At 45.8% G+C, this 57,671-nt stretch carries 35 protein-coding genes, 2 tRNA genes and 2 pseudogenes (1 of these 39 running past the window's edge); 21 read left to right on the top strand and 18 right to left on the bottom strand.

Going from position 1 to position 57,671, the window contains the following annotated elements; genetic code table 11:
* A partial coding sequence (locus tag H6F98_RS17145) for an IS630 family transposase (protein ID WP_192219917.1) occupies positions 1-838 on the bottom strand: 838 nt, incomplete at its 3' end.
* 271 nt (positions 839-1,109) lie between these two features.
* Between H6F98_RS17145 and H6F98_RS34115 the strand changes: the two are divergent.
* The 6 genes and pseudogenes from H6F98_RS34115 to H6F98_RS17170 all read left to right on the top strand — a co-directional run.
* Positions 1,110-1,436, top strand: a pseudogene (locus H6F98_RS34115) (PD-(D/E)XK nuclease family protein); the annotation flags it as partial.
* Between the two features lie 174 nt (positions 1,437-1,610).
* A pseudogene (gene rpoD, locus H6F98_RS34120) lies at positions 1,611-2,609 on the top strand (RNA polymerase sigma factor RpoD); the annotation flags it as partial.
* 131 nt (positions 2,610-2,740) lie between these two features.
* Positions 2,741-3,424: a Uma2 family endonuclease gene (locus H6F98_RS17155; RefSeq protein WP_192219919.1), complete on the top strand. Its 684-nt coding sequence runs from the start codon at positions 2,741-2,743 to the stop codon at positions 3,422-3,424.
* A 142-nt stretch (positions 3,425-3,566) separates the two neighbouring features.
* Positions 3,567-5,945, top strand: a complete 2,379-nt coding sequence (locus tag H6F98_RS17160) for a prolyl oligopeptidase family serine peptidase (protein WP_192219920.1) — start codon at positions 3,567-3,569, stop codon at positions 5,943-5,945.
* Between the two features lie 380 nt (positions 5,946-6,325).
* Entirely contained in the window at positions 6,326-8,398 is a 2,073-nt protein-coding gene (locus H6F98_RS17165; protein WP_192219921.1) for a S9 family peptidase, read from the top strand.
* Positions 8,399-8,610: 212 nt separating this feature from the next.
* Positions 8,611-9,435: a mechanosensitive ion channel family protein gene (locus H6F98_RS17170; protein ID WP_192219922.1), complete on the top strand. Its 825-nt coding sequence runs from the start codon at positions 8,611-8,613 to the stop codon at positions 9,433-9,435.
* Positions 9,436-9,515: 80 nt separating this feature from the next.
* Here the strand turns inward: H6F98_RS17170 and H6F98_RS17175 are convergent, their stop codons facing one another.
* Positions 9,516-10,799 carry a glycosyltransferase family 1 protein gene (locus H6F98_RS17175; RefSeq protein WP_192219923.1) on the bottom strand — a complete coding sequence of 428 codons (1,284 nt, stop codon included), beginning with the start codon at positions 10,797-10,799 and terminating at the stop codon, positions 9,516-9,518.
* A gap of 555 nt (positions 10,800-11,354) precedes the next feature.
* On the opposite strand from H6F98_RS17175, the gene H6F98_RS17180 reads away from it, so the two are divergent.
* The 6 genes from H6F98_RS17180 to H6F98_RS17205 all read left to right on the top strand — a co-directional run bounded on the left by H6F98_RS17180 (position 11,355) and on the right by H6F98_RS17205 (position 17,470).
* A tRNA-Ser gene (locus tag H6F98_RS17180) sits at positions 11,355-11,446 on the top strand.
* Between the two features lie 307 nt (positions 11,447-11,753).
* A complete protein-coding gene (locus H6F98_RS17185; protein ID WP_192219924.1) occupies positions 11,754-13,049 on the top strand; it encodes a branched-chain amino acid ABC transporter substrate-binding protein in 1,296 nt (431 codons plus the stop codon).
* A gap of 145 nt (positions 13,050-13,194) precedes the next feature.
* Positions 13,195-14,271 (top strand): branched-chain amino acid ABC transporter permease, encoded by a 1,077-nt coding sequence (locus H6F98_RS17190; protein WP_192219925.1) that lies wholly within the window; start codon positions 13,195-13,197, stop codon positions 14,269-14,271.
* 88 nt (positions 14,272-14,359) lie between these two features.
* Entirely contained in the window at positions 14,360-15,925 is a 1,566-nt protein-coding gene (locus tag H6F98_RS17195) for a branched-chain amino acid ABC transporter permease (protein ID WP_192219926.1), read from the top strand.
* A complete protein-coding gene (locus tag H6F98_RS17200; protein WP_192219927.1) occupies positions 15,925-16,770 on the top strand; it encodes an ABC transporter ATP-binding protein in 846 nt (281 codons plus the stop codon). The genes H6F98_RS17195 and H6F98_RS17200 overlap by 1 nt, the downstream gene beginning before the upstream one ends.
* Positions 16,763-17,470 (top strand): ABC transporter ATP-binding protein, encoded by a 708-nt coding sequence (locus H6F98_RS17205; protein WP_192219928.1) that lies wholly within the window; start codon positions 16,763-16,765, stop codon positions 17,468-17,470. Before H6F98_RS17200 ends, H6F98_RS17205 begins: the two co-directional genes overlap by 8 nt.
* A gap of 79 nt (positions 17,471-17,549) precedes the next feature.
* Here the strand turns inward: H6F98_RS17205 and H6F98_RS17210 are convergent, their stop codons facing one another.
* Complete coding sequence (locus H6F98_RS17210; protein ID WP_192219929.1) at positions 17,550-21,227, bottom strand: NB-ARC domain-containing protein; 3,678 nt, start codon at positions 21,225-21,227, stop codon at positions 17,550-17,552.
* Between the two features lie 351 nt (positions 21,228-21,578).
* Here H6F98_RS17210 and psbA point away from each other — a divergent pair, with 351 nt between their 5' ends.
* Positions 21,579-22,661 (top strand): photosystem II q(b) protein, encoded by a 1,083-nt coding sequence (gene psbA / locus H6F98_RS17215; protein WP_192219930.1) that lies wholly within the window; start codon positions 21,579-21,581, stop codon positions 22,659-22,661.
* Between the two features lie 327 nt (positions 22,662-22,988).
* On the opposite strand, the gene H6F98_RS17220 is transcribed toward psbA, so the two are convergent.
* The 3 genes from H6F98_RS17220 to H6F98_RS17230 form a co-directional block, all read right to left on the bottom strand.
* On the bottom strand, positions 22,989-23,609 hold the full coding sequence (locus tag H6F98_RS17220; protein ID WP_192219931.1) for a peptidoglycan-binding protein: 621 nt from the start codon (positions 23,607-23,609) through the stop codon (positions 22,989-22,991).
* Positions 23,610-24,061: 452 nt separating this feature from the next.
* Positions 24,062-25,081: an adenosylcobinamide-phosphate synthase CbiB gene (gene cbiB / locus H6F98_RS17225; protein WP_192219932.1), complete on the bottom strand. Its 1,020-nt coding sequence runs from the start codon at positions 25,079-25,081 to the stop codon at positions 24,062-24,064.
* Positions 25,082-25,450: 369 nt separating this feature from the next.
* Positions 25,451-25,894: an Rrf2 family transcriptional regulator gene (locus tag H6F98_RS17230; protein WP_192219933.1), complete on the bottom strand. Its 444-nt coding sequence runs from the start codon at positions 25,892-25,894 to the stop codon at positions 25,451-25,453.
* Between the two features lie 624 nt (positions 25,895-26,518).
* On the opposite strand from H6F98_RS17230, the gene H6F98_RS17235 reads away from it, so the two are divergent.
* On the top strand, positions 26,519-26,920 hold the full coding sequence (locus H6F98_RS17235; RefSeq protein WP_192219934.1) for an AbrB family transcriptional regulator: 402 nt from the start codon (positions 26,519-26,521) through the stop codon (positions 26,918-26,920).
* 476 nt (positions 26,921-27,396) lie between these two features.
* Here H6F98_RS17235 and H6F98_RS17240 read toward each other — a convergent pair whose 3' ends face one another.
* Positions 27,397-27,669, bottom strand: coding sequence for a hypothetical protein (locus H6F98_RS17240; RefSeq protein ID WP_192219935.1), 273 nt, complete (start codon positions 27,667-27,669; stop codon positions 27,397-27,399).
* A gap of 280 nt (positions 27,670-27,949) precedes the next feature.
* A complete protein-coding gene (locus H6F98_RS17245; protein ID WP_192219936.1) occupies positions 27,950-28,108 on the bottom strand; it encodes a hypothetical protein in 159 nt (52 codons plus the stop codon).
* A gap of 366 nt (positions 28,109-28,474) precedes the next feature.
* Between H6F98_RS17245 and H6F98_RS17250 the strand changes: the two genes are divergently transcribed.
* Both H6F98_RS17250 and H6F98_RS17255 read left to right on the top strand, forming a co-directional pair.
* A complete protein-coding gene (locus H6F98_RS17250; protein ID WP_192219937.1) occupies positions 28,475-29,788 on the top strand; it encodes an ATP-binding protein in 1,314 nt (437 codons plus the stop codon).
* A 172-nt stretch (positions 29,789-29,960) separates the two neighbouring features.
* Positions 29,961-33,155, top strand: coding sequence for a tellurite resistance TerB C-terminal domain-containing protein (locus H6F98_RS17255; RefSeq protein ID WP_192219938.1), 3,195 nt, complete (start codon positions 29,961-29,963; stop codon positions 33,153-33,155).
* Between the two features lie 268 nt (positions 33,156-33,423).
* Here the strand turns inward: H6F98_RS17255 and H6F98_RS17260 are convergent, their stop codons facing one another.
* From H6F98_RS17260 to H6F98_RS34470, 6 genes are all read right to left on the bottom strand, one after another.
* Positions 33,424-34,836: a glycoside hydrolase 100 family protein gene (locus tag H6F98_RS17260; protein WP_396812296.1), complete on the bottom strand. Its 1,413-nt coding sequence runs from the start codon at positions 34,834-34,836 to the stop codon at positions 33,424-33,426.
* A gap of 35 nt (positions 34,837-34,871) precedes the next feature.
* Positions 34,872-35,501 (bottom strand): methylthioribulose 1-phosphate dehydratase, encoded by a 630-nt coding sequence (gene mtnB, locus H6F98_RS17265; RefSeq protein WP_192219939.1) that lies wholly within the window; start codon positions 35,499-35,501, stop codon positions 34,872-34,874.
* Between the two features lie 244 nt (positions 35,502-35,745).
* Entirely contained in the window at positions 35,746-36,438 is a 693-nt protein-coding gene (locus H6F98_RS17270) for an HAD-IB family phosphatase (protein ID WP_192219940.1), read from the bottom strand.
* Between the two features lie 161 nt (positions 36,439-36,599).
* Positions 36,600-37,766: a RuBisCO large subunit C-terminal-like domain-containing protein gene (locus tag H6F98_RS17275; protein ID WP_192219941.1), complete on the bottom strand. Its 1,167-nt coding sequence runs from the start codon at positions 37,764-37,766 to the stop codon at positions 36,600-36,602.
* Between the two features lie 37 nt (positions 37,767-37,803).
* Positions 37,804-38,070, bottom strand: coding sequence for a hypothetical protein (locus tag H6F98_RS34465; protein ID WP_313929889.1), 267 nt, complete (start codon positions 38,068-38,070; stop codon positions 37,804-37,806).
* 21 nt (positions 38,071-38,091) lie between these two features.
* A complete protein-coding gene (locus tag H6F98_RS34470; protein WP_313929890.1) occupies positions 38,092-38,247 on the bottom strand; it encodes a hypothetical protein in 156 nt (51 codons plus the stop codon).
* A 194-nt stretch (positions 38,248-38,441) separates the two neighbouring features.
* Between H6F98_RS34470 and H6F98_RS17285 the strand changes: the two genes are divergently transcribed.
* From H6F98_RS17285 to H6F98_RS17300, 4 genes are all read left to right on the top strand, one after another.
* The gene (locus H6F98_RS17285; protein WP_192219942.1) at positions 38,442-38,882 is read left to right on the top strand and encodes a response regulator; all 441 of its coding nucleotides are present in this window, start codon (positions 38,442-38,444) and stop codon (positions 38,880-38,882) included.
* A 387-nt stretch (positions 38,883-39,269) separates the two neighbouring features.
* On the top strand, positions 39,270-41,606 hold the full coding sequence (locus tag H6F98_RS17290; protein ID WP_192219943.1) for an ATP-binding protein: 2,337 nt from the start codon (positions 39,270-39,272) through the stop codon (positions 41,604-41,606).
* Positions 41,593-42,006: a response regulator gene (locus tag H6F98_RS17295; RefSeq protein WP_396812304.1), complete on the top strand. Its 414-nt coding sequence runs from the start codon at positions 41,593-41,595 to the stop codon at positions 42,004-42,006. The genes H6F98_RS17290 and H6F98_RS17295 overlap by 14 nt, the downstream gene beginning before the upstream one ends.
* Positions 41,967-44,030 carry a response regulator gene (locus H6F98_RS17300; protein WP_192219945.1) on the top strand — a complete coding sequence of 688 codons (2,064 nt, stop codon included), beginning with the start codon at positions 41,967-41,969 and terminating at the stop codon, positions 44,028-44,030. The genes H6F98_RS17295 and H6F98_RS17300 overlap by 40 nt, the downstream gene beginning before the upstream one ends.
* A 74-nt stretch (positions 44,031-44,104) precedes the next feature.
* Here H6F98_RS17300 and H6F98_RS33565 read toward each other — a convergent pair whose 3' ends face one another.
* The 4 genes from H6F98_RS33565 to H6F98_RS17340 form a co-directional block, all read right to left on the bottom strand.
* Complete coding sequence (locus H6F98_RS33565; RefSeq protein ID WP_242058582.1) at positions 44,105-49,132, bottom strand: CHAT domain-containing protein; 5,028 nt, start codon at positions 49,130-49,132, stop codon at positions 44,105-44,107.
* A 185-nt stretch (positions 49,133-49,317) separates the two neighbouring features.
* The gene (locus H6F98_RS17330; protein ID WP_192219946.1) at positions 49,318-54,726 is read right to left on the bottom strand and encodes a CHAT domain-containing protein; all 5,409 of its coding nucleotides are present in this window, start codon (positions 54,724-54,726) and stop codon (positions 49,318-49,320) included.
* Between the two features lie 388 nt (positions 54,727-55,114).
* Positions 55,115-55,201: transfer RNA gene (locus H6F98_RS17335), tRNA-Ser, on the bottom strand.
* Positions 55,202-55,504: 303 nt separating this feature from the next.
* The gene (locus tag H6F98_RS17340; protein ID WP_192219947.1) at positions 55,505-56,749 is read right to left on the bottom strand and encodes a HAMP domain-containing sensor histidine kinase; all 1,245 of its coding nucleotides are present in this window, start codon (positions 56,747-56,749) and stop codon (positions 55,505-55,507) included.
* Positions 56,750-57,068: 319 nt separating this feature from the next.
* Here H6F98_RS17340 and H6F98_RS17345 point away from each other — a divergent pair, with 319 nt between their 5' ends.
* Positions 57,069-57,671 carry the start of a prolyl oligopeptidase family protein gene (locus H6F98_RS17345; RefSeq protein WP_192220059.1) on the top strand. 1,470 nt of this gene lie beyond the right edge of the window, so only the first 603 of its 2,073 coding nucleotides appear in the window; it begins with the start codon at positions 57,069-57,071; its stop codon lies beyond the right edge, outside the window.

The following is a 57,671-nucleotide window of genomic DNA, read 5'->3' on the forward strand; positions in this document are numbered from 1 at the left end:
AGGGAGATAATCCCTGATTTTCTTGCGCTAAAAATTCCTGCATTTCTAGACCACGATGATAGCTAACTCCATCCCAAATCAGTAAGAGTTTTGCTGACTTATTTCTTTCTAGTAGTTTTTTGACAAAGTCTACCGTCCATTTTCCATTACCTGCCTGATAAGCTTCTAGAATAAATTCTGACCCCATTAGATTTAAAGCTCCATAATAGGTTTGTCTTTCTTTGGGATTGGTTAGAGGAATTTTTCGAGGTTCTTTAATTAAATTCCACAGGTAACCACAAATGTCATTCCACAGGAGGTGGCATTCGTCTATGAGATAGACCACAAGGCTTCCATCTTCTATCTCCTGCCGTCTACTTTCGAGAAGTTCGGCGATTTCTTGAGTTCTTTTTTTTACCAATTCCGGCTTTTTTCGGGGATTTATTTGTTGCCCCTTCTGCCAACTTATCCGAGCTTTATTTAGAAGCTCATAATAGCTTTGCGGGGATTGGAACACCACGTCATACTGCTCTATTAAATAAACCTCCAATTCCGATACATCCCAGTATTCTTGTGATATTATCCAAGCTATTACAGCTTCTGTTTGTTCTTTTGTTAAGAAACTTTCCCGTCCTTTGTACGCTAATCTAATTCCTGATATTCCCCGCCCTCGAAAGCAGGTTTTCCACTTGCTTATAAATCCATAAGATACTCCTAGACTTTGTTGGATAGCTCGATAAGCCCACCCTTCCAAAGCTAACTTGACTGCCAATTCCCTTTTCAATTCTCTAGGGTCTGGATTACTCTTGATGAAGTCTTTTAAAGATTGAATTGTATTTTCTTCCGACTCATTTATCATTGCTTATTCCTTCAAATTCTTTTTCTATTTTATCCATTGTTCCGTATAACCTTTTCACAACTCATTTAGATTGACTATACCCCTCTTCTGTCACTCTCCGGTTTTTCCTATTATTAGTATTTTCTACAAAGGAGGTAGATTAGGGAATACAGCGTTTGCTCATCTAATTTTGGCAATTTCCTTACTCTGATCAATTTCTATGAAGGAAAAAGTCTGCGATCGCCTACCATAGGTTAGTTCTAGACTTCAGCAATGGCAAAAGTTTTCGGAGAGTGACAGAAGAGGGATACAACGAGTGCTGCACGTAGAAGCATCAGTATTTCACCTAGAACTGGGTTATTGGGGAAAAGTAGACTGCATCGTGCAGTTAGATGGAGTGATTTGCTTAATAGATTGGAAAACTGCCGATAAAGCTTATCAGCAGGAGCAGATACATGAACATAAAATTCAATGTGCTGCTTATATGGAGGCAGTAAACAAAACCTACGGATTGTCTTTAAAACACGCATTGATTGTTATCGCCCTACGTGATCAGGCAGCACAGATATTCCAGTTGGAACCAGAGGTGCTAAATCAACATTTCCAAGAGTGGCAACAGAGGGTGAGGAAGTTCAGGACAATATTGCCTACGCCAGGAACGATAATTACTAATCCAGATGGTTCAACATTTAGGGTACAAAGTGTACCCAGCTTATCATCTGTACTTAAATACAGAGCAATCAACTTCCAGCCATCACTACAGCAAGCCAATTCGTCCTTTACCTATCCTGTTCAAACTAAGAAAAAGTTTTATACAGAAGACTCAATACGCCTTTATCTACAAGAGATTAGCTGTATACAGCTACTGCGAGCAGACGAAGAAATTGAACTTGCTCGTAAAATTGCTGACTTGTTGGAATTAGAGCGGGTACGTGAACGTTTGTTTGATCAATTAGAGCGAGAGCCGGAAGACAGCGAATGGGCAACAGAGGTGAACATGTCATTACCAGCTTTTCGTCGTCGCCTCTACTTGGGGTATCGGGCAAAAGACAAAATGGTAGAGTCAAACTTGCGTTTGGTTGTTTCAATTGCTAAGAAATATATGAATCGGGGAGTATCGTTCCCAGACCTGATTCAAGAAGGCTCACTAGGTTTGATTCGAGCCACTGAAAAGTTCGATCACGAAAAAGGCTACAAGTTTTCTACCTACGCTACATGGTGGATTCGACAGGCAATTACAAGAGCGCTCAGCGACCAATCCCGTACTATTCGTTTACCTATTCATCTCTACGAAACAATCTCACGGATCAAAAAAAGCACTAAAATTCTTTATCAAGAAATGCATCGCAAACCCACAGAGGAAGAAATTGCTGATCGTATGGAAATGAGCATTGAAAAGCTTCGATTTATCGCTGAAATCACTCAGCTACCAATTTCCCTGGAAACCCCTATCCCTGTTGATGTAGAAAAAGACCCTTGGTTTGATGGGAAAGACACACAAGAATACTTATGCTTAGGAGATTTGATTGAAGCTGATGATGAAACGGCAGAAGACAAAGTTTCTAAAAATCTCCTCCGGGAAGATCTAGAATCTGTCTTAGATACCCTTAGTCCCTGCGAACGAGATGTAGTACGTCTACGTTATGGATTAGATGATGGAAACATGAAGACGCTTGAGGAAATTGGTCAAATCTTCAATGTCAATCGTGAGCAGATTCGTCAAGTTGAGGCAAAAGCACTCCGTAAGCTGCGTCATCCAGCTCGTAACAGCATTCTCAAAGATTACATTCAAGGTATTAATTCCTGTAATTCCATAAAAAACGGATGTGAGGAGCGGTCTGAAGTGAATCAAAATTATACAAAGGTAGTTGAAAACGCCGAGAATGAATTGTAAAACTAGAGTTAATCATTAAGAGCGTAATAATGATAAATTACAATCCTCTACACTGTCTGCCCTCATCAGCAGAATTACCAGATTCTGATGACACCCCTGTGGATAATGAACTGCAAATTTTAATTCCCAATTTGTTGTTAGCAATCCTAGCTTTAATTTGGCAAGAACGAGAGGATTGGTTTTTAGGCATCAACATGGGGATTTACCACACCCCAAATCAACCCGCTATTGTTCCAGATGCCTTCCTAAGTTTAGGTGTAGAGCGATTTGTTGGTGAAGAGGGAAGACTTAGCTATGTTCTGTGGGAAGAAGATGGAATTGTCCCCATCTGGGTTTTAGAAGTCGTCTCCAAAACCTACAACGGCGAATACGAACAGAAGAAAATAGACTATGCCGAATTAGGAGTGTTGTACTACACCATATATGCACCAACACGTCAGCGTCGTAGACGCAAACCATTAGAAGTTTATCGCTTAGTTGAGGGAGAATACGTTCTACAACCTGGGGATGTAATCTGGATGCCTGAGGTTGGTTTAGGAATTGGGCGTGAACGAGGAACCTATCAGGGACTCACGCGGGAGTGGTTATATTGGTATGACCAAGATGGTAACCGATACCAGACACCAGAAGAAGTAGCACTAACCTCCCAACAACAGCTTCAAAATCTTCTAGCCAAGTTACAGCAAAGGGGTATCAACCCTGACACTCTCTGACAGTTGCTTCCTTTAGAGAGCGATCGCGCTATTAACTCTCAACAACTCCACCTCATCAAGACTAGAGTTAACATCGCCGTGCATGGTGGTTTCAAAAGAAAAGTTTTGTTTGTTAAGCTTTCCTTTTACCTCTACGTGGCTAATGACAACTCCTCTGTCTAGTGATACTCAATTAGGATGGCAGTCGCCACCTGCTCCAATTAACCAGATTTTAGATGCTCCGTTCCCGCCAGCCCTAATGTTGTCTCCCGATAATCAGTGGCTAGTGGAGTTAGAGCGATCGCCTTTACCTCCCATTGCAGAACTCGCTGAACCAGAGATTGCCTTAGCTGGATTCCGGATTAACCCAAACACCAACGCCCCAGCACGTCATTCCACCTATCGTCGCCTCACGATTAAACCCATCAATTCTAGTGCGACACGTTCCCTTGACCTACCTTTAGATTCGCGCATCGGCTTTCTTCGTTGGTCACTGGATGGGCAACGACTTGCCTTTACCCTAACTCAAGAATCAGGGCTTGAACTATGGGTGGTAGACTTGCCATCTGGCACACCGCGCCGCCTCACTGACCCGATACTCAATGCCACCTACGGAAGTCCTTATAAATGGTTGCCAGGAGACGAAGGGTTATTATGCAAAGTCATACCTGCTGATCGAGGCTTACCACCCGTTGCCTCCCCAGTTCCAACGGGTCCGCTTGTACAAGAAAATCTGGGACGCAAAGCCCCAGCAATTACCTACACCAACCTGTTGCAAAATGCTCAAGACGAGGCACTATTCGAGTACTACCTCACCTCTGCACTAGAACACGTCTCGTTGGATGGCAAGCGAACTCCTTTACTCAGCCCTGCACTGATTGACGATGCTACTCCCTCACCAGACGGGAAATTCATTCTACTCACCACTCTGCATCGACCCTTTTCCTACCAAGTGCCAGCCTCTCGATTTCCCGAAAAAGTAGAGGTTTGCGATCGCACAGGTAAGCTCATCTATCAAGTAGCAGACTTACCGCTTGCTGATGATATCCCCATTAAGTTCGGTTCCGTTCGCCAAGGCAGAAGACGAGTTAACTGGCGGGCAGATGTTGGTGCAACACTTTACTGGGTGGAAGCGCTAGACGGGGGTGATGCAGGGCGCAAAGTAGACAAGCGAGATGCCCTCTTTGAGCTAGAAGCACCATTTACCAGCCAGCCTACCGAACTCTGGCAATCTGAATACCGTTTTCAACATATCACTTGGGGACGAGACGATGTTGCCTTGGTGTGGGAGTGGTGGTACGACAACCGCCAGCAACGACTCTGGCATCTTAATCTCAAAGCACCCAATTCTGACCCCAAACTGCTTGTTGAGCGCAATTACCAAGACCAATACAGTGACCCAGGTTCACCCCTGACGACTCCTGGTGATTATGGGAAGGAAGTGCTGCGGTTCACTCCCGATGGTAATTCCATCTACTTCAGAGGGAGAGGTGCTTCCGCATCAGGAGTTTACCCCTTCCTTGACCAGATGGAACTTGCAACAGGAGAAAGCAAACGGCTGTGGCAAGCGAAAGCTCCTTACTTCGAGCAGATAGTCGATGTCCTTGATGATCAAGCTGAACAGTTCATCACTCAACGCCAGTCTCAGCAAGAACCGCCTAATTTCTTCTTGTATAAACACAACTCCCCATCAGTAGTACAGTTAACCGATTATCAAGACCCAGCCCCCCAATTGGCTTATGTCCATAAGGAACTGCTTCAGTACAAAAGAGCTGATGGCGTACAACTCTCTGCCACTTTATACCTACCTCCAGGCTATGACCTCAATCGGGATGGGGCACTGCCGATGGTTTTTTGGGTTTACCCCCAAGAATTTAAGGACACAACAACAGCGAGTCAAATTACCACGGCTGAGAATACCTTTAGCCGTCCTTATGGGGCTTCAGTACTGTTTCTCCTACTCCAAGGCTATGCAGTTCTAGATAATCCCACACTACCGATTATTGGCGAAGGCGACGCAGAACCCAATGATAGCTACGTTGAGCAATTACTGATGGGAGCAAAAGCTGCTGTGGATTGTGTAGTGAGTCGGGGTGTTGCTGACCCAAACCGTCTGGTGATTGGAGGTGACTCTTATGGTGCTTTCACAACTGCTAATTTACTGGCTCATAGTGATTTGTTCCAAGCAGGGATTGCGCGGAGTGGCGCTTACAACCGTACACTTACACCCTTCGGCTTTCAGGGAGAGCAACGCACGTTCTGGGAAGCGCCTGAGACTTACATTCATTTATCTCCTTTGACTCATGCTGCCAAGATTAGTAAGCCACTATTACTAATTCATGGTGCCGTTGACAGTAACCCTGGTACTTATCCTTTGCAAAGTGAGCGGCTGTATGAAGCAATTAAAGGATTGGGGGGTACAGTACGCTGGGTGGAGTTACCTTTGGAAGACCACGGCTATCGGGGACGTGAGAGTGTTGGTCACGTTTTGTGGGAGATGATTCAGTGGTGTGAGGAATATGTGAAACCAGTGGTGTCGTGATTACCTTTTGCCTCGTGATCGCAGATGACAGCATTGAGAAGAAGAGGAATTTGGGATTTAGTGCGATCGCGTCTCATATAGCAAAAGGCAAAAGGCAGAAGGGAAAAGTGAGTCGTAGAGACGTTCCGGCGGAACGTCTCTACAAAGTTTCGCAAGCATTTGAAAAAGGGAGTAGCAGACACGGATTTGGTATCACTTCGTTAAATAGGCTCTGCACTGAGATAAAAGGCAGTGTAAAAGTCTCAGGCTGACTCGGCTTCAAAGGTAAAATTTTTAATCACAGCACTAGCGATTTCCCTCCGCTATCAGTACACTTAGCGTCTTGCTGAAGGATTAATCAACGGCAATCATCCAGTAGGTTCAATGAAGGTTACAAGATAATGGCTCAAGAAAATCACCTGTTGGCTGCGGTACCTCCACCCAGCGCCAAAAAGCAGCCACAGGTACTTGAATTGCATGGAGATAAGCGGCTTGACGATTACTTCTGGATGCGCGATCGCACTAATCCGGAAGTCATCGCCTATCTAGAAGCCGAAAATGCCTATACAGAAGCGATGATGCAGCATACTGAAGCACTGCAAGCTAGTCTCTACAACGAAATGCTTGCCCGTATCAAAGAAACTGACCTTTCAGTGCCCTATCGGAAAGATGACTACTACTACTATTCACGCACTGAAGAAGGAAAATCTTACCCAATTTACTGCCGAAAAAAGGGCAGCCTCGATGCCCCTGAACAAGTGCTACTCGACCAAAATGAACTGGCTAAAGGCTATGAATTCTTTAATTTAGGGGTATTTCAAGCTAGCCCAAATCATCAACTTTTAGCCTATTCAGTTGATACAAGTGGTGCTGAGCAATATACGTTGTTTTTTCTTGACTTGACGACATCTCAGCTCTACCCAGAAACTTTAGCTGATACCTATGTTTCTTTTGCTTGGGGTAACGATAATAAGACAGTATTTTATACGAAAGTTGACGCTACAAATCGACCTTTTAAACTTTTTCGGCATACTTTGGGAACGTCTCCTGATGAAGATGTCCTGATTTACCATGAAAAGGATGAAGCGTACTTCCTTAGGATTAGCAAAACCCGTAGCCAAGCCTACCTCTTAATGAGCTTGGGTAGCAACATTACTTCAGAAGTTCATTATTTAGATGCGAATAATCCTACTGGTTCTTTTCAAGTCATTCATCCTCGCCAGCAAGGGATGGAATATAGCGTCGAGCATCATAGCGATCGCTTTTACATTGTCACGAATGACGAAGCCCTTAACTTTAAATTGATGCAAACTCTGGTTGCCTCTCCAGCTAAGGAAAACTGGCAAACGGTAATTCCCCATCGAGATGATGTAATGCTCTCAGGCGTTAGTGCCTTTGTTGACCACTTAGTTATCTATGAACGAAAGGCTGGACTTCCCACTATACAGGTGCAAAAACTTTCAACGGGTGAGGAAAACGAGATAACATTCCCGGAGCCAACCTACTCGGTTTATGAAGGGAGTAATCCGGAATTTAATACCACGACTTTGCGATTCAATTACACGTCTTTAATTACACCTTCCTCTGTTTTCGACTACGACTTAGAAACCCACGAACGTGAGTTGAAAAAAGAAACAGAAGTACTGGGTGGTTATGAGAAAACCCAATACGAAAGTGAGCGAATTATGGCGACTGCCTCAGACGGCACGCAGATTCCCATCTCCCTTGTCTACAAGTTGGGAATACAAAAAGATGGCAAAAACTCTCTGTTCCTCACTGCCTATGGCTCGTATGGTGCTTCCTACCCAGCATCTTTCTCCTCTACTCGACTCTCGCTGCTTGATCGTGGGGTAGTATTTGCGATCGCGCACATTCGGGGTGGTGCAGAAATGGGGCGTAAATGGTATGAAGAGGGCAAATTCTTACACAAGAAAAACACGTTTACTGATTTTATTGCCTGTGCTGAGCATTTGATTACCCGAAAGTGGACAGCAAGCGATCGCCTTGCAATTTCCGGCGGCAGTGCTGGCGGTTTATTAATGGGTGCTGTACTCAACAGTCGTCCTGATCTTTTTAAAGTCGCACACGCCGCTGTTCCCTTTGTAGACGTAGTAACAACAATTCTCGATACTTCCCTTCCTCTTTCTGCTATGGAATGGGAAGAATGGGGCAATCCCAACAACAAAACGTATTACGACTACATGAAATCTTACTCGCCCTACGACAACGTCAAGGCGCAAGACTACCCGCACATTCTAATTACCGCAGGCTTAAACGATTCTCGCGTTAAATACTGGGAACCCGCAAAATGGACAGCTAAACTTCGGGAATTAAAAACCGACAATAATCTTCTCCTGCTCAAAACCAACATGGGTGCAGGACATGGAGGTGCATCCGGACGTTATGAGAGCCTAAAAGAAATTGCCTTTGAGTATGCCTTTGTTCTAGACCGATTAAATTTGGTAGAGGCATAGGGGATTGGGGATTGGGAACAAGAGACTTTCGTAATTTTCGTGGTGAACGAAAGTTTATGTAGAGCTTGCACTTATCTTATAACGTTGTGTCTGGAGTATGTGTGCATCCAATTCCCCAATCTCAATTCCCAATTCCCCAATCCCCACTCGCTACTCCCCGCTCCCCATCTTGTTAAACTTTCGTCAGGAATGTAGAAAAAAGTAGGTTGCCAATGATGATTTTGGCTATTGATGTCGCCTCCCTGTTTAACCAAAAGCTACTGAGTCTGGCCTTTCAGGTGGGGACGAAAGTCTTATGGGCGCTTGGCATTCTACTCACTACCCGCTATGCAATTATCTTAGTTGGTCGCGCCACGCGCAGAGCGTTTAGTCCAGTTGAGCCAACGTTACGCAAGTTCCTGGTACAGGCATCAGAAATTCTGACGTTGGTGGTTGGAATCGTTGCTTTTTTGAGTGCGTTGGGGATTCAGGCTGCCAGTGTCGTTGCTGTGGTGGGTGCTGCTGGTTTAGCGATTGGTTTGGCGTTGCAGAATACCCTATCCCATTTCGCGGCTGGTGTGATGTTGATTAACCAGCGCCCATTTGAGGTGGGTGATTTTATTGAAGGCCCATCAGGGGTTAAGGGTGTGGTAGATGCGATCGGGATTTTCTCAACCACTGTGGTAACACCCGATAATGTCAAGATTACGGTGCCAAATAATAATCTCTTCAGTGGTGTCTTGAAAAATACGACAGCGTTAGGGACGCGACGGGTGGATTTAAAAGTTGATATTGGCGATCGCCCAATTGAACCGACAATTATCTTGCTTTTATCGTTGGTGCAACCCCATCCTCTGGTTTTGGATAAACCAAGGACTACTTGCCATGTTTTTTCGATTACACCTAGGACAACAATCCTCTACTTGCGCCCCTGGTGTACGTCAGAAGCTTATGAACAAGTCCATTCAGAAGTGCAGCAGTTGGTTCAAGAAGCACTGCGAGAAGCAGACTTTTCTGAGACAGCAGGCAAGACAGCAATAGATGATCCTTGGACATAAGTTAAGCCTGCTGCTGAGAGCATAATACTCTCATGGCAAGCAGGCAATTCCCAAATATGTTGAGTGTGGGGAGGAATCTTTTAAGCGCTGGCTTGTGCTAACACTTTCGCTGGTTTTTCGAGCGCTGGTTTTTCGAGTAGCGTGGTGTAGAGATCACTTAGCTGATGCGCGACACCATCCCAGCTAAACTTACTCTCAACCCGTGTTCTTGCTGCTGCTCCTAGCTGGTTTCGCCACTCTGGATTGGAGATAATCCGATCAATCGCTGCTGCAAAAGCCGCTTCATCTTTTGCTGGGGCAAGTAAACCTGTTTGTTCAGGAACGACGGTGAATTGCAAACCACCGACATCGCTGGCAACAACGGGTGTACCACTTGCCATTGCTTCAATGGCAACTAAACCAAAGGGTTCGTAGTGACTGGGAACTACACAAACATCAGCCGCTGCGTAGTAAGCGGGTAACGTGGTATCGCCAAGACGTCCGGGGAAGCTGGTGATGTTGCTCAAACCGAGTTCAGCGACAATGCCTTCGATGCGATCGCGTTCTTTCCCATCACTTTGACCAGGGCGAGAACCACCACCAATCACTAATCTTAGCTTCTCGTTATCTCGAAACTGTGATTGACCAACTGCCCGTACTAAGGTTTCAATTCCTTTGCGTTCATCAAAGCGTCCTACATAGAAGACGACAATCGCATCAGAGTCAATACCTAGTGCTGCCCGTGCAGCTTGCTTATCAATAGAACCAAATCGCTGAATATCTGTGCCGCAGGGAATGATGTCGATGTTGCCCTTCGTGGAAACAAGCGATCGCATATGTTCTTGTTCTTGCGGACTGGTTGCCACAATTCGCTCTGCTGTCTCCAATACTGTTTTTTCCACACTCAAGCGGGTGGTGGCAATCATCGGAATCGTTGTAATTGACTTGTATTTAACAGCACCCAATGAGTGATAGGTATGAACCTGCTTAAGCGGTTGGTGCTTCTTAAGCTGCATTCCCACCCAGGAAGAAATCCAGTAATTTGTGTGTACCAAAGGGTACTGAATTCCTGTCTCTTGTTGAAACTTCAGGAGTTCATTGACAAACGTACCCGCGTACCCAAATATCTCGTCTCTTGGTACAAACGCCTCTGGACCCGCTGATAAACGAATGGTCCGACAATGCGGACCATGTTCAACGATTTTTGGTTGTTCAGCACTCGATGCACGAGTAAACATATCAACGTGCCAGCCTTGGTGAGCGAGGGCTTCACCCACATGCCGCACGTAAACGTTTTGTCCTCCAGCCTCTTCTTTACCAATTTCTACTGCTGGGTCACCGTGAACTGAGATGAGAGCAATGTGCTTTTTATTTGTAATGTCCATAGGTTTCGTAGTCCTGGATTGTGACGAAGCTTAGGTAGGTTAGACACTTGTCTTTCTACCCTGCCAAGCACTCACTATTAACTTTTGCTTAGATACTTTAACAAAGATTAAGCAAAAAAAACTGCATCGTCAATCACCAAAAAGGAATAGATTTTGATTTTTTGTGTATTTCGCGTATTACTAATTACCATTTACGTACTACGATTTAGAATTAGTGTATTACGGTTTGTGTTTTGCAATTCCTAATCCTGCACTTCAAGCTCGTAACAACTCTGAAAATCTCTCTTCGCTAGACAGTAACAGCAGTCTCTAACCTTATTGTTTTAGGAAATGAGGCATTAAACCAGGTGGTTACCAATTAAAATAGAGAGCTTTTACTTGCTTCAAAGTTAGTATGCCTTTTAGAAGAGAAAATTGCAAAAAGCGAAATTCTGCTTCCTTAACTTAAGATTTATAGCAAACAATTAGAGGAAAAATTGACACTTTCGACACCAAGCCAAAATTTAATGGGGAAACAAGTCTTCAAGATCTGCTATCATGTCTAATTGTCACCCTGGAGAGGTGGCTGAGTGGTCGAAAGCGGCAGATTGCTAATCTGTTGTATGGCAGGTAACTCCATACCGAGGGTTCGAATCCCTCCCTCTCCGTTCAAAAGGCTACTTCACTTATATGAAGTGGCTCTCTAGGCTTATCCAAGACTGTAGGTTGGGAAAGTTCGCTTTATAAAGTCGGCACATCAGGCTACTAACTACTACTCGCTCTTAGGGCGCGTCTGTCAGTTTGCAGACACGCCCTAGCGTTTCTAAAGGATTGAGCATTCTCTGCCAGAGCGTAACCTTACTTCATAGAAGCGTAGCCAGTTTATCTGTCGCTAGGGGGAAGATCAGCTTAAAATCTAATCTATTCCTCAATATCGGATCTGCTTTTCGGGAGCAGAGGAGTGAAACACAACAGATGAATAAGCTCAATTTAGAAAACACCCTTAAGCCTCGTTTTGCGATCGCCTTAGCCCTCACTACTCTAGCTACAGGCTTTCTGGCAGCAGCTTGTGGAAACACATCTGGTGGTAATACAACCGCCAGCACTCAGGGAGGGGGTGGTGCCACCGCCGATGAAAACACCGTCAAGATAGTTTCCAGTCTGCCAATGACAGGTGCTTCTTTGGGACAGTCTCAAACAATCGTTAATGGCATTCAGCAAGCTTTAGATGAAACCGAATCAAAAGCTTGTGACGGCAAAATCACAATCCAATTTGAACAGTATGACGATGCTACCGCCGCTGCTGGAAAATGGGAGCCTGCGGCGGTAACTGCCAATGCGAACAAAGCCGTTGCGGATAAGTCAGTTGTTACCTTCATCGGTCACTACAACTCTGGTGCGGCTAAGCTATCTATCCCCATCCTGAACCAAGCTGACTTGGCGATGGTTAGCCCTGCAAACACATACCCTGGTCTAACCAAACCAGGAACGGGCGAAGCCAACGAACCTAACGTTTACTATCCCAATGGCAAACGCAACTACGCCCGTGTCGTTCCAGCCGATGACCTCCAGGGAAATGTCGCAGCGAATTGGGCACAATCTTTAGGCGTGAAACGTGTCTATATCCTGGATGACCAAGAGCTTTATGGTAAGGGGATTGCCGATATCTTTGAAGCAACCGCCAAAAAGTTAGGGATAGAGGTACTGGGACACGAGGGGATTGACCCAAAAGCTCCAGACTATAAATCCGTGATGACCAAGATCAAGGCTCTCAACCCCGACATGGTGTACTTTGGCGGGATTATTGACAACAACGCCGCGCAGTTAGTCAAGGATATGCGTGGGGTTGGAATGACACCGGAGCAAGTCAAGTTCATGGGACCAGATGGCATTCTTGTCCAAGACTTCGTTGATGCGGCTGGACCTACCGCTGATGGAGTTTATGCAACCTTTGGTGGCATACCACCGACAGCACTAACGGGTAAAGGAAAGGAATGGTACGAAAGTTACAAGAAGAAATTCAACGCCGAACCGGAAGTGTATGCTGCTTACGGTTACGAATCTGGCAAGGTTGCGATTAATGCCATCAATCAAGTGTGCAAAAATGACCGTGCTGCGATTCGGGATGCAGTGATGGCAACCAAGGATTTTCCAGGACTGCTGGGAACGTGGAGCTTTGATGAGAATGGTGATACGACCATTAAAAAATTGTCAGGAAGCCAAGTCAAAGATGGGAAGTTTGAGTATGTGACAACTTTAGAAGCGAAGTAAGTCATTGCTTTGGGATGATGGTTGATGGTAATGCACCATCGACCATCAACAAAATCGATCTAGAATCTTTTAGGATCAACCCCTACAACATCGAGTTATTAGACCCTTAAGCTAGACGCGCTCTGCTGTCTACAGCCAAACCTATATGAAACGATGGCAGAAGACTTTACTGTATCTTGCCGTAGCTTACTTAGTTCTACTGCTGGGGCCAATTGCCGGACTTGACATCCCCCGCATTGTTGGGGAAATTGCCAGTAGTCCATTAAGCCTACTTCAGCAACTTGAGGTAGGCATTGTCAACGGCGCGATTATCGCGATTATTGCGTTGGGCTATACATTGGTCTACGGCATCATTGAGCTGATCAATTTTGCCCACGGCGACTTATATATGTTAGGGGCATTTACTGCCCTTACTGCCCTCAGTGCATTTGGAGTGACTGATGGGGCATCACTGGGAGCAAGCATTATTCCCATACTTGCTACTTTACTAATCGCGACGATTGTCTGTGCAGGGCTGAATGTCCTGACTGAACGCTTTGCCTACCGACCTCTACGCAATGCCCCCCGACTTGCACCCTTGATTTCTGCTATTGGAGTTTCATTCATTTTCCAGAACACGGGTCTATTTTGGGGAGGACTGAGAGCTTTTATCCCATCAATGGGAAACAACTCTGCTGCCCCAAAAAACTTTCCTGACCTCTTACCCAGCATTGATATCCTGAAAGCGCTGGGTATTCAGAGCAATTTTTCTTTTACAACCAAAGACTTGATTGTGTTGGTTGTTGCTGCGGCTCTGATGGTAGGGTTGCATCTGTTTGTGCAATATACTCGTCCGGGTAAAGCGATGCGAGCGGTTGCCCAAAATAGGGACGCTGCAAAGATTATGGGGATTAATGTCGATCAGATTATTGCCCTCACCTTTTTGATTGGTGGAGCATTGGCAGGAGCGGCAGGGCTGTTGATCGGACTGTATAACAATACGATTGTCTTTACGATGGGCTTTACTGCCGGCTTACGGGCATTTACTGCCGCCGTCTTGGGAGGAATCGGCAATATCATTGGTGCAATGCTGGGGGGTGTGTTAATTGGAGTACTCTCATCATTGAGCGACCAGTACCTGTCAAGTCGCTGGACTAATGCATGGGTGTTTGCTGTCTTGGTTGTGATTTTGGTGTTCCGACCTGGTGGTTTGCTCGGTGAGAATGTGCAGGAAAAGGTATAAGATTTCGTCCGTTGTCTATGTATGGTCTATTGGTTTGCTTCAACCAATAACTGACCACTGGATGACTGACCACTGACAAAGGACAACCATGAAAAAGCAAGCAAGAAAGCAGACTACCAAGTCAGGGAATATTCTGGGGATACTCGCCGCCATCACGGTACTACTCTTTGGTGGTTGGAGTGGTGCGCTTGCCGGCTGGCTAGTGGGAGTAGGAGCAGGTGTAATGGCTTGTCAAGGGAAGCGGGTTCCTGTCCCTAAAATCGGCGCACGTTTAGGGACTAGGGAGGGGCTAGTACTAGGGGTTTGGATCTTGGTCGCCAGCTTGATTGAAGGGCTGATTCTGCGTCCAGCCAGTGGGCGACCAGGTTTAGGAGTGATTCAGACATTAATTTTTGGAATTGTTGGTTTAGTTGTTGCGACTGTGGCAGGGGGAATCGCAGGTTGGCTCCAAGGCTTAGGGAAAAATCGCCAGAAAGCGACTCTAGGTCTGCTGGCTTTGATCTTAATTACTTTTCCTTTCCTCGATCAGGCAGCTCAGACCAACTGGATTGAGCAGGTAATCACTATCTTAATCTTCGCCCTATTAGCCTTGGGACTCAATATTGTGGTGGGCTATGCGGGGTTGCTGGACTTAGGCTATGCTGCCTTTTTTGCGATTGGAGCCTATACCACTGGCTTGTTGTCTTCTCCTTTCTTGGGGGTGGAGTGGAACTTCTGGATCGTGATTTGGATTGCTGCTGCTGTCGCGGCTGTCGCGGGGGTGATTCTCGGTTCTCCCACCTTACCGTTACGTGGTGACTATTTAGCGATCGTGACTCTGGGGTTTGGTGAAATTGTGCCGATTGTCTTTCGTAATCTCACGAGTGTCCAAATTTACGAGCCAATCTCCAAGACTATTGGGGGTCTAATCGGTCGCCCAGAGATGGCAATTTGCCTCTTGGGTTGTGAGAAAGCCCTTAACCTGACTGGAGGTGAAGCAGGCATTAACCCCATTGGTCGCCCCTCACTTCCCTTTGTCGGCACGTTCCAAGCGGGTCAATTTCTACCTTGGTATTATCTAATCCTTTCGTTAGTCGTTGGCTCAACCTTCATGATTAGTCGTCTACGGGGTTCACGTTTGGGACGGGCTTGGACGGCAATTCGGGAAGATGAACTTGCCGCTAGCGCGATGGGGATTAACTTAGTCCGAACTAAGTTATTAGCGTTTGCAATGGGAGCAACCTTCTCTGGATTTGCAGGTGCTTTTTATGGGGCTTATATCAGCGCTATCTTTCCTAGCGTGTTTGGATTTGACGTTTCCGTCATCATCTTATGTATGGTAATTTTGGGTGGACTGGGTAGTATTCCAGGCGTGCTTTTAGGTTGCCTACTGATTACATCAGCCGATCGCCTTTTTCTCCCTCAGTTAGCGCAAGTCCTAAAGGGTTTGTTGAATACTTCCGTGTTACCGAACATTGGAAATCCAGCCTTGAGAGACTTTCTCGCCGTTAGTGTCGATCCGATCCAGATGCGTCTGTTCCTGTTTGGTCTAACCTTAGTGATCATGATGATCATTCGCCCAGAGGGTCTGGTGCCAAGTGCAGAACGTCAAGCCGAACTGCACTCGGATGCTGAGGAGATTAACGAGTCGTTAGCAGACGCAAGGAGTCAGTAATGCCACTGTTGGAAGCGCGTCAACTCACGATGCAATTTGGGGGTTTAACAGCCGTTAAACAGGTCAATCTCTTGCTAGAAAAAGGCATGATTGCCAGCCTGATTGGTCCAAACGGTGCAGGAAAGACCACATTTTTTAATATGCTCACGGGCATCTATATCCCTACAGCAGGTCAGCTACGGTTGGAGGACAGAAATATCACGGGCGCACGTCCAGATATGCTGACTAGTCTGGGAATTGCCCGGACGTTCCAGAATATCCGCCTATTTAGTAACATGAGCGTGCTGGAGAATGTTTTGGTGGGCAGGCATTGCCGCTTAAAAACGGGCTTAATTGGAACGTTATTCCGTCCGCCGTCTGTGCGCCACGAAGAGTGGGAAGCCGAACAAAAAGCCCTCTCACTCCTAGACTTTGTGGGTTTAGGAGCTTCAAAAGCATACGAGACAGCCAAGAACCTCTCCTATGGTGACCAGCGACGGTTGGAGATTGCACGGGCGTTAGCCAGCGAACCGAAGATATTGCTCTTGGATGAGCCAACGGCGGGGATGAACCCGAATGAGACGGCTGATTTGACACGCTTTATCCACCGCATCCGTGATGAACTGGATTTGACGATCTTGTTGATTGAACATGATATGAAGGTGGTCATGGGAATTAGCGATCGCGTTAGTGTGATGGAGTACGGCTCAAAAATTGCTGAAGGAAGTCCCGCTGAAGTTCGTGCTGACCCGCGTGTGATTGAGGCATATCTGGGTAAAGAAGATGCAGAGGAGCAAGTGCTTAGCCACTCAGACCCTGCGATTCAGGACTCAGAACTTAGCACTCAGGACTCTGACTATGCTTGAAATTAAAGACATTCATACCTACTACGGGAATATCCATGCCCTCAAAGGTGTCTCACTACACGTCGATGTGGGGGAAATCGTCACCTTAATTGGTAGTAACGGGGCGGGTAAAACAACAACGCTCCGAACCATTCAGGGGCTATTACGACCGCGTGAAGGCAAAATCCTGTTTGAGGGAGGCGCATTAGAGACGTTATCAACAGAAGCAATCGTCCGTTTAGGTATTTCCCAAAGTCCTGAAGGTCGTCTGATTTTTCCCCGGATGACGGTGCAGGAAAATCTAGAGATGGGAGCGTTTTCCCGCAAGGATTCTCTTGGCATTAAGTCAGATATCGAACGAGTATTACATCTTTTTCCCCGATTGAGAGAACGATTCACTCAAAAAGGAGGAACGCTCAGTGGGGGTGAACAACAAATGCTTGCGATCGGTCGCGCGATGATGGCAAGACCTCGTTTATTGTTACTAGATGAGCCGAGTATGGGTTTAGCACCGATGCTAGTCACCCAAATCTTCTCGATTATTAAAGACATTAATGAGCAGGGAACAACGATTCTGCTAGTAGAACAGAATGCCCGGATGGCTCTTACCGTTGCTCATCGCGGCTATGTATTACAAACAGGTCAAATCGTTCTAGCAGGTACAGCGAAAGACTTGCAGACTAATGAAACAGTTCGTAAGGCATATCTTGGTGAAAGCTAATTCCATGAATGAATAATGCTCCTGAGACTCATTGAACAACAGCAAAAACGACGCAATTAATCCTCTCGCTGGACACCAGCTAGTTTGCGATCGCACCTAATGCTTTGAGTGTTATTTTCTGAGCCTCAGTGATCCCAACAACACCAGTGATATCCATCCCCTCATAAGGTCTGTCACTTTTGAGTATCTTGAGACATTCACCCGTCTCAACATTCCAAAATCGTATTGTGCGATCATCACCGCTACTGACAAGAACTTGACTCAAGTCAGGAAAAAATCTTTCGCCTGTAGTGAAAGCAACTGAAAGCACCCAGCTTGTGTGATCTTGCAACACTCTCAGGCACTCACCCGTCTTGATATCCCACAGCCTCACCGTTCCATCCAAACTACTACTGGCGAGAATTTGACCATCCAGACTATAGGCGATAGAGTTGACCCAACTCGCGTGACCCTGCAAGATACCAAGGCTCTTACCATTACGACTATCCCAAATCCTGATCGTTCGGTCTACACTGCTACTCGCTAAGGTTTGACTGGTAGGGCTAAAAGCGACACAAAACACCCAATTCGTGTGTCCCTCTAAAACCTTGATACATACTCCAGTATTAATATCCCAAAGCTTTACCCTATGGTCTGCACCACCACTCGCTAGGATTTGACCATCCGGGCTGTAGCTTACTGAAAGCGCTAACGTTTCGTGAGCCTGTAAAACCTTGAGGCATTGTCCACTATTAATATCCCAGAGTCTCACCGTTTGGTCTAAACTAGCGCTTGCTAAGGTTTGACCATCCCGGCTGTAGGCAATAGACATTACCCAATTCATATGACCATAAAAGGTTCTCAGGCACCTACCATCCGAGATATTCCAGAGCTTCACTGTGCGATCGGCACCACCACTGGCTAAGGTATCACCTTGCGGGCTATAGGCAACAAACCGAACCATGTCCGTGTGACCCCTAAAGCTAGGCAAACATTTACCATCTGAGACATTCCACACTTTCACTAATTGGTCTGCACCACCACTAACCAAAAACTGGTGATTGGGACTGAATGCAATAGACCACACGCCGCTACTATATCCCTGAAATGTTTTGATGCACCTACCATCCAAGACATTCCACACTTTCAGCGTTTGATCGTCATGAGAGCCTATAAGCGTCTCACCATCAGGACTGAAAACTATGGTACGAATCCCACTACTGTGTTGTAACGTTCTCAATATCTGACCCGTGCTAATATCCCACAACTTAACCGTTTGGTCTCTACTACCAATCGCTAAAGTTTTGTTGTCATAACTGAGGGCAACCGCAGACCACCACACCCAACCATTGTGTCCCCCTGGTAACGTTCTTTTGCACTGACCTGTCTGAACGTCCCATACTTTAATCGTTTGGTCTTCACTAGCACTAATCAGGTTTTGGGAATCAGCACTCAACATCACGAACCCGACTACATCTTCGTGTCCCTCTAATGTTTTAAGACATTGACCCGTATTGCTATCCCAAAGTTTGATTGTTTTGTCTACGCTGCAACTCGCTAGCATCTGACCATCAGGGCTAAAGGCAACATAGGAAACCCAAGAGGTATGTCCTCGAAAGGTTTTGCGGCACTGACCTGTATTTATATCCCATAGTTTTATGGTTGCGTCTTCACTACAACTCGCTACGGATTCACCTTGAGGACTGAAGGCAACAAATAATATCCAACCCGTATGCCCGTCTCCGTACAATGTTTTGCGGCACTGCCCCGTACTGACATCCCACAGTTTTACAGCTTTGTCGTCACTGCCACTAATCAGGGTTTTGCCGTCAGGACTAAAGGCAAGGGCGCGTGTCCAACCGGGGCATTCTCCATCCCAACTTAATAGTTGTTGTCCGTCTGCAACTCGCCATAAACGAATCATGGCATGACTATCAGCCGTAGCTAAAAGTTTGCCATCTGGACTGACTGCCATTGCGAAAACGTAGCCAAGGTCTTCAGTAAATGTAGACTTGGCTAGATCGGAACCAGAGAAATTAACATGGTGCAAATTCATGCCCTTTAAGTCTGCTTGCCAAACGGTAAGCCGAGAAAAGTCATGACCGTTTAAACATTGCTTCAGATGAAATAGCAAATTAATCGTATTTCCAGTAACGTAGCCTGTTTTAATGGGTAGCTTTCCTCTGATAGAGGAAATAATTGCCATTAACTGAGTTTCAAGGTTATCTGGAGTGCCAAACACTCGCAACAATTGCTCGCTGACAGGGTTAAGAATGAAGTGAATTTGAATATCCTTGATGTAGTCTTTCACCACAGCTTTGAGCAGTGCGTGATTTTTGAAAAGAAAAATTTCTTTGGTCTTTATTTCCTGACACACTTCCTTGACTAAACGATTCGTCACGTACTCCATGAGGACAGGCTGTAAGGTAAAGCGAGCTACCCCTTTTTCGATCAGTGACTTCCGTTCTAGAGATTCCAATGACTCTAGTAGTTGAGACGGTAGGCTAGGTGATACCAAGTCAGCTTTGAGTTCTGCGATCGCAACAGGTTCGCGGTTAATCGCTAGCCAGTACATTATCTCAGCCTCTAACTTAGACAACTGACAAAATTGCCGATCCAGAAGATTTTGAATATCCCCAAAAACAACTGTTCCTTGGGAAAGAAAATTAGAAATATCGCTATCAAATAAATCGTGAATGGTTGTAGCAACAATCTTCAACGCTAAAGGGTTACCTGCATACGACTGAATTAAGCTTTGCCAATCCTCTTGCGAACCCGAAAAGTTTCCTTTGCCTCTGAAGATTTCTCGTCCCTCTGTAGTTGTCAAACCTGACAGTTGCAATGAGCGCACTGGAAACGTTTCACCTTCTAGTACCGCTACCTCTTTAGGCTTTTCTCGACTCGTTAGCACGATGACACTTTGGTGGCGCGATTCTCCAATTCGCTTGAAGAGTTCGCCATACTCCTTACATCCCTCAACCTTCTCTGGTGTTGTAGGACTAGCTAAAATTGTCTCGGCATTATCGAGTACGATTAGGCAGCGATGCTTTTGAAGATAGTAGAGAAGTCGCGAAATTTTGTAGCTAATATCCTCAGGTAAGTCAACTTCCTGCTGGTTCGATAGGAAGTCAATCAAGTTAGTAAGAAGCGATTCAAGTGAGGGGGCGTTGTGAAGCGATCGCCAAATGACATATTCAAATTGTCCCTGAAGTTGCTCAGCTAACTTGACAGACAAAGCCGTTTTACCAATTCCACCAATTCCCAGCATCGCTACTAATCGACACTTATCCTGGATAATCCAACGCTCTAATGTTGCCAATTCCCAAGAGCGTCCATAGAAAACTGACACATCAATGGCTTCACCCCAGTCTTGACGACAAGGTGAATGAATCTCGGCTGATTTCTCCCCTTGCCTCTCTCCTGCAACGAGTGGAGAGTTAAACTCCCCCCTTCCCTCGTAAGAAAGGGGGGCTGAAGGGGTTAGGGCTGTCGTGTCTGGTACTTCTCTGGAAGTGTTATTGAGCGAGTGCGATCGCCATCGCCTTAGAACAGCCCGAAAGTTATTTTTACTAACCCTCTCCCCTAGTGCGTCTGAAAGCGTCTTCCATAACTGGAAGCCTACATACTTGACGTAGCCATCATCGTAACCAGAGCTTGCAGCAATTTCTGGATAAGTTTTCTGCTCCCAGGATTGGCGCACGATCAGTTCTTGGAGGTCATTTAACGACCCTTTACCAAGAATCCTTTCCAAAGCTGTTAGGGCTTCTTCAAGCGTCATTTCTATGAAGCCGTTGCTGATTTTTGTTAACTTTACTAACTTTTAATGGCTTAATCAAGTGTTGTCAGCCTAATGGAGATACTTCTGAATCCTTTAGATTGCAAAGGTTTTCATCTCTTCTTAAAGTATAAATACCTATTGAGCAACCAAAAAATTGTGAGTTGGTTCCTGAGAACAAGATAACGATAAATACCTAGTAATTCTTAACAACTAACTTTAAGTCCTAACCTTTACTAACTTTTAGTAACTGACAGGCTTAATGAATCTTTATTACTCTCTAATCAAGGTTGTTAACTAAACAAAAACAACAACCGATTCGCAAACAACTATTGCAATCAAATCATTGGAATTATGACCACTACTTTACAGAGACAGCGTAGCGCCAATCTGTGGGAACGCTTTTGCAACTGGGTCACCTCAACCGATAATCGCCTCTATGTAGGCTGGTTTGGCGTGTTGATGATTCCTACCCTGCTGGCTGCTACCACCTGCTTCATCATTGCCTTCATCGCTGCGCCCCCTGTTGACATTGATGGTATTCGCGAACCCGTAGCTGGCTCACTACTCTACGGCAACAACATTATCTCTGGTGCAGTTGTCCCTTCTAGCAATGCGATCGGCTTGCACTTCTACCCCATCTGGGAAGCAGCTTCCCTAGATGAGTGGCTGTATAATGGCGGCCCCTACCAACTTGTTATCTTCCACTTCCTCATTGGTGTCTTCTGCTACATGGGTCGAGAGTGGGAACTCTCCTACCGCTTAGGAATGCGCCCTTGGATTGCAGTGGCTTACTCTGCGCCTGTAGCAGCGGCGACGGCAGTGCTCTTGATTTATCCCATCGGTCAAGGCAGTTTCTCAGATGGTATGCCTCTAGGCATTAGTGGCACCTTCAACTTCATGTTCGTGTTCCAGGCTGAACACAACATCCTGATGCACCCCTTTCATCAGCTAGGTGTTGCGGGTGTATTTGGTGGAGCCTTAATCTCTGCAATGCACGGTTCTTTAGTGACCTCTACCTTAGTACGTGAGACAAGCGATAACGAATCAGCGAACTACGGCTACAGGTTCGGTCAAGAAGAAGAAACCTACAACATTGTGGCGGCTCATGGTTACTTAGGACGGCTATTCTGGCAATATGTCAGCTTCAGAAATTCCCGTTCCTTGCACTTCGTCTTAGCCGCTTGGCCTGTGATTGGTATCTGGTTCACCGCTTTAGGCATCAGTACGATGGCATTCAACTTAAATGGCTTTAACTTCAATCAGTCAATCATTGACTCTCAAGGTCGTGTAATTGCGACTTGGGCTGATGTGCTGAACCGTGCAAATTTGGGAATGGAAGTGATGCATGAGCGTAATGCTCACAACTTTCCACTTGACCTAGCATCGGGTGAAGTCGTGCCAGTCGCTTTGACCGCTCCTTCAATTCAGGGCTAAGGTCAAAATCAGCTAAAGTTTCAGGTTTGTAATGTGGTTGTCCGGCGCTCCTTTGAAGGAGCGCTTTTTCTTGCTTAGTGTAATGTCTTGAGAAGCCAAACAGGCGTATGAGTGTACGCCTCTAAATATTCTCTAATGACAACCCCGAACTCTACCTTCGCGAACTAAAAAGATATACCAATTACTATCTACTAACGGTTCCACAACTGGCATTATTTTTGCTTATTACAGGCTGTTTTGAATAGTTTCTGCGATCGCTCCCCTGCACCCAAAGGGGGAGCGTGAGTGCAGTGTTGACTAAACAAATTGACATTAGGTAGACCTGAATTAGTCTGCGGCTAGTGCTGATTTAGTTCTTTGTCCAACAATACCGTCAGCCACTAATCCATTGGCTCGCTGAAATTTGATAACGGCTGACTCGGTTAATTTACCAAAGTAGCCAGTAATGGGTCCATTGTAATAGCCGTAGTTGGTCAAAGCTTTCTGAAGACGGGTTACAGAGGTACCACTGTTGCCTCGTTTTAATGTGACATTAGAAAAACCGCCCCCCGTAATCGGTCCACCACGACCTTCTAAGGAGGCTAATGTTCTAGAACCTGCAATACCATCTGGTGTCAGTCCATTCGCACGCTGAAACCGGGTGACAGCATCTTGAGTTAATGAGCCATAAAATCCAGTTACTGGGCCCTTGTAGTAACCTGCAATAGTGAGATTTCTCTGAAGAGTGGAGACTTGAGAGCCACTGTTACCTCTTTCAAGGGCAAACGCACTGCTGCTGATACCCATAACGATTAAAGCCAGGGTAAGTGAGAGAAAGCGCATACTCGCTTTGGCAGGTAGCTTACTACGGTTTAGGTTTTTAAATAATTTCAGCTCAAAATTCCGAGTTTTGAGGTCAGTTGGTTCTTCGTAGGTAGCAGTTAAATGAGTGTATGCAAGCGTTTCCATGATGATTTTGTCCGATTAGTAAGGTAGTAATTTCTAGGGCGTGTTGGTGAGAAACTCACCCTGAAAGTAACTTCAAAACTCTCGTAGTGAATTCCAGATTTGATCGAGAAGTCATGAGAGCATTTACTTCTTTTAAGGTAAGCTTTTTTCTTTCCTTATAACCTCGCCTGATTGATTCACCCATTTGGGTGAATTTAGTCAGCTAGAAACAGCTTCAATAATCAGGAAACTGGACAGATAAAGGGCGAAGCTATATAAAAACCCCTCACGTATCGTTTTCTTTTCAGATCTATCAGTACTTTGTTGCATATGAGAATCAAGGTTGTTTTGCTTGTCGTAATTAAGACTTATCGCCCTAGATTGAACTAATTATGCAAAAGTAAACTTTCTCTACTTCCTGTTCTCTTTAGCTAGGATGTAAATAATAAAACAGTGTTTTGGAGCAGAGAGTCTTAGGCTAGCCTCAACATTTTTATGATTACTCCGAAAGCGGGTAAGCTCAAAAAAGCGATCGCAATCCCCAACCACAGCAAAAAGCAATACCTTGTTAGCCTCAGAGCTTCGTATATTTTCGCAGATGTAATTGGGTAAACTGGCTCACCTAGAAGTGGCTTGTGCTTAGCAATACCCTGATACCAATTTGTCCCTCCGACTTGAACTCCTAAGATTGCAGCATAAGCGCACTCGCTCCAGCCGGAGTTAGGACTGGGATCTTTAATAGCATCGCGCTGACACAGATACCAAACCTCTTGAGATTTCCCCGACAAAAGTGCCAGAGTAATCACAGTCAGCCGACAGGGTAACCAAGTCAGGACGTCTTCTAACTGGGCACTGAACCAGCCTAAATCTGTATAAGGCTCTTGCCGATAGCCAACCATTGAATCCAAGGTACTTGCAGCTTTGTAACCAAGGGCGAGAGGAACGCTACCAACCCCAGGCAGAAATGCCCCAACAATTGCATAAAACAGAGGAGCTGTTACTCCATCTGTAGCATTCTCTGTAACTGTCTCTAAGACAGCCCGAAGGATTTCTGGTTCTGTCAGCTTTTCTGTATCTCGACCAACATATTGACTCAATTTAGAACGCGCTTGAGTTAATTGATCTGCTGTTAAGGGTTGTAAAACATCAATGGCGGCTGTTCGTAGACTTCGAGCGGCAAAACAGCTAGCAAGTAAAATAGCTTCTACCACAACACCCAGTAGTGGATGAATCCAACTTGCTCCGCGAACAATTAGCCATCCTGTAATTCCACTACTAATAATGAGTCCAACGCTTAACACGATACCAGCACATCGACGTTCCGACTGACGGCTAAATTGCTTGAGAGCAAAGGTTGTAAAATGAGCAATCACCCAACCCATGACTCGCACTGGATGAGGCCAGCCCCACGGGTCACCAACAACATAATCCAGAACAGCCGCCAATAGCAAAACGGCAGCCGCTTGAACTAAATTTATTGCGATCGCATCCATCTATATTCCTGATCCGAGTATGTCCATCCTGAAAACTAGATCGATCTTGAAAGTGGGAACTGGGGACAGGTCATTGATGATTGGTGATTGGGGGAATTCGGTTTTATCAATCTCTGTTGCCTGTTCCCTATTCCCGACTTCTGCAAGAAGTCTAATGTTGAGAGCTTGCTAAACATTTAAAGAGTGACTGCAACTAAATCGATTGTTGACTCAGTCGAGGGAGATTGCTGAAATAACCAAGCATTTCAAGCTTGAGACTCTAAATTCAGGGTGGTATCGAGCTTTACTACCGTCTTTAGAAGTGGTCTAGTTCTTGAGGTCATAAGTTGGGGTAGATTTTACTCTTCGTGCGATGTGTTAGAAGCACAACTAAACAACAAAGCTTGTCTCTTCTCCTACAGCCGCTTGCCAGCTCCGAGCGTCATAGTATAGGTCAGCAAGAGTTATACTGTACAACGCTTCTTTTAGTTTTTGGTGAAGTCGATGCCAGAGAGTGAATGTTACCCAATCTTCAGCTTGTTCAGCGTCTGGGGTATGGTGAGATAATGGCTCAACTGTTTCACCCACCGCTTCTAAGATTTGACCGAGAGAAATTTGTGCAGGTTCACGGGCTAATTGGTAACCACCTTGAGCACCACGTACAGAGTTCACTAACCCAGCCCGACGCATTTCAATGAGTAGTTTCTCTAAGTAAGGAGCAGGTAGATCTTGTCGTTGTGAGATCGCTTTAACAGATGTTGGCCCAAACCCTCGCTGTAGGCTTAGATCTAATAGTGCTTTAACACTGTAGTGTCCACGAGTTGTAAGCTTCATACTAAGTTTAATCTCCGTACAGTAAGCACATTGTTTTTGTCGGTATCGGTATTCCTCATGCCGACACGCTTAAGCTTGTAGTTGCTTTTAGGTTCTTATTGAGGTCACACAGGTTAAATTACTCAACTGGTTTTATTCCGTGTCCAATGAAGACTGTAGGTAGATAGGCGTAATTAAAGACAACTTGCTGTTTTTGGGACTAGGGGCTAGAAATCAGCAATTGAGTAAGAATTCCTGCCCCTAGTCCTCATCTCCAATCCCGGAAAGTAGCAACATTTATTTTCACCCACCTACTTACTATCAACTTTAACGATTGTGTATTTATTCTCAAGCTTGATGCATCGCTACCTCAATGTCAGTCTGAGTAGACAGTCTTTTTTCTTGGAGGACATCAAGGCTTTAAACAGTGAACATTCCCTGGAGGTATCGCTTCCAACCTCATCTAAGGAGGGATGCGCTAAGTTACAAACCTTGAGTTAATAAATATAGCTAACTAAGTTGACACTCTCCGTGTAATATAGTTTGATGTGCTGATAGAACACTGAGATTTTGTTATCTTAGTTTTTGGTTAGTTCAGCACAAATGCTCCCTACCACCTGACTCCTTAGTTTTAGATAGAAGTTGATGGCTAAAAAGAAAAAAACAGACCCCTTAGAGGGTGAGGCGCTGGTTAAGAAAGTCAAAGAACTGGAAAATCTCAGCAAAGAAGAAAAAGCGAGAGCCTGTGGCTACTACACCGTAACAAAGAACGGAGTAGAGCGGGTCAACATGATGAAATTCCTCAATGCTCTGATTGATGCTGAGGGAATTGAGTTAGACAGCAAAGTCAATGGCAATGGACGTGGAGGACGTAGTGCTAGTTATCGAATTAGTGTGCAGTCTAACGGTAATCTATTGATTGGCTCTGCTTACACTAAACTGATGAGCTTACAGCCTGGGGATGAATTTGAAATCACTCTGGGACGGAAGCATATTCACCTAAAACAACTTGACGGGCAGGAAGAAGAATCTGGTGAGGAATCCTGAACCGATGTGACTAAGCGTATATAAAACCTTAATGGTGCTTGTATCGCTTATCAATCCTGGATGTTACAGCTAGAAAAGTGAGCAACTGGCTACAGAGTAGGAGCAATTGTTATTAGGCTGAAGCGCATTCAACTTGCATATATATAATGCTGGCTTGTGTTAGTGGTCAGTTGCCTATTGTGGCTGAACCCCAACTAAGATCTGATGACTACATTGTCAATTTATGCAAAATAGATGCATAGTAGTTGGCTAGGACTTGGGATAAAGCACTCAAACTCCTAGGTGTTGCTTCAAAACTTTTCAAGTCTCTCTAAACCTCACCTTACAGCAAAGGTTACTGAGTGCATTTTTGACTCAGTAACTTCTTGCTTTTTATTCTAAGACGATTTCTGTCTTTTCCTTCCTCTAGGTTTAGGAACCAGAGGAGGAATTTTGCCTGGAGTAATTTTTTTCCTACAAAGTTATTACAGATTTTACTAAGACCTTGTATTCTGTTCGATACGACTGAGTAGGTCAACGATCGCGATTAATCCTTGGGTAATCACGTAGATAATCAGACAACCGAGTGTAGCTTGTAGCAGAACGAAGACAATGGCGATGGGTGGAAAAAAACTTTGAATGCCCCCCGTAAAGAGTACAAAAGTGAGACTGAAGAAAACGACAACAGAATAACCGATATATTGGAGTATTTTTAGGATAGAAATAAATCTGGTATAAAGCCTGACTGAATTAGAAGGAGTTTCTGCCATTTTCGTTGATTTTGCGGCTAATACCTCTTTATAGCCTTGACTGCCCTTAGTCCTCACCTACTAAAGGGGATGCATCACAAATTTGCCAAAATTCAGGTGAGGGAGCATCTTGCTCCCTCATTTTTACCTGAATCGCGTCAAGCCCCTTGCCCCTTCTTCAATCTAATGTGCGCGAAGATCGACATGAAGATGAGGAATCTTGGAAAGCCGCACTGTACCTTGTAAAGGTCAGCGTTGGGAGAATGTCACATTCATATAACGAGTAAAAATAATAGATTGCCTAGCGCTGTGTAGACGTTACACCTGTCTGGTCTACTGAATGACCAGATGTGGCGTTAAATATTACAGCAAATGTTACAGCTGCACTAGCGATCGCAAAGCTTAAGAATGCACCTGCAACTGTTGCAGCAGCAAAATGTTTAATGATGTTGCTTGTCATTGTTATTCCTTTTAAGTTGTCGTTGCAGCAATGTGAAAATTCGCCCTGACGATTGTATTGTCGTTTGTGTTGAAGCGTCCAACTAAAGTTGATCGTGGCTTACAGTATCTCATTGAAGCGTAATCTACCCAGTGAGGGGTGACAACTCTTCTCTTAAAAACTTTATTCCAATTACATAATTGGATGAAATTTCTATAAAAAGGGGAATGAAGCTAACGCTACAATTCAATGGATTCAATCAGGATGCGATCGCTTGTCGCTGTCGATGCCTTAGCTTAAGACATCGACTCTCTTGCGAGTCTTTGCCCTTTTTGCTTATTTGGCTTTAAGCTGATTGCTGAACGCTGAGTGCTGAACGCTTAATTCATGGCTACTCCAGGTACTACCTCAATTCAATTTCTCCAACGTCAAGCTGCGTCGCTGTTGCTCTATCAATCTGTGCTATCTGGAGAAGTGGGTGAAGCGTTCATTAACCTCCTGCAAGCTTTATGCAAAAGCGAGCCTGCTGGACTCAACTGCCTTTACGCTTATGGCAGATGGTTTAAAGCCCTCGCTGCTCGCTCTCAAAGCTGGCAAGATTATCTGCTAACTCAAATCCTCACAAACAGTAATCCCTTTACCCAACAAGCTCAGTTAGCACCAGTAAAAGACTTATCGCCTGCCCTCATCGCCGCAGCAGTGCAGGATTTACAAGCCTTACAAAGTCTTTACCAGTGCCGCAGTGAACAACTTAGCAACTGGGTGCAAGCTGCCTCTCAACTACCCATTGCTCCGACTCCTTGGCATCAGGAGCAGAATTTAGAAGTACAAGACTACACTTCCCTACGAGAGAAGCTGCAACATCTCAACAACTGGGCAGATGCGATAGAAGATTTAGCCGCTTACTACCGACAATTTGGGACAGGGGTATTCGCTCAATATCGTGCCTTGCGCTGGCAGTTGGATGAACTCGTTGGCATCACCTACCCTGACCCGATTCAACTTACAGAACTGGTAGGATATGAATCTCAGCAAGAGGCTATAGTTAAAAATACAGAGTTTTTACTCGCCGGATATCCAGCGTTGCATGTGTTGCTCTATGGCAGTCGCGGGTCGGGTAAGTCTTCTCTTGTCAAGGGATTATTACAACAATATAGTCATCGTGGTTTGCGGCTGATTGAAGTGGCGAAATCTGATTTAAAAGACCTCCCGCTAATTGTCGAGCAATTGCGGGCTGTTCCTCAAAAATTTATTATCTTTGTCGATGACCTCTCGTTTGAGGACGATGACGACGCTTTTAAGGCGTTGAAAGTTGTGCTGGAAGGGAGTGTAACTGCGCGATCGCAAAATGTTGTCGTCTATGCAACGTCCAATCGGCGGCACTTGATTCGAGAGTTTTTTGGTGAGCGTCCTCGTCCGAGTGACGGGGATGAGGTTCATGCTTGGGATACCGTTCAGGAGAAGCTTTCATTTAGCGATCGCTTCGGACTCACTCTTACCTTTGAGCCAGCGAACCAAGAAACATATTTAAAGATTGTTCAACATCTGGCAAGACAATCCGGAATTTCCCTAAACGAAGAAGAATTAAAGTATCGTGCACTGCAATGGGCGACCCGCCACAATGGGCGTTCTGGACGCACGGCACGACAGTTCATTGACTTTCTCCAAGGCGATTTGAGCGTTTTTCAGTCCAACAGCTAAATAAAAACGCTGCTAATTTGGATAAAGGCTTGGAAATTGGAGCAGACCAAGACCGTCATCAAAATAAGTCAGATAGGAGTTTGTCTACCGAAGTGGGTGCAAACTTCTGCCAAGGTGCAGCTAGCTTCCCGAATAATTGATTTGGCTCAATACAAGTACTATACAACCAACCATGCTAATCAATCGAATTCTTTTGGGTTCAGTTGCCTTCGGTGTCAGTTTCGTATTTGGACTGTTGGCAAACTCAGGAAAAATAGACAAAGCACTGATTACGGGTGCGATTTCTGTTCCAGCTAGCTTTGCTGGAGTTTTAGTTACCGAAAAACAACGAACCAAAAGAGAAAAACTTTATAAAAACTCTTTATCTGCTCAGATTCAGGAGCTTGAGGGACATCAAACCCAGTTGCAGCAATCCCTCTCATCGGTAGCCGCAAGCAAGAAAGAAGCAGAAGCTAGCATTGATGCTCTACAAATTGAACGTGGGCAGTTAATGGGCAGAGTTTCCGAACTCAACAAACAAAGGGATGAACTAAATCAGGATTTAGCTAGTCTTCACAAGCAAAAGCAACAGATTGAGGGAGAAGCGCAAACCCTACAAACTGAGCTTCAGACACTTTTAGAACAGCAAATCGAACTCCACGAACTTCTACCTGCGGCAAAAGCGGAAGTAAGGGAAGCCCAAGCAGGCTTAGCGACGTTGCAAATAGAACTCGCGCCACTGCAAGCGCAAGTTACAGAGCAACTTCAGCAGAAGGAACAACTCACTCAAGACATCGCCGGATTAGAAGCTGTTGAGTACCAGCTAACCGAGCGCTCAGATACTCTACAAACGCAAATTCAAGCTCTTCTAGATCAGGAAATTGAGCTAAATCAATCTTTAACCACAAAAGCTAATGAACTCCAAAGCACCGAAACTCAAAAAACGTCTTTACAAACTGAAATTGAGCAGCTACAAGCTCAAGTTACCGAGCAACGACAGCGCCAAGGGGAATTACATCAGGAGATCACCACACTAGAAGAGCAAAGAAACGCATCACAAGGGGGAGTGCAAAGCCTACAAACACAGGTTCAAGCCCTCGAACAACAGCAAGCCGAACTTAATCAAAATTTATCTGCAAAAACTGCTGAACTTCAAACAACAGAGACTCATAAAAACGCTTTACAAGCTGAAATAGAGCAGTTAGAAATCCGTATTACTGAGCAGCTAGAGCAACAGAAAGCGATCGGTTTGAATATTGCCCTGCTAGAAGAACAGGAACAGGAATTAGAAACGCGATCGCAAAATCTCCAAACCCAAGTTCAATCGCTCGAAGAGGAACAAGGTGAACTGAGTCAAACCTTAACGGCACAAACCGAAGCAAACAGAACTTCCTTACAATCCGAACTGAGTGAGCTACAGGCTCAACTGGCTCTTTTACTTCAGCAAAAGGAAGGACTAGCTCAAGAAATTGCCACTGAATTAGAACAGGAACAGCAACTCTCACAGCAACTCGATCATCTACAAACTCAAGTTCAAGCACTTGAGAGGTGGGATACTGAGTTGAATGAGTCTTTAACCGCTAAAACAGTAGCAGTAGAGACAACAAATGCTCATCTCAGTTCCTTACAAGCAGAACTCAGCGAACGACAAAACCAAGTTGCACAAACCGAGAACCAGCAGGAAGAGCTAAATCGAGAGTTAGCGGCTTTAGAGGATAGAAAATCTCAGCTTGAAGTAGACACAAGCCACCTTCAGATTCAAATTCAAGAGCTTGAGCAACAGCGAAGTGAGGTGAGTGAGTCTTTAACCGCGACAATCGCCCAAAAACAGGGTTTAGAAGCTAGCATCAGCGCTTTAACAACAGAGCTAGAGCAGCTACAAGTCCAAGTTACTGAGCAACAGAGTACAAAAGATGCGATCGCTCAAGAATTAATTACGCTTCAGGAACAAAGACAGCAACTAGAAACTGAATTAAACGATTTACAGGCTCAAATTCAAACCCTGGAGCAAAGCACGAGCGAACGCTATCAATCTCTCTCGTCTACTGAGACAGAACAGCATCAGTTGGAAGCAGTGCTTGAGTCTTTAAATACCGAGCTTAACCAACTGCAAAGCCAACTCTTAGAGAGGCAAAACAACAAAGAACAACTAGAGCAAGAGGTAGTCACTCTCCACGAGCAAAGGCAGCAACTAGAAGCACATGCAGGTTCACTGCAGGCTCAAATTCAGACGTATGAGGCAGAACATCATCAATGGCATGAAACCATTTCCCAAGCTAGAGCAGAAAGTCAGCAAGCTGAAGCTCACCTGAATTCTCTGCAAGCGGAACTTGCTCAGTTGCAAGCTCAAGTAACAGAGCAACAAAACAACAAAGACGCACAAGATGCGATCGCTCAGGAAATAACCACACTTCAGGAACAAAAACAGCAGCTAGAAATTGAGTTAAACGATTTACAGGCTCAAATTCAAACCCTGGAGCAAAGCACGAGTGAGCATTATCAATCTCTCGCCTCTACTGAGACACAAAAGCAGCAGGTGGAAGGACTTCTTGAATCTTTAAATGCCGAGCTTAACCAGTTGCATAGCCAAGTCTCAGAAAGACAAAACAATAAAGAACAACTAGAGCAAGAGTTAGCTACTCTCTACCAGCAAAGGGAGCAACTAGAAGCAGAGGCAGACAGACTGCAAGCTCAGATTCAGACGTATGAAGCAGAACATCATCAATGGCATGAAACCATTTCCCAAGCTAGAGCAGAAAGTCAGCAAGCTGAAGCTCACCTGAATTCTTTGCAAGCCGAATTTGCTCAGTTACAAGCTCAAGTTACTGAGCAACAAAGCAACAAAGAAGAACTCAAGCAGGAAGTAATTGCCCTTGAGGAACAAAGAAGACAATTAGAAGAGGCACTCAACTATTCGCCTTCCCCAACAGAAGAACTTCCTCTAAATCCTGACGAAGAATTACCTCCTGAATGGGCGGAGTTCTTATCGCAACTGCCTGAACAGGTACTCTATGACGCACAATCAGAACTTGACGAGGAATTACCTCCCGAATGGGCGGAGTTTCAGGTTCAGAAGCCTGAACAGGCAAGATCTGAGGAAGATCTCGCACTCCAATGGAGTGAATTCATGGATCAACTTCCCAAGCATGAGCTAATGGTACTCAGAGCGATCGCAGAACAAGATAATCCGGCAGCAACGATCAAAAGCATTGCGGAGGAAAACGTCACAATGCCTGAACTATTGATTGAATCAATCAATGGACGTGCGCTAGACACCCTTGGAGATCTGATTATCGAACCAGGCTCGAATCCACCGATCATTTCTGATGAGGAGCATTTGACTATATTGCAGCAATTGCTCACCGTCTACGCTTATCTGGATGAGTAAAATCAAGTTGGGTTAATCACCAGACTTCTTGCATAAATTGCAGAAAGGGCAAAGGCGAAAGGGAGTTTCCCTTTCGCTTTCCCCAAGTTACAGGCTCGATTGGGGGCTAATTTCAAAGCCTCTCTCCTTGTAGGAGAGAGGTTAAAACTGCACCGCGCACAACTGAGAACTGCTCTAGAGGTGAACCCAACAAAAACGCTATAGTGGTTACTCAAAAGCTTGATATTGAATAACCACTAGATAAAGGTCTTCTTGAACTTAAATTAATTTAAGCCATTTGATGATAAGACCATTCAAGCGATTCTAAGTCTTCATCAAAGCTGAATAGGGATAAATGAGACGGATTATCTAATAAAGCTTTTCCTACTAAGTAACCTGCGACTGTCCAGGTTTGATATTTCCTCGCTTCTTTCCCAATCAATCGTCCATTCTTGCCATCATAATATTCGGGCCATTGATCATGACACAAACGTTTTTCAGCAATTTCAATGGCTCTTCGCCCAATTTCCTTTCTTCCTGTTTTCTGGGCCGCTGCTACCAACATCCACAGTAAAACCGGCCAATTGCCGCCATTGTGGTACGACCACGGAACGTTTTTAGGGTCACATCCTGTTAAAATTTTCCATTCCAGTCCTTCTACAGCCGGAAAACAGATTTTCATAGGCATATTTCCCACTAGATCATCCCAACGTTGTTCGATGAGATCCATAATTCCTTGAGATTCTTGAGGACTGGATAGAGAACAAATAATTGCCATCAAGTTTCCAACGGCAAAGAAGCGAAAATCCATCTGTGCAGGACCCAGATTACCAGCGAGATAACCACCTTTTTCTGGCATCCATTCGGTTAACCAGTAGGGGATAGACTCAGGATAAATATTGAATTTATTAACGGCGGCTTCGCCAAATTCCTCACCCCGATAGCGATAGATTTCATTCACACGCTTAATATCTAGCCAATAATACTTACGAATATGGTAGTTGAGAGTACTCAAGCGCTGATTGACGATTAGGGTATAAATTTCTCCTTGACGGCTGGGTGCAAGTAGCTCACGCGCTGACCTCAATGCCGCATAAAATAAGGCTTGGATTTCTAAAGGATGTCCATAAACACCCATCCGACGGTCAATCATAAATGCCCCGTCGGGAACTAAGATGGTAGGGAACATATCAAATCGGTCGGCTAAGCAAAGCTTGAGAATTAAGATAAGCCCTTTTTGAAACTCCGGTTGATGAGCAAGCGCAATGTCTCCAGTGGCTTTGACATAAGCACGTAAGAGAATAATCCACCAGAGGCTGGAATCAACAGGCGTCACTCTTGCGATCGCATGTTCACCAAAATCAGCAGTTAAATATTGCTCACCATAGCTTGTAGCAACTTTAAAGCTGGCAGGCATCAACCCTTGACCAGCATTAAAGTAATCCATTTGCTTAGTTTCACTTTGTAACGCTAATGTCTCTACTAGGAAATTGCGAACAATTTCCGTTTGACCGTTCATCAAAAAGATTAAGGCTGAAGAGACAAAATCGCGAACAAAGCACTGATTATAATTAAGCGCTTCGACATCCGGGTCACGAGCCGCTACTGTCCCAACAGGGTGTCCGCAATAATAAATAATGGAATCTTCAAGTGCCTTCCAAGCTGCTGCATCGATATCGCTTTGTGTTGTCATTGATTCCATAGCATCCTCTTGCTTCACTACAAACGCTTCTTTTTTTAACTTGCGTTCTCGATCCCAACGTTTCGGGCAGCTACCATATAGCGGAAAATATATTCCACAACCTCTAGGTAATTGTGAGCAACTTCTGGTGAAGAAGCCCAAACTGTGACACCGTGATTGCGGATGAGCAAAGCATTCAGTGGCGGCGATTCCGCATGAAAGCGCTCACGGATATCACTGGCAATTCGAGGCACTTCTAAATGGTTGGCAAATACTGGCATTGCCAATATTGGGTTTTCTTCCCACACGCCAAACCCCTTAAGCATTTCCAAAGGTGGCAGAGGCAGTGCGTCCCCATCAGCAAAGTGAGAAACTAAATTAGCCTCGATGGAGTGAACGTGGTAGCAGGCTTGGGCATCGGAGAACAGGGAGTAGATTGCCTGATGAATACTGGTTTCGGCTGAAGGGCGAACATCCGGTGAGGGTTGCTCTAACACCGTGCCATCGGGCGCGATGCGGATGAAGTCACTGATGCCTAGCTGCCCTTTATTGCGTCCACTGGCAGTAATCCAAAAACTGCCATCGGGCAGCCGAGCGGAGAGATTGCCAGCTGTTCCCACCATCCAGCCTAACTGGTAGAAGTGACCAGCGGCTGCAATTAAGGTTGGTCTTGGATCGGTATTCATTCTAACCTCGAAAATTTACGTGACAGGGTTTTATTTGTCAGGACTTACATACTCTTTACATACACGGCAAGATATGTATTAAAGCCGCTTCGTTCGGGTTTGCTCTGTTAGTGAAGCAGTTCCCAAGGGGCTAGTGTAGTGATAAAAGTATGATTTTGGCATTGGTAGCTCAGGCGACGTTCGAGTTCTTTCCAGTAACCTGTTCCCAGATCCCTAGTCACCCTGAACAGCCTTATTCTTTACATTAAGAGTTTTCCCATTCCTGGGATAACTTGTCACAGATCTCGAAGAAATCATTCCAAGGGATGTAGGGCTTCTTGTGTTCGTCGAGGTATTGGCAAAGGCGATCGCGTGCAAAAACGACAGGTGCATGAAGTGCCATATTTAAGTCCGTCACCGAATCCCCAATCGCAATCTGTTCTTCGGCTGGGTGTCGTGCCATCACTAGCACCTTGGCAACTAGTTCTGTATCTGCCTCAAACTCTGAGAACACCTGTAGATAGTCGCCTTTCGCATCGAGATCAACAGCATAAATCGCTGCCATCCGCTCAATTAAGCTTTTTCCCTTCGTACTCGTCTGACTCAATACCGTTTCCACTATCCCTCGCACACCACCGGAAACGACAATAAAGGGAACTCCTTGAGCATCCAGAAAATCCAGTAATGCTTCTAGTCCTGGACGGATTAGCTTTGGCTTAGCATATTCAACAATTTCGGGATACCGTCTCGAAGGGATTGATTCCAAGAGTTGCCGCACACCCTCGCGCAATGTTAGCTTTCGAGCGTACATTTGGGGCATTAATTGCTCAGATAATTCGGGTGCAAATTCTTTAAGCATCCCCACGAAGGTTTCTTCGGCTGTAATCGTGCCGTCGAAGTCACAGAAGACAACTCGTTTGGGCTGATTTTGATTGGATAGCGACGGTCTTTTGGGCACAATAAAGCATTAGCTCGGCATTAGCCTACCATCTGGCTGGCTGTGTAAGTGAGATGACAAACAACAGAATACACAGCAGAGATTATTTTAAGCTGAATGCTACTAATTTGAGCGAGAATTAGCGCCATACATTTTAAGCTAATGTGCCTAATTGCACGTCCTCATCTTACTCCCCATTTCTCAACAGCACGGCGCAGTGCACCTTCTGGCAGTGTTTCTGGTTCAAAAGATTCGCCTTGCTTGACTCGTTCTAGAGCTTCAAAAAAGGCTTTAACACCTGCGGCTGGACTATCTGGATGATCCATAATGCCAGTACCCGCGTTGAGAATAACATCGTGACCGTAATCGAAGAGTGCTTTGGGTACAACACCAGGATGAATACCAGCAGAGGGTACAGGGAAAACATTACGCGATCGCAAACTGTCGCGAATTCGTATTTCCTCGGCTGGGTCAAATGGCAAATTCCCATAATGAGCAGGATACAGCACCGCATCTGCCCCACCATGCGCCATTAACGTTCCCAACACAACTGAGTACGCTATACCGTAGTCAGGGGAAGCACACATCGCTCCCGCTAAGGCAGGATGAGCAAAAATTGGCACATTAATCTCCTCATCAGTGGCTAGCGCACTTAATACTGAAAAACCATAAGTAAGAACATTAAGAAGTAGTGCGTTCGCCCCTTCACGTACCAAAAGATGCGCTTTCTCAATTAACTTATCCGCTGTACCTGTGACATTAACCGCATACAGGACTGTACGTCCGGTCTGCTGCTTGACCTCATCAATAATTTGGCGGCAAGCTTCCAGGCGTTTTAGGGTTGGGGCAACCTCTAAGTCCCCCATAATCTCATCATCTTTAATAATGTCTAGCCCTGCGTAAGCAACTTCTTTTAAAATCGCCGCATGGTCCTCAGCAGAGAGTCCTAGCGCTGGCTTAAAAATTGCCATAATCAAGGGTCGATCAACAACTGCCAATCTTTCCCGAATCCCTGTAATCCCCAATTTTGGATAAGTACCATAGTGTTCTGGGAGACGCACAGCTACAACCTTTGCCGCACCTGCCATTGAGTATTTCCCAAAAATCATTGTCAAGAGGCTGGAGATGTCATTCTCGACATTAGTTTCTGGAAAACTGATGGTAGCGAGGCTATAGCCATCGGGATCGGTACGTCCACCGACAACTTCGCCTAAATGCGATCGCAATTTCTCTTCACGATGAGCAAAACGGGCATCCCAGGTGCCAGCCGTTTGCCCTACTGCAATGACTTTAGCTTGGCGTTCCGCATCAACACCGGGCGGAAATCGGTAATCAACTTCAATACTCATTTTAAAAAACAGATCTTACTTGTTAGCTTGATGTCAATTATAGAAATGACATCTCTCCATAACAGCTCACCTCAATAGCCCCCAGTGTTTTGAGGGTAGCTTTTTGTGCTTCTGTTAAACCCGTAACCCCTGTAATATTCATACCTTCATAAGGGCGCTCAGTTCTTAGAGTTTTCAGGCACTCACCTGTCTTAACATCCCACACTTTAATCGTCTCGTCGGCACTACCACTGGCAATTATTGTGCCATCGGGATTGAAGCCAATCGCTCTAACCGAATTGCTATGACCCTGTAAGGTTTTCAAGACTTCACCTGTGCAGACATCCTATAGCTTCAGTGTTTGGTCAGTACTGCCACTAGCGACCAGCGTACTATCCGGACGGAAGGCAACTGATTGAACTGAATTTGTGTGACCTTGCAATGTTTTGAGGCATTGACCTGTACAGGCATCCCATAATTTTACCGTGCGATCGCTTACCAAGGATTACCAATGAGCGTCAGATCTCAGAGCTGTTAATCAACACGTAGAAAAAGTAAGTATAAGTACAAGTGCGTAGAATTCTAACAATGCGTATGCAGTGTGCCAATCTATTGGCACACTGATGAGGTAGTCTATGCTCGTGTACCTCTGTCTTACCAGAAAAGTCTGGATTATAGTCGATCACTTCATTGAAGATGGAAGATTTTCCGGCGGAGCGGTTAATTCTAGTTTTGGAAGATAACCCCGATCATACCCGCCTGATCGAAGATGCATTTAATGAAAACTCATTACGCCATCAGATTGTGGCGATCGCAGATGGTATGCAGGCGATGGACTTTCTACATCGTCGGGGAGATTATATAGACGCTCCTCGTCCTGACCTAATTCTGCTGGACTTTGATTTGCCAGGAAAAGATGGCAGAGACATCCTGGCAGAAATTAAGGCTGACCCGCAACTCAGACGGATTCCCATTGTGGTTTTAACACTTTCTGCTAGGGAAGAAGACATTTTTAGAAGCTATACACTCCAAGGCAATTGTTATGTAATCAAATCCTCCGATCGGGAGCGGCTATTCCAAATCGTCAAACATATTGAAGAATTTTGGTTAGGTATTGTTACTCTACCCGCCGATTAAGGATTAGCTAATTAAAATTTTTATTAACAAACACTACATTTCTTGCCTTAAAAATAAACTTTTTAATCATTTTCATTGGCTAAAAAACAATTCAGTTTAAATTTAAAAAGCTTCTGATTTATTTAAGGATTTTATTTAGCCTCTCAGTAGGTTTATAGGATATGCTACTGACTAAAGGTTAAGGAATTGTGACAACCCCCATTCAGGGTGGAGCCTTAAGATTAAGTAATGAATGTACTAACTGCTGTATAGATTACATCAGACGTAGTAACAGTCCGTATTTTGACTCAATGGAATAGATTGGAAAACCCGACATAAAAGAAATGAGCGGGTTCTAGGATTCACACCGAGACAGGTGTTATTTTTTTTGATTTAGGGAGGGCAATTATGGTAGGAATGAATTTAGAGACACAAGACGTTAATTTAACTCGATTAAAGCAGCCACCCATACATATTTTGACTCAAATCCAACCGCATGGAGTCTTACTGGTCTTACAAGAACCTGATTTAAAAGTTCTACAGGCGAGCCGAAATACCTCTACGGCATTTGGTATTTCTCCTGAAACGATTTTGGGTAAGTCGCTGGATGATATTTTAGACCCATTTCAGGTGGATCGGTTTAGGGCAGGACTGTTTTCCGACAAACTAGATTTTATCAATCCCACAAAGGTCTGGGTCAGACGAAAAGGGGATGATTACCTAGTTTTTGATGCGGTTTTTCATCGCAGTGCGGACGGATTTTTGGTACTAGAATTGGAGCCTGCACTGACTCAAGAAAATATTCCATTTTTGAGTTTTTATCATCTTGCCAGAGCGTCAATTAACCAACTCGAAGGAACGTCCAACCTCCGGGATTTTTGTCAGATTATTGTCCGGGAAGTCCGTAATGTAACTGGCTTCGATCGCGTCATGCTCTACAAATTTGATGACGATGGTCATGGTGAAGTCATTGCTGAAGAAAAACTGGACGAGATGGTGCCGTATCTGGGGTTGCACTATCCAGAGTCGGATATCCCGAAGCCTGCCAGAAAGATGTTCCTCTCCAACTGGATTCGAGTTATCCCAAATGCTCACGCTGAGCCAGTTGAGCTTTATCCTGCCAACAACCCGATCGCAAATCAGCCGACCGACTTGACCCTCTCGATCCTCCGAAGTCCCTACTCCTGCCACCTGGAGTATTTGCACAACATGGGGGTTGGTTCGTCACTAACCATTTCCTTGATGAAAGACCAGAAGCTTTGGGGGTTGATTGCCTGTCACCATCGGACACCCAAGTATGTTCCTTATGAATTGCGGAAAGCTTGCGAGTTCTTGGGACGGGTAATCTTTGCGGAAATCTCCACTCGTGAGGAAGTGGCAGATCATAACTATCGGATGAAATTGGCGAACGTCCAATCGGCGTTAATCGAGTCGATGTCCCAAGAGGACAATTTCATTGATGGACTGTTCCATCATGAGCCAAACCTACTTGACTTGGCAGATGCAACAGGGGCTGCTGTTTGTTTTGGGGGTCAGTGGACAACAATTGGTCGAACACCACCGGAAGAGGAACTCGATTACCTAGTGCAGTGGCTGGGGAAAACGGTTGAGGATGAGGTCTTTTATACCGATTCTCTACCACTGATTTACTCGGATGCTGAGCGGTTCAAGGATGTTGCCAGTGGTCTGTTGGCAATTCCCATTTCCAAGCGAAGCTATGTATTGTGGTTCCGTCCAGAAGTGATTCAGACCGTTAACTGGGGAGGCGACCCGAATAACGCCTACGAACTCAAGCAGTCTGAGAGCGATTTGCGGCTATGTCCCCGTAAGTCCTTTGAGTTATGGAAGGAAACGGTGCGCCTGAAGTCTCTACCGTGGAAGCCAGTAGAAGTTAAGGTAACGCTGGAATTGAGAAAAGCGATCGTCAATATCGTACTGCGGCAGGCAGAGGAATTAGCCTTACTGGCTCAAGACTTGGAACGTTCCAACGCTGAACTCAAGAAGTTTGCCTACGTTGCTTCCCATGACTTACAAGAACCGCTGAACCAGGTGGCAAACTATGTGCAACTGCTGGAAATGCGGTACAACGAAGAATTGGATCAGGATGCAAAGGACTTCATCGACTTTGCTGTTGAGGGTGTGAGCCTGATGCAAACACTGATTGATGATGTGCTTGCCTACTCTAAGGTAGACCTAAAAGGGATTGAGTGGGAACTGACTGAGGTGGAGACAGCGCTAAATCAGGCACTGGGTAATTTACGGGGACGGATTGCCGAGACGGGTGCGGCGATTACCTTCGACTCTTTGCCAACAATCGTGGCAGACCCCACCCAACTCATGCAACTGTTCCAGAACCTCATTGGTAACGCGATTAAGTTCAAGAAGAAGGACGAGGCACCCCAGATTCATGTGGGAGTGCAACGACAGGATGAGGCTTGGTTATTCTCAGTGCAGGACAATGGGATTGGGTTTGACCAACAATTTGCCGATCGCATCTTTGTCATCTTCCAGCGTCTGCATACTCGCGACGAGTATCCCGGTTCTGGAATGGGGCTGGCAATTTGTAAGAAAATTGTAGAGTGCCACCGGGGTCGAATCTGGGTTGAATCAACCCTTGGTCAAGGCGCAACCTTCCACTTCACAATTCCTGTAGGAGGACGCGATCTGCGCTTCGCAGCAGCGCGTCGCTATCGCAATCATGCCAGCGGACGCAAAAAACAAAACTATCCTTTTGATCGAAGATAACCGGGGTGACATCCGGCTTATTCAGGAGGCACTGAAAAGCACAGCTGCTCAGTGTGAGGTGGTCACTGCCAGGGATGGCATGGAAGCAATGGCGTATCTTCGGCAGGATGGGGACTATGCGGACGCTGTCCGTCCCGACCTTATCCTGCTCGATCTCAATTTACCGAAGAAGGACGGGCGGGAAGTGCTAGCGGAAATTAAAGCTGACTCATCCCTCAAGCACATTCCCATCATCGTCCTGACGACCTCCCGCAACGAGGAAGACATCTTCAAGAGCTACGACCTACATGTCAACTGCTACATCTCGAAATCACGGAATCTGAGTCAGTTATTCAAAATTGTCCGGGGGATTGAGGAATTTTGGTTGGAGACTGCAACACTGCCGCCAGAAAGCACATAGGCAGATCGTTTGTTAACATCCTGCTAGTTGAGGACAACCTGGCAGAAGCTCGCTTACTCCAGGAAGTTCTCAAAGGGACGCTTTTTAGGCGCTTTAACCTTGCCCATGTCAAGCGATTGGGGGAAGCAATTTCCCTTTTGGAACGCTCTAGAGTCGAGCAACTTCAAGCTGATGATTTCGATGTTGTTCTGCTAGATCTGACGCTGCCGGACAGTCACGGGTTAGCGTCTCTGGACTTGCTAATCCAGCACGCTCCCAGCCTACCTATTGTTGTCTTGACCAACACCAACGATGAGGAGTTGGCAGTGGAAGCAGTTCGACATGGTGCCCAAGACTATTTGGTAAAGCGTCATGTGAACCAGGATAATCTGGTACGTTCTCTGCGCTATGCGATCGAGCGCAAACAGGCAGCAGAAGCCCTGCGAGAAGCTAACGAAATCCTGGAAATTCGGGTACAGGAACGCACTGCTGAACTGAAGACGGCGAATGAATTGTTGAGACAGGAGATTGAGCGGTGCCAGAAGATCCAAGAACGGCTGGAACTCGCTCAAAAAGCAGGCAAGATTGGCACCTTTGAATGGAATATCCAATCCCATGATGTGACTTGGACGGCTGAACTGGAAGCCCTATATGGACTGGCTCCAGGTAGTTTTGATGGCAGATATGATGGCTGGATTCAAACCATTCACTCAGGTGATCGCATCAAGACTGAACAGGAACTCTGGCAGGCAGTCAAGACTGGACAGGGACTCGATACCGAGTTTCGCATTGTCTGTCCCGCTGGAGAAATCCGTTGGATTGCTGTCAAGAGTAGCCTCTTCCACGACCAAGCAGGAAAACCACTGCGGATGATTGGCATCCACATGGACATCACGGAGAAAAAGCAGCTCGAAGCGCAATTCCTCCGGGCACAACGTCTAGAAAGTCTTGGAACACTTGCCAGTGGGATTGCTCACGATCTCAACAATATCCTGACCCCAATACTGGGAGTGGCTCAATTATTGCCGCTCAAACTTCCCAATCTCAACGAGCAAAACCAAAGAATGCTTCAAACACTAGAAACAAGTGCTAGAAGAGGAGCAGAACTCATTAGACAAATTCTTTCATTTGCTCGTGGTGTCGAGGGTAAAAGGGTTTCTCTTCAAATTAATCACCTGCTGTTAGAAATTGAAAAAATCATCCAACAGACTCTCCCAAAATCGATTGACATCCATATAGATAGTCCACCTAACCTCTGGATAATTTCCGGTGATGCAACGCAATTGCATCAGATCTTGATGAATCTCTGTGTGAATGCTCGTGATGCAATGCCGCATGGTGGCACCTTGCAGATTAGTGCTGAAAATCTGCTGATTGATGAACAGTATGCCAAAATGCATCTGGATGCGAGTGTGGGAGCTTATGTTGTGGTTACAGTCGCAGACACTGGAACTGGCATTCCACTAGATATTCTCCATCGCATTTTCGATCCATTCTTTACAACGAAGGAAATCGGTAAAGGCACGGGACTGGGACTCTCGGCTGTACTGGGGATTGTTAAGAGCCACGGTGGGTTTGTCGATGTGCAGAGCCAAGTGAACCAAGGTAGCCAGTTTAAGGTGTTTTTGCCTGCCAGTCAGTCAATCCTACCCCAAACTGACGACGATTTGGAACTGCTGTCTGGTCAGCAAGAATTGATTTTGGTCGTTGATGATGAAGCGGTGATTTGTGAGATTACCAAAACGACGCTAGAAACTTACAACTATCAAGTGTTGACAGCAAGTGATGGAATTGAAGCGATCGCACTATTTGCCCAGTACAAAGACAAAATTCAGGGTGTCTTGATGGACATCATGATGCCCTCAATGGATGGTATGGCAGTAATCCCTGTGTTACGCCAATTCAATCCCAACATATATATGGTGGCAATGAGTGGACTCAACTCAACAGAAGCCGTACTCCAAGCTGAACAGCTAGGCTTCCAAGGCTTCTTGCCCAAGCCATTTGCAACAAAGGAACTGTTACAAATTTTACATAAAAGATAATGTGTGTTGCTCTCTTCCTGCTCTAAGAATATCTAAGCAGGGGAGGCTGGGGGGGAGGGAGTTAATAGGTGTGCTTACCAAGGATTACCAATGATCGTAAACGCGCTCCAGTAAAAGGGATGCGTGAAGTTTCTGTTTCCTAGCTTGGCTAACTCTGGGGGTAAAGGTACTGTTCCCTCACTCGTAATTAAATGTCCACCTTCCAGCCGCACTTCACCCTTAAGCATCGCCAACTGCGCCTGTCGCAGGGCTTCTGCTTTAATCGGTGCTGCTTTCAACTGTTGGTAAAATTCACTCATTAACCCCAATGTCCCTTCATCGTTGACATACCAGAGACTTGCTAAGGCTGACTTTACCCCAGCTTGCACTGCCAATCCAGCAAAGCCTAACTCGACTTGCTCATCCCCTACTGCTGTGCGGCAGGCAGACAGGACTAATAAATCTACAGGGGATTTCGCCCACTCCAAAAAGGGCAACTCAATAGGAGGTAACTTCTGATCGATGAGCTGAATGTAGGAGTTTGTTGGTTTCCCTGGCAAAAACTCAGCATGGGTTGCTAGGTGGATAATGTTAAACGAGGAAAGCGTCCGTTGCTGTATGAGATTGTCCAACGTAAACTCAGAGTTGAGGAAGGATTTACCTTGCCAGGTTTGGGTAATTGTTGCCAACTCTACAGGTACAGCAGGTAGTGGTCGATTATCGCGAAACTCACTTGCTCCCATTGCCAGCACCTGAGCGTTGCTCAAATTGGAGTAGCGGTTATCTGTTAGAGCCAGACTGGGCATCAAACCGACACTATAGCGCTCGATAATAAATCCCTTACCATCATGTAGAGCCGCTAAGGGAATAGTGCGTAAGCCAGTATCGGTGATGTAAACCAGATTGCTAATGCCTAAGCTTTGTAACTCAGCTTCTAGGGGAGCTAAAAGCCAGTCATACATTTGCTTAGCTGGGGTAAGGTAGCGACCAGAATTTCTAACATTCGTAACACTACGACGATATTGCCTCGCCATTAATAAAACCTCGGCACGGCTAGCGTTCAGAGATTTGCGGATCGGCTTGCCGTGTGCTGTAAGCAAAATCAGTTCCAAGCGATCGCGTACACTGTTAGTCCGGGAACGTAATAGTGAAAGCTGATCTTCATCCTGCTCTAAGCTTCGATTTGTCGGGACAGGTGTAATAACTTCAGGCACAAAGACAGCATAAATGACAGCAGATTTGATGCCAGTCTCTACCTCAATACGGTCTAGGAGACGTTGAGCTTCTGCTAGGGTAATGCCTTTGCTCTCCCCTAATCCAAAATAAGCTTCAAAATCATGGCTCAACGACTTGTCAGTCTCTAAAATTTCAGAGTCCTCGTTTTCAATGGGCAGCGAGTTAGCCTCCTCTTGAGGATTGGTCAAGTCAACGAAATTGATCGCAGGGTTATCAGGAGTGTTTGGAGTATCTGGAGTGTCTGTGTCTGGAGCGTCAACACTAATGATCTGGATGTTGCCTTGGGTTTCAGTGTAGGGAAATGATTGTACAGGAGCGATCGCAAATTCCCCACTCGTTATCGCCCCAGCTGTACCATTTGTTGTTGCATCACCGACATCAAAAGGAGTTATACCCTCACCCCCATGCCGAATTGTGATGTCTCCTCCACCATTCCCGCCGATTGTAGAAATACTCGCGGTTGAGCCGTCAGAAGCCGTGAAGGTATCAGTTGCCCGGAAATATTGTTCTGTAGTGATATCAACGTCACCACCTTGACCGCGAACACCCCCTTGAGCATTGATAGAGTTCACCTCAATATCACCCACTGGATCAAGGGTAATGTTGCCACCCCTGCCAATGGTCGCACTGGAGTTGAGTATCCCAGCTGTAATACTATCTCTTGCCAAGAGAGTGATTTCTCCACCTCTTCTAGGAGAAGTAGTCCTGAGATCAGCAGTGGTGATGCTACCTAAGTTGGCAGTGAGCGTTATCTCAGCTCCATCAGTCACAATGCTACCTGTCGTGATGTTGCCGCTAGTCTCTAGACTGACCCCCTGATCATTCCCACCATTAGTCACAATGTTACCTGTAGTGATGTCCCCAGTAGCCTCTAAACTGACACCTCCAATGCTAGAGACATCACCATTCAAGCTGATACCACCAGAACCATTGTTTTCCACGTTTACATTCCCAGCGTTCAGATTGCTCAGGGTAATGTCACCGCTATCATTGTTCGTCAAGCCCTCCCCTGTACTCAGAATCACTGTTGTATCGCCCGTACCAGAGTTGAGTGTGACTCCAGGAGCCGTAGTAATCGTAGCCGTCCCAGGCTCTCGATAAGCATCTATCACACCATTAGCAAGGGTTTCGTTAGCAATCAAAGTTAAGTCGCCATTATCAGTTGTGATATCAGCATTGAGCAAAATACTCCGTCCTGCCTGTAAGGTTATTGCTCCTCCATTTCCAATCGGGTTGATGGTTGTGATAGCTTGATCGACAGTGATGTCATTATTCGTCTGCATCACTACATCCGTTCCTGTATTAGTGATGTTGGTAATCGCGCTGGCATCAAGAGTAGGCGATAGCGACGGATTATCACCAAAATTAAAGCTTGTAGAAAATAAATAAGCCGCCCCTGCATTGTCTAGCCCTCCTGGATCGTCAGAAAGCGCTCCAACCACCGCATTGCTGCCGACTCCAGTCACTGACCTGCCAAAGGCATCACCCCCTGCCGGGAAGGGGTTATTAAAGGTCTGCCGTAGCGCCCCTGTTTCCCCATCCAGTAAATAGGCAGAACCAGGAGCTGTTGAATCTGGGGCATCAGCAGGCGCTCCAATGAGAATATTCGTTCCTACCTTAGCCACCGACCTACCGAATCGCTCTCCTGCTACAGGAGTAGGATTATTCAAGGTCAAGAGCCGATCTCCACTCTCCCCATCAAATAAATAGGCAGAACCCGCATCTACTATCCCCTCTGGATCGTCCCCAAAAGCGCCAATGAGTATGTTGCTCCCTACCCCAGCCACCGAAAAGCCGAAAGCATCATTGTCTGTAGGGGTGGGGTTATCAATGGTCAAGAGCAGCCCTCCGGTGTCCCCATCAAATAAATAGGCAGAACCGGGACCAGCAACAGTTTTTCCAATATTAAAATCGGGAATGTGATCGGGAGCGCCAATGAGTATATTGTTCCCCACCCCAGCTATTGACCAGCCAAATAACTCAGCCGCTTTGAGGATGGGGCTAGTGAAGGTAAAGAGTAGCGCTCCCGTGTCTCCATCGAACAAATAGGCAGAACCCGCATTTACTAGCCCTCCTGGATCATCAAGAGGTGCTCCAACAAGTAGGTTCGCCCCTGCCTCAGCTACCGACCAGCCAAATCTATCAAATCCTTCAGGCTCAGGATTATTAAGGGTTAGGCGAAGTTCTCCAGTGTTCCCATCAAACAAATAGGCAGAACCAGCAGCCTCCGCCCCTGTACTGTCACCCTGCGCCCCAATTAGTACGTTCGCTCCCACAACAGCCACCGAAAAGCCGAATTCATCTAGTGGTTCGGGGGTAGGATTATCAAAGGTCAAGAGCAGCTCCCCTGTACTGCCATCAAACAAGTAGGCAGAACCAGCCCTTGCTAACCCCCCTGGCTCATCAAGAAAGTCTCCAATGAGCAAGTTCGTCCCGAAGGCAGCTAATGAGTAGCTAAATTGGTTATCTATTGCTGGGGTGGGGCTGAGGAAAGTCGCTAGAGGAGCTGTGGCATCTGTGATTGTGATATTTTTTGGGTCGAGCAACAATCTCCCCGGTTCACCTCTTGCCGCGCCTGCATCCACCAACCCCGTAAAAATCAGTAACTCCTTGCCAGAAACCTCAACCGTTCCGCCATCCCCTGACTTTGTCCCACCACGGGCACTGATGCTGCCATAGAAGCGACTCATCTCGTCAGCCCATACAATCACTTGACCACCATCACCATTTCTGAGGGCATCAGCCGTAATTACCGAGTCCTCGCTGATCAGGGTTTGGGAGGCATTGGGTACTGTTCCCTGTCCTTGGTAGCCGCCGCCAAGAAGGACTGTGCCACCCCCCCTAGCGCCAGAGGCATTGATATTGGCATTGAATATCCCAACCTTGTCACCCAAAACATTCACTGTGCCACCTCTATGTCCAGGGGCTGGATTTGAGGCATCAAGGGTGCCAGAAGCAATTGTGGTTCCCGTTGTAGTTGAGATCGTAGTACCGGAATCGTTAAGCTGCACCGTTCCAGTTTGGGTAATACTCAGTCCTGTCTCTACACTGCCAACGGCTCCCGTTAATAAAGCTGGTAAATCAGGCGGGGTAATCTGGAGCCACTGCCCTGTTGCTGTGCGTGGCGGTTCAATTTCTAAACTCAGCAGGTGTCCGGTTTGACTAATCTTCACCAGATTCTCACCGGGTACTGCTGCAACTGTGATATTTCCTGATGGTGAAATCAGTTGTCCTGTATTAATTACACTGCCGCCAAGTAGATTTAAATTCTGCCCTTCTAGTACTGCCAGATTACCCGCATTGATGATAGTTCCAGGTTGGGATAGGTCAAAAGCCAAGTGAGTCGGGGTGCCAATGAGCTTTTGGTAGTCATTTTTCCCAAAGGCGTTGAACCAATTATCGCCAGTAAAGCCAATGCCCGTTGCTGTGGTAGCTGTAAAGTTGGCTGGTACATTCAAACTGGCATTCTCACCGAAGATAATTCCAGCAGGGTTCATCAAGAATAAGTTGGAGTTCCCACCGCTGACCTGAATTAGACCATTAATCAGCGATGGGTCATTACCTTTAACCCGCGCTAAGATATTTTGAATTTGTGGATTTGACAAAAAATCAGCAATCTGACCTTCGGAGAGTCCAAATTGCTGAAAGCTATGGAATAGATTTGTTCCATCTCCAGAAAGGGTTCCCCCATTTATCTGGAAGTCGTTGCCATCACTGGTGACAACAGTACCCGTACCATCAGCGGCAGAGGTAATCGGTTGCGCGATCGCAACAGAAGGAGAAAAAGCATCAAGCGTTAGGCTTAGCAAAGTCGCTCCGAAGGAGCTAGTGAGGCTAAGGGGAAGGATGAAAAATAACCACAATTGGTACACCCAAGCAGATTTCATTAGCAGATAACCCCTAGACCCTCAACTAGACAATCCCTCACCCAATGATTGTGTCTCTACCCATGCCAACCGAGTGATAAATTCTATGAACGTTCGCTCAGAATTTAAATAATAGAAAAGTTTGTTGTTATAGGCAATTGAGGGACTTCCCAAGAAAAGCCGCTTTTAGGGTTAGGACTTACGCACTACCAAGGATTTCCAATGAGCGTAAATGCTCCCCAGTAAAAGGGATGAGTAAGGCTTTGATCTCCGACTCTGGCTAACTCTGGTGGTAAAGGCAACCTTCCCTCACTTGTGACTAACTCGTTACCTTCAATCCGTACCTCACCCTTGAGCATCGCCAACTGCGCCTGACGTAAGGCTTCTGCTTTAACGGGTGCTGCTTTCAACTGCTGGTAAAACTCACTCATCAACCCCAATGTGCCTTCATCATTAACACCCCATAAACTCGCCAATACTGACTTCACCCCAGCTTGCACTGCTAATCCTGCAAAGCCTAACTCGACTTGTTCATCCCCCACTGCCGTGCGACAGGCAGACAGCACTAATAAATCGACAGGAGGTTTCGTCCACCCTAAAGAGGGCAATTGAATTGGCGGTAATTTGCGATCGCTCAACTGAATGTAAGAATTCGTGGGTTTTCCTGGGAGAAATTCGGCATGGGTTGCCAGGTGGATAATGTTGTATGAGGAAAGTGCCCGTTGCTGCTTGAGGTTGTCTAAGGTAAAGCCAGAATTGAGGAAGGACTTCCCTTGCCAGGTTTGGGTAATTGTTGCCAACTCCACAGGTACGGCAGGTAAGGGTCGATTATCGCTAAACTCACTCGCTCCCATCGCTAGTACTTGGGCATCGCCTAGATTCGAGTAGCGGGGGTCAGTTAGGGATAAGCTAGGCATCAAACTGATACTATAACGCTCGATCGCAAACCCTTTGCCATCATGCAGGGCAGCTAAGGGGCTAGTACGTAAGCCAGTATCGGTGATGTAAACCAGATTGTTAATGCCTAAGTTTTGTAACTCGGCTTCTAGGGGAGCTAAAAGCCAGTCATACATTTGTTTTGCTGGGGTGAGATAATCACGAGAATTTCGTCGATTCGTGACAGTTAGGCGGAATTGCTTGGTTACAGCAATTACTTCAGCACGGGTAACGTTCAAGGATTTGCGGACGGTTTTACCCTCCCCTGTCAGCAGAAGCAGTTCCAGACGATCGCGATCGCTTCGAGTTTGGGAACGCCATACTGATGATTGTCCATTATCTGGCGCTGAGCCTTGAGCTATTGCCGGGGTCGGTGTCAGGCTTTCGGAAACAAACACGGCGTAAACAACAGCCGACTTAATCCCTGTCTCACTTTCAACACGGCGCAGGAGATTTTGCGCTTCTGCCAAGGTAACGCTTTTGCTTTCACCCAGCCCAAAATAGTTTTCATAATCACGGCTTAATGACTTGTCAGTCTCCAGCGTCTCAGACTCCTCACTTTGAATGGGCAGGAAATTAGTATTTTCTTGAGGACTGGTCAAGTCAACAAAGTTGATCACAGGGTTATCAGGAGGGACTGGAGGGTTGGGATCATCAACACTAATAATCTGAATGTTGCCGTCCTCGCTGATTTCAGTAAAGCGAAACGACTGTAGAGGCGCGATCGCAGATTCCCCTCTCGTGATTGCGCCTGCTGTGCCGTTCGTTGTTGCATCACCGACAGCAAAAGGAATTACACCCCCACCCCCATGCCGAATCGTGATATTTCCCCCACCGTTCCCACCAATTGTGGAAATACTAGCAGTTGAGCCATTAGAAGTGATGAAAGTATCAGTTGCCCGGAAAAACTGATTGGTTGTGATATCCACATCACCCCCTTCACCAAGATTCCCTCCTTGGGCGTTGATAGAACTCACTTGAATATCACCGCTTGGGTCAAGTGTGACATCCCCCCCATCCCCAGAACTACCGCTAGAGTTAATCACACCTGTGGTAATTGATTCTTTTGCATTGAGGTTAATCTCACCGCCAGCAGTGATTCCAGAACTAGTGATATTACCTGTAGAAATTATTCCGTCGCTACTGCTGAGGTTAATCTCACCGCCAGTAGTTCCAGAACTGGTGATATTACCTGTAGAAATTGCTCCGTCGCTACTGCTGAGGTTAATTGCTCCTCCTGCTTGCCCACTAAGCGAGGATGAATCGAGCAATGATGCCTCAATGTTACCAGTCGTCGTTAAGGTAATGCCGCCCCTAGCAGTAATGTCTTGTGCGGTAATGTTCCCAGTGGTAGCGCTGGCAGTGAGATTGCCTTCAATAGTCGTCGGTGTCAGTGTTAAACCTGTAGCGTTGATAATTGTAGCGTTGCCTGTTGCCCCGACTGTAGCTAGACCAATTGCTCCTGCTACATTCAACTGATCAAGGTTGATATCAGCATTGCTTTGAGTGCTACTAAAGTTACTGTTACCACCAACTGTAATAATACCGCTGTCGTTGAGGTCGCCTGTCGTTGTTTGAATACCCAAGTCACTCGTGACAGTAGATGTACCCAAGTCAAGCGTTTGGTTGTTGGAAAGGAAGAGGTTACCTGCAACATTGGGTGCAGTGACTTGAGCAATAGCCGTACTCAAGGGGTTAGCAGCTGTTCCGACTGACCCAGTTGTATTCAATACAACTTTCCCACTCGTACCGCCAATGCTAATATCTATGCCACTAGGGGCACTTGCGATCGCACCCGTGTTGAAGGTTAAAGTCTTGTTGTCCGGTAGAGTAAAACCGTTACTGAAGGTAACGTCTCCTCCATATAGGATCAGGTTGAAGGTTTCGTTACTCAGGTCAATTGCCCCTAAAGAGCCGATGTTGATGCTACCTGTATCGCCTGGGCGCCCGATTATAACTGTGCCAGTCGTTTGAAAGGTTGCCAGTTCCTCAGTAGTTAGGCTCAGAATCCCATTAATATCATTGAGAGCAATTGTAATTGCGTCTGTTTTTAAGGTAATGTCGCTACTACCAGCATCAACTACGCTAGTGGGGTCAAGATTGAAGCTATCTGCGTTAAGTGCGATCGCACCTGTTGTGGTCTTGATGCTATTGCCTGCATTCGTTGTAATCGCATCAGCATTCAGCGTAATCGCACCACTGGTTGTTGTAATGGTGCTATCTCCTGCCGTGACAATAGCATCTGCCTGAAGCGTAATGGCACCATTGATCGAATCGATCTCGCCAGCCGTTCTCACATTCTGAGCTTCTATAGAAATCGGACTATTGACGGTAGCGATCGTACCCTCTGCTGTATTGGCAAAAGATTCAGTAGCCTCAAGAGTTACTGCACCACTACTGGAAGTGATAGTACCGCTGTTAAGCGCTGTCGAATCAGAACCAAGAAAGATCGAACCACTCGTTGAGCGAATAGTGGCATCTACACCATTGATAAGTTGTCCCACCACCTTGACATCAATTGAACCATTAGTTGATTCAATGTTGCCCTGATTGCTAAAGTTATCTCCCCGAATCGTAATTGTTTCCATACTGGAGGTAACATTACCTACGTTGATGAAGTTATTCCCGCTAACCGTAATAGCTCCCGTACCTGAGGTAACGTTGCCTTCATTAATGAAGTTAATCCCATCAGTTGGAATTTCATCAATCGTCTTCCCCTCAATCGAAATCGCCCCCGTACCTGAGGTAATGTTGCCTTCATTGCTGAAGTTATCCACCCCAACCGTAATTGCTCCCGTAGCTGAGATAACGTTGCCTACATTGCTGAAGTTGATGAAGTTATCTTCATCCCCAGTAACCCTAATTGTTCCGGTACCTGAGGTAACGTTGCCTTCATTGATGAAGTTAATCCCATTAATTGCAATTGCTCCCGTACCTGAAGTGATACTGCCCCCAGTGGAAATGTTTGTGTCATGCGTAAAGAACTCGACATTTCCACCACCAGTTTCAATTGAAGCATTGACATTTACTGCCCCCGTATCATTCCCATCAATGTCCGTGAAGAATGCGAGGTTGAGTAAATCTGCCCCAGGAACGCTATCAAATATCGGTGCATTGATATTGATATCTTTATAAGCCTCAAGCCTTAACGTATTCTCTCCCGTTCCTTCAAAGTCAAGCGGAGTACTTAGAGTAATATCTCCTGCTTCAGTTCCTGCATCTCCCGTTGTGATCTCGACATTAGCACCACCTGTTAACGCTTGAAGAATTAAACCTACACCGAGGATTGCCCCATCGCCATTTGAAGAAAAAGGATTGGGGGTGTTTATCTTGTCACTGCCAAAACCCTCAACAATCTCAATATTTTTGGGGTCGATTAGCCAAGTTCCCCCTAACCCTGCGGCTGCCGTGACATCAGGTGTGGTAGCAATATCCAAAAATTGACGACTACTGGTTTCGACAAAACCACCATCACCGGAGTTCAAACCACCACGAGCAGTAATATTGCCATAGACACGAGTTGCTTCATCTGCCCAGACTATTACCCTACCGCCTTCACCATTGCGCCGTGCATTGGCATTAATCCTGGAGTCACTACTTACATAGGTACTCGAAGCATTAGGTAGAGTGCCTTGTCCTTGGTAGTCACCACCTAGCAGTACCGTTCCCCCACCTCTAGCCCCAGATGCGTTGATGTTTGCATTGAATAAACCCACTTGGTTACCCAAGACATTCACTGTTCCACCAACTTGTCTTGCTGCTGGATTAGACGCATCAAGAGTACCGGAAATAATCGCTGTCCCGGCTTGAGTTGGAAGGATTATGCCATTGGTTTGGATTATGCGATCGCCATTGACAGTTAAACCTGTCTCAACCTCACTACCTGTTAACAATTCCGGTAGCATCAGTGGTGTAACTAGCAACGAATCTCCCTGTCCATCAGCGGGTAGGGCAAGGTCTAAGCTTAAGATTTGCCCATCCCCTTTGAGCCGTACTAAGCCTGTTCCGGGCAACGCCATCACCGTTATGTTGCCTCCTGGGCTTCGGAGAGTGCCTGTATTAACTACTGTTCCTGCAACGAGGGAGAGATTTTCCCCTTGTTCGACTGTCAAATCTCCAGCATTGACAATTGCTCCAGCTTGTGGGGAATCAAAGCGAAACGCATCTGGGTTTGCAGCTAAGTCGTGATAATTATTCGTTCCATACGCCTTAAACCACTCTCCACCAAAGCCGATACCTGTGGCAGTTGTCGCTGTGAACGCGGCTGGAACATTTAAACTAGCTCCAGAACCAAAAACTATCCCGGCTGGGTTCATCAAGAATAAGTTAGAGTTTCCTCCACTCACTTGAATCAAACCGTTAATCACAGATGGGTCACCACCAACCACCCGTCCTAAGATATTTTGAATCTCAGGATTGGTGAGAAAATTAGCCATCTGACCTTCAGAGAGTCCAAATTGCTCAAAACTGTGGAAGAGGTTTGTCTTATCTCCAGAAAGAGTACCGCCGCCGATATCAATGCGATTTCCTTCATGTGTGACAATAGTTTGAGTACCGTCAGCCGCTGGTGTAATTGGCTGAGCGATCGCCGGGGAAACTGTAGAAAGCCAAGCTATCCCGTTCCCCATCAAGCAAGCCATGAAACACAACCACGACTTGCGTTGCTGGACAAATTTCATTAGTGCATATCTCCTCTAAGCCTATGACTTGAAGGCTGTCTCCACAGCTAAATTTATGCACCCTATTCAATATTGCCTCAAGTTCAGGGGGGTTCGGAAGGTACAACACCTGCACGATAAGCTCTGGGTAAAAGCTAATCCCTTGCCAGTCAAGGATGATAGAGATTTTAAGATCTACACATCCTTAACAGAAGTTCAGGTATTTCAGCTTCTTTAGATTTTTCTCTCATCCGATGCCGCCAGGTTATGGAGTAGACCTTAGACTGTGCGATCGCTTCTATCGGCGAGAGATACCTGCCTCGACTTCAAACCAATATAAGGCGATCGCTATACAGATAACTTTGCCTGTGGCAGATCTAAATCCCTCAGTCTTATTCAACTTCAGCTACGGAGAGGGGGGGATTCGAACCCCCGATGGTTGTGACACCATAACAGATTTCGAGTCTGCCGCATTCAACCGCTCTGCCACCTCTCCCAACAGGCTTTCGCCTTTTTTAATTTTGCTGTGAGCTTACCCTAGCATCCATTTCAAACATTCTTTGCCAGTTCACTGTCATATTCTTTGGATGGACAAGGCACAGCCTCACAGACTTAGTTTATAGCATAAGAAGCGATCGGACTGCGTCATCTCATATCTAGCACCAGCATTTTATTGAGAAAATCATAGCCTAAAAAGCTTACTGTACAAGCTTTCTTTGCTTCTACCCTCTGCCTCCTGCCTTCTATCTTCTGCCTTCTTGCACTAGTTGCCGTTGGTATGGCTGCAATGATACGAGCCTTAAGAATGGCTAGATAATGCTTCTTCAACGGTTTTGACACTCAAGGGGAAAATCGCAGTAAAGGTAGAGCCAATTCCCACCTCTGAAACTAACTGAATCTCGCCTTGCAGTAGTTTTACAAGTCTAGAGACAATTGCCAGCCCTAAGCCAGTACTATCGGGTAAGTAGCTGCTACTGTCACCTGCTCGAAAGAAGGGGTCAAAGATATGAGCTTGGTCTTCTGGAGCAATTCCAATCCCCGTATCGCGGACTGAGATAGACCATTGATTATCAGCTAATAGACAGCAGGTAACTGTGACTCCTCCAGACTGGGTGTAGCGAATCGCATTACTAATAAGATTCATCACAATCTGCTGTAAACGTAACGAGTCTGTCAAAACTTGATCGGGAGCGCGTGAAACGCAACTGCTGGCGCTAGCTGAATCGCAATCAACCACTAACTGTAGCTCTTTGGCACAAGCAGAAGGTTCCAGGACTTTTATCACTTCATTGATCAATGAGCGCACGTCTGTCGGCTCTAGACGTAGTTTCATCGTCCCATCTTCATACCGGGAGACTTCTAGTGCATCGTTAATCAAACGAAGCAATTGTTGTCCATTCCGTAGCACTCGCTCAATGTGATCCAGATTGGCAGAGGAATCTTTCACTTCGTGGTTCTTTCGTTGTTGTTGGCGCAAAAACAAGTTTGAGTAGCCAATAATTGAATTTAGAGGATTTTTCAGTTCGTGAGCAAGATGAGAAAGATTGTCCTGATGAGCGCGAACCATGCGACTCAGTTCTTGATTCGTAAGTGTTAGCTGATTGGACAGATCATGGAGTTCCTGCAAGCGATGCAATGTATAGCTTTTGAAGCATCTAGCAATCATTTCATCGATCGCAAGATCAATCAGACGAACAGCTCGAAGCATTTCTTGTGGTGAACCGAGAAGCAAATCTGGCTCTAAACTCGAAAAGATTACCTGGCGCAATAAGCGGTACTCCCGCGCAATTTCTTCAGCATCATAGCCTTGTTCAGCCCTAAGGTCGCCATGTTCTAAACTCTTCTCTACAAGCGTCCGCAGATCGCTTTCTTCAGATTGAGAGAGCATCGTTACGAGCGCCCGGAGGACGAAGGGAAGACCATCACGCACAGCCTTATACGTTAGGTGCTTGGCGCTTTCTATTTCTACATCCTGGCGAACAGCTTCCACCCAGTTTGTGACAATGGTATCAATTTTATTGGTTAGCGCTTGACTAAAATCCATGTGGACTGAGGCTTAACTAAGAAGTGGTCATCTTTTTGGTTAGATTGATTGACTATCTCACTATCCCAAGGCTTGTTCAACCCTCATAGGTAGAGTTCGAGTATCTATGAGAGGTGGTAGGTGGTAGGTGGTAGGGAGAGGGATTTCATCGCAATGTTAGAGGCACAGCTCATGGTGCCTACCTATTTTTATTTGTATTTATTTATACACATTAAGTTAATAAAAATACTCGGTTTTTGCGATCGCATCCACCACAAGCAACAAGAGAGCAACTGGGATGAGCGCTAAACTAGACAATGCTGCGAATAATCCTCAGTTTATGCAATCCTCCAGTCAAGCCTTTGTCTACCCCTCCAGCCGCCAAGTTGACCAAGTTGATGACTACCACGGCATCCAAGTACAAGACCCGTATCGCTGGTTGGAAGACCCAGATTCAGAGGAAACAAAAGCTTGGGTAGAGGCGCAAAATCAAGTCACGTTTGGGTATCTCAGCGAAATACCCGTGCGAGAGCAAATCCGTGAACGATTGACGCAGTTGTGGAATTACGAGAGGTATGGAATTCCGTTCAAGCAGGAAAATCGCTATTTCTACTTCAAAAACGATGGTCTTCAGAACCAAAGCGTTCTCTACACTTTAACCTCCCTAGATGATGAGCCAAAAGTGTTGCTTGACCCCAACACCCTCTCCGAGGATGGTACCGTTGCTCTATCAGGTTTAGCCCTTAGTGAAGATGCCAAATTCATGGCTTATGGTCTTTCTACATCAGGTTCAGACTGGAAAGAGTGGAAAGTCTTTGATGTTGAAACGGGTGAGAATCTTTCTGATCATCTTCAGTGGGTGAAATTTTCGGGCGCGTCTTGGACTCATGATGGTCAAGGCTTCTTCTACTGTCGCTACGATGAGCCAAATGACGCAACTAAA

This window comes from Microcoleus sp. FACHB-SPT15, from assembly GCF_014849525.1.
GTDB lineage: Bacteria > Cyanobacteriota > Cyanobacteriia > Cyanobacteriales > Coleofasciculaceae > Symplocastrum > Symplocastrum torsivum.

What these genes read in the sequence shown, in the direction of transcription:
- H6F98_RS17245 (WP_192219936.1), bottom strand. Translation starts at nt 28,108, where the DNA reads ATGACAAGCAACATCATTAAACATTTTGCTGCTGCAACAGTTGCAGGT.
- psbA (WP_192219930.1), top strand. Translation starts at nt 21,579, where the DNA reads ATGACCACTACTTTACAGAGACAGCGTAGCGCCAATCTGTGGGAACGC.
- H6F98_RS17190 (WP_192219925.1), top strand. Translation starts at nt 13,195, where the DNA reads ATGAAACGATGGCAGAAGACTTTACTGTATCTTGCCGTAGCTTACTTA.
- H6F98_RS17340 (WP_192219947.1), bottom strand. Translation starts at nt 56,749, where the DNA reads ATGGATTTTAGTCAAGCGCTAACCAATAAAATTGATACCATTGTCACA.
- cbiB (WP_192219932.1), bottom strand. Translation starts at nt 25,081, where the DNA reads ATGGATGCGATCGCAATAAATTTAGTTCAAGCGGCTGCCGTTTTGCTA.
- H6F98_RS17290 (WP_192219943.1), top strand. Translation starts at nt 39,270, where the DNA reads ATGGTAGGAATGAATTTAGAGACACAAGACGTTAATTTAACTCGATTA.
- H6F98_RS17230 (WP_192219933.1), bottom strand. Translation starts at nt 25,894, where the DNA reads ATGAAGCTTACAACTCGTGGACACTACAGTGTTAAAGCACTATTAGAT.
- H6F98_RS17155 (WP_192219919.1), top strand. Translation starts at nt 2,741, where the DNA reads ATGATAAATTACAATCCTCTACACTGTCTGCCCTCATCAGCAGAATTA.
- H6F98_RS17160 (WP_192219920.1), top strand. Translation starts at nt 3,567, where the DNA reads ATGACAACTCCTCTGTCTAGTGATACTCAATTAGGATGGCAGTCGCCA.
- H6F98_RS17330 (WP_192219946.1), bottom strand. Translation starts at nt 54,726, where the DNA reads ATGAAATTTGTCCAGCAACGCAAGTCGTGGTTGTGTTTCATGGCTTGC.
- H6F98_RS17165 (WP_192219921.1), top strand. Translation starts at nt 6,326, where the DNA reads ATGGCTCAAGAAAATCACCTGTTGGCTGCGGTACCTCCACCCAGCGCC.
- mtnB (WP_192219939.1), bottom strand. Translation starts at nt 35,501, where the DNA reads ATGAATACCGATCCAAGACCAACCTTAATTGCAGCCGCTGGTCACTTC.
- H6F98_RS17185 (WP_192219924.1), top strand. Translation starts at nt 11,754, where the DNA reads ATGAATAAGCTCAATTTAGAAAACACCCTTAAGCCTCGTTTTGCGATC.
- H6F98_RS17275 (WP_192219941.1), bottom strand. Translation starts at nt 37,766, where the DNA reads ATGAGTATTGAAGTTGATTACCGATTTCCGCCCGGTGTTGATGCGGAA.
- H6F98_RS17220 (WP_192219931.1), bottom strand. Translation starts at nt 23,609, where the DNA reads ATGGAAACGCTTGCATACACTCATTTAACTGCTACCTACGAAGAACCA.
- H6F98_RS17235 (WP_192219934.1), top strand. Translation starts at nt 26,519, where the DNA reads ATGGCTAAAAAGAAAAAAACAGACCCCTTAGAGGGTGAGGCGCTGGTT.
- H6F98_RS33565 (WP_242058582.1), bottom strand. Translation starts at nt 49,132, where the DNA reads ATGAAATCTGCTTGGGTGTACCAATTGTGGTTATTTTTCATCCTTCCC.
- H6F98_RS17255 (WP_192219938.1), top strand. Translation starts at nt 29,961, where the DNA reads ATGCTAATCAATCGAATTCTTTTGGGTTCAGTTGCCTTCGGTGTCAGT.
- H6F98_RS17200 (WP_192219927.1), top strand. Translation starts at nt 15,925, where the DNA reads ATGCCACTGTTGGAAGCGCGTCAACTCACGATGCAATTTGGGGGTTTA.
- H6F98_RS17195 (WP_192219926.1), top strand. Translation starts at nt 14,360, where the DNA reads ATGAAAAAGCAAGCAAGAAAGCAGACTACCAAGTCAGGGAATATTCTG.
- H6F98_RS17175 (WP_192219923.1), bottom strand. Translation starts at nt 10,799, where the DNA reads ATGGACATTACAAATAAAAAGCACATTGCTCTCATCTCAGTTCACGGT.
- H6F98_RS17240 (WP_192219935.1), bottom strand. Translation starts at nt 27,669, where the DNA reads ATGGCAGAAACTCCTTCTAATTCAGTCAGGCTTTATACCAGATTTATT.
- H6F98_RS17250 (WP_192219937.1), top strand. Translation starts at nt 28,475, where the DNA reads ATGGCTACTCCAGGTACTACCTCAATTCAATTTCTCCAACGTCAAGCT.
- H6F98_RS17210 (WP_192219929.1), bottom strand. Translation starts at nt 21,227, where the DNA reads ATGACGCTTGAAGAAGCCCTAACAGCTTTGGAAAGGATTCTTGGTAAA.
- H6F98_RS17205 (WP_192219928.1), top strand. Translation starts at nt 16,763, where the DNA reads ATGCTTGAAATTAAAGACATTCATACCTACTACGGGAATATCCATGCC.
- H6F98_RS17285 (WP_192219942.1), top strand. Translation starts at nt 38,442, where the DNA reads ATGGAAGATTTTCCGGCGGAGCGGTTAATTCTAGTTTTGGAAGATAAC.
- H6F98_RS17170 (WP_192219922.1), top strand. Translation starts at nt 8,611, where the DNA reads ATGATGATTTTGGCTATTGATGTCGCCTCCCTGTTTAACCAAAAGCTA.
- H6F98_RS17260 (WP_396812296.1), bottom strand. Translation starts at nt 34,836, where the DNA reads ATGGAATCAATGACAACACAAAGCGATATCGATGCAGCAGCTTGGAAG.